Source organism: Sphingomonas olei (assembly GCF_045369765.1).
Classification (GTDB): Bacteria; Pseudomonadota; Alphaproteobacteria; order Sphingomonadales; family Sphingomonadaceae; genus Sphingomonas; species Sphingomonas panaciterrae.
Genome location: NZ_JBIQEU010000018.1, coordinates 1 through 54,304, shown reverse-complemented (window position 1 = coordinate 54,304; position 54,304 = coordinate 1). Strand labels below are relative to the sequence as shown.

The window sequence follows — 54,304 nt, the reverse complement described above, 5'->3', positions numbered from 1 at the left end:
TCGCGCTCGTTCTCTTCCTGGCGCTGCTTGCGGTAGCACGCGCCGCAGACCGTCGTGCGCAGCCAGGTGGCCTTGCGCTCCTGCTGCGACGCGAACCCGGCAATGAAATGGGTTTGCTCATGGCCGCAGGTGTGGGTGATGCGATGGTCCATGACGTTCAGCCTGTCATATGGGCCGGATTTGTTCCAGCGGGATTGAGTCGAGCCGTTCGGTTCCGGCGACCGATGCTCGCGGCATGAAGATGGCGATCACGACCCGAGTGGGCTGCTCATCACCAGCACGGTCGCGCGCGCGATCGGCGCCGGCGCTACGCCGGCTCTGAAGGGGGCGACCGCCCCCCACCGCAGCGACTTGGCGACGGGGCGATAGCTGACCGGATGGATGCCATCCCGGCTCGGTTGCGCCCGCAGCGGGATGACGGTGTCGCCGAAACGTGCCGCGATCGACGTGACAATGGATGACGCGCGCAGGTCGTAGGGGGCAAGCCAGGCCACCTTGACGGCGGTGGTTCGCCGCCTGAGCGCAAGAAGGTTGGTTGGGAGCGCCGGACTGGCGGCATCGTTCGACCCGAGTGCGATGAGGGCGACGGTGGCGGCCGAAGCGCCCCTCACCCGCCGCTCGATCTCGGCCGAACCGGCACCCACGCGCGCATGAACCTCGCAGCGTATGCCCTGTGCTGCCAATGCCTGCGCCGTGCCGACCGCGGTGCTGTCGCCCAGGATCAGGCAGAAGGGAATCATGGCCGACCAGCCTGATGGGCAAGCGGTTTTCGTGGAGTGGTCATGTCGCCGTAGGCAAGTAGCCCGAAGATGGCGACAGCACAGCCGGCGATGCCGAACGCTGCGCGTGCCAGCCCGATCAGCCGCGCCTTGCGACCCTTGCGAAGGTGGTTCCACCCTCGATCGAGCGAGGTACGCCAGGACAGCCAGCCATCGCCGATATCGCTCGCGCCGAACATCGCGATGGGGATCGCGACGGCCAGCATGATATGCCGGATGTCGGCGCGGGCGATCACGATGGCGAGAAAGGTCGCGACCAGAATGAACAGCGCGATGGCGTTGATGACGCTGTAGAGCGGGCGCAGCCGAAAGATCCGACGCGAGGGCGCAGCGAGGTAGCGCACGATCGGACGGCGGCAGGTGTCGCAGACCAGCATGTGCTGCCCCAGCGGCCAGCGGCGCATCGCCTCATGGCAATACGGGCATTCGGGCCGGGGCAGGCTGATCATATTCATGCGACGTGGCCGACCCTGATCGCATCGGGAAGTGCAGCCCGGATCACGTCGGCGACGTCGGGCACGCAGATCCAGTTGGAGAATCTCGGGTTCCAGATCGCCTTGCCCTTGCACAACGCGGAAAGAACCTCCCTGCCGATCTCATCGTCGCGCGCGGCCCGGAATGCGATGCGGCCATCTGGCAGTGTCCGCTCGACGATCCCGGCGCATACCTCGATAGGTGCGCCCGCCTTGACGGGAACCGCCTTGGCAGGGGGCGATACCTCCAAAACGGTGCATTCAACCGCTACCGATGTGGAGGGACTTTGCGCCGGATGAACAGTGACAGGCTCTGCCTCGACGTACGGCGGCAATTCCGGCACAGACGCGGCCTGGACGATGGGCATGTTGATCGGCCCAGACGGGTCGCCGGTATGAGACGTATCGGCGGCGTCCGTGCTGTCAGGAACGATGCCGAGGCGGGTATAGATATCGCCCTCCTGGACATGGTCGGCGATGAGCTGGTCGGCGATCTCGACCATCTGCGCGGCGGTGACGCCGGTCGAAAACATTCGTCCCAGGGGCGATGACCCGCCGAACGGCACCCAGGCTTTGTAAAGGTTGTCGCATTTGTAGATCGGCTCGTCGCTGCCGATTTTGGAACGGTCGATCATCGCGGTGGGCGGAACGGACACGAATACGCCGACCTCCGCGAACGCCCTGTCATGCCCTTTTCGCTTCAGCCACGCCTGCAGCACCTTGCGTTGTCGTTTGGCCTGTTCGACCGGATTGGGGATGTTCTGCGGCTGACGTTGCGAGCGATACCAGACCATCCATTCGCCATGCTCGTTCTTCGAGATCCGGCCAGAGTAGTTCTTGGATTCGAAGATCGAGGCGGTGCGCGACGCCCGCGACAGCAGGATATGATCGAACTGCGCGAACCCGCCCTGCCCGTCCGGCAGGCGCAGATCGTGGATAAGCAGGTTGCGGTCGTTGTCAGGCCCGAATTGGTGATCGAGCATATAGGCGGTCTCGCGCTCGCCCCGCATCCCCTGGCGATGGTTCCGCACCGTCGATCGCACGCGCTCGGGGAGAGCCGCGAACTCGTCGGACGCCATCACTTCGTCGGCAAATGCGATCTCGGCCGCGCGGGTCGATTTCTTGCGGATCATCGTTTCGGCGTTCCCGGATTTGGCTGCGGCAGCGGTTGAACCGCCTGCGCCGGTAGCGGCGCGGAGGCGGGAGGCACCATTGCGGGCGGCTTGGCCGGCACCAGCCTCGCCTCGAGCCGTGGCCGTGCATCCTCGATCAGCTTGCGGAACGCATCGAGCGTCGCCAGCGTGGTGATCTTGCCGATGTCGGTCGAGGCGTAGCTTCCACCGAGCGCACCCACGCCAAGGCCGAGCAACAGCCCACCGCCCACGACGCCGATATCCTTCTTGCGCGCCGACCCGCTGGCGACCGCTTCCTGGATGCCGGTGTTCACGTCGACCAGCGTCATCAGCACCTGGCTTTCGAGTGTCTTCGACTTGAGCCCGACCGCCCCGCCGAACACACCGCCGACCCCGCCCCCGCTCTCACGCGACTTGGCGTCGGAATAGACCACCTTCACCTCGATCAGATAATCCGCCTTGGTGACAGGCCGGGTTGTGGCAGTCCCGCCATTGATCGCGCGTTCGCGTTCGAGCGCGCTGAACGCCTCGCCGCGATCGGCGACGCGGAAGCAATTGGATCGCGCGATCATCAGCTTGACCAGTGGCAGCGCGTCGACGCGCGCGGTCGAACCGCCGTTCTGCATCTCCGCCATGCGCATGAGCGCCTGCAGTTGCGGCGACAGGCCATCGGCCGGGTTGGCGGCCTTCTCCTCAACCAGCGCGGCAACGCCGAGCGGCACCTGGCATTGCGGCACGGCGGTCGTCTCGTCGACGCCGGTGCCGCCCTGCCCCAGCTTCTGGGCGTGGGCCATTGAAGGTGTGACGGCCGCGAGCGCGGCCGTCACGACGAGCATGCGGGTGCGATCAAGCACCGGCGCCCGCCTTCTTCGCATGCGCTGCGGGATCGCAGATCCCGGCACGCTCCTCGTCCGCCGCAACTTTCTTCGCGGCTTCGTCACAGTCCTTGCAGTCGGGACAGTCCGCGCAGTCCTTGCATTTGCCGTTGTGAAGCGCGTGCGCGCGATAGCGCGCCTTCTTCGCCTCGACCTCGCGCGCGGCATCGGTGCCGGCATGACTTCCGGCGAAGCTCGCCATCGCGAGCAGGACCGGCGCCGACGACTGCGCGCTGGCGGCCGACGGCAAGGCCACGGAGAGGGCGGCAAGCCCCAGCGCGGCGATCATCTTCAGTTTCATCGTGTGTACTCCTTCCCTGGCCGTTTTCAGAAGAAACCGTTGCGTCGGCCGTCGCGACGGTCATCGTGGCGGGCGCTGCTGTCGCCCAGCGCCGAGCGCCGGACCTCCAGCTCAACCCCGTCCCCCTTGCGGCGAATGCGGACATCCTGCGGGGCGATGTTGTTGCGCTTCGCCCAGCGGTCTGCGTCGGCATCCGAGCCGAACTCGCCCATTTCCTCGAAATCCCAGTTGCTCATGTCTCCTGTCCCGGTTGATCGCCGTGCCGGCGCGCGGGGGCCGGTCCTGGCGGTGCGATGCGAAATCCCCGCGCGTGGATGAAGGACAGTGTCACTGGATCGAGGCCGGTTTGGCGGCGATGCGCCGGACCACGAGATTGCTGTCGGCCCCCAGACGAAGATCGAGCGTGTGCCCGACCCGTCGCGTGAACAGCATCACGCCGGCAACCTCGTCGTGCAGCGTGCCCCTGCCGAAGAAGGTCCGAGAATCTGCCCATTCGCGGCCGTGGATGAAGCGGACGCGATATTGGCCGAGCGGGGCTGGCACGGTGACACGCTCGAAGGCGCGGACATAGACCGACAGCCGGTTCTTCGCCGTCGCCGGATCGAGCAGCTGGACGATGCTATTGTCTGCCGCACCCTGAATGGTCAGGTGGCTTCTGACGGTTCGCAGGTCGACGCTGGAGGAGACGGCGACCGTTCCCGATTCCGGAAAACCGGTGTTCGTCCCCACGATTGACGCGAACAGGCTGGAGGTTGCGCGCTTGATCTGGCCCTGCCCGGCCCAGGCCGCAAGGACCAGTGCGATGGCAACACCGACGCCCAGCGCCTGCCAGTAAGGGGCCGGCGTGAAGCGCGGGCGGGGCCGCCATCGACCGCGCTGATAATCGTGGCCCCTGTTCCTGGCTTCGAACCACGACCCTTTCGATCCGCCAGATATCCAGCTCGCGCTCCCCAGCGGCACCGATTTCCTGAACCCGAAGCGGTTCAGCTCGACCCGTGCCTTGCGATCGTTCCATTGCGTCGCACCGGGATCGAGCCCCTGCCGCTTGCGGTAGCGATCGCGCATATAGTCGCGATCATCGATGCCCATCGACCACCTCCATCGACTGCGAGGGGAGAGCCAGGGGAAACACGTCCATTCTGGACAGCATCGCGTGATCGCGCAGCGAGGCCTCGACGGCGACAACCTCGCTCGAAGTCAGTCCAGGTTCGCGTCGTACGAACAGGATGGTCGACGCCGATCCTGCCAGCCAGCGCGCGATGGAGATCCTGGGCATCAGCCGGTCGTGGTCGGCGAAAGCGTGGGTCGCTCGTCGCACGCCGGCCAGCACGGTCATTCCCCAACGCAGGGCGTGACCGTTTCCAGAATCGTGTCCCGCCGCCTCTGCGACGGCTTCCGGCGGGAGATCCCGTATCAGATCGCGGACGGCCGAAAGGGTCGCACCAGGTTCATCGCCGGCATGCTGGATCGCGCGGAGCAGCACATAGCGCGAAGCGCAGGTGTAGCCCGAGCAAACGTCAGGATCGTCGGGAAGGAACGCTTCGATCGCGGACGAGCGTGCATAGTCGCTCGGATGGTCTGCGAAGAAGTCCCAGTTGCCGCGCGCGGGGTCGATCAGCTGGTCGCGGACCTGGTCGGCGAGTTCGGCGATCGCGTCGCCATCGCCGAATACCGCGAGCCGGCCCCCGTCACCGGCGCGGACCGCTTCAAGCGCCGCTGCCGTCAGATCCGCGGTTTCGGCGATCGTGAGGGTCGCGTGCGTCGGCTCGGGTTGGCGCCGGAAGCGAAAAGGGAAACTACCGTCCACCGGGCGTACCTTCGGTTGCGGGCGGAACGAAAATTCCACCATCGGTGTGGAGCGACGCGCTGACGATTCCGCATCCGACCGCCCAGGCGAAGGTGAAAGCCGCCACCACGGCCTCCAGGAGCCCCGCCTGACGCAGCCGGCGCGTCAGGGGGACGAGCACGCGCGGCGCGGTTGACCGTGGCTCCACGGGCTTCCTGCGGGCCTGTTGGAGATGCTCGGACGCGCCCTCGATCGCATCGCAGGGCGGCGTGTCGAGCCGCGAGGTCCGGCCGATGCGGGGAGCCCCGTGCATATAGTCGCGGTCGGCGAGGCTCATCGTGCTGGCTCGGGCCGGACCCGGAGGGCACGCAGCGCGCGGGTGAGCGGCAGGAGTAAGACGTAGGTCAGGCCGAATATCGCGGCCATCGCGAGCGTTTCGCCGCCCCAGTCGAGCGCATCGTCGCGCCGCGCGAGCTGGCTGCATTGCGCGAGCGTATGGGTGTCGAGATCGCAGGCGTGCCAATGTTTCGTGGCGATCACCTGATCCCAGGTCGGTGGCGACGTGGTCATGCTCATAGCTCCAGTCCGATGTCCTTTTCGGGGTAGGGAAGTTCGATTTCCGGCTTCTCGACGCCGATCCGCAGCGATGCGGCTGCAAGGGAGGGATCGTTCTTGAAATCGGGCGGCTGCCGCTCGACGGTTTGGCTGACGTCGGCGCTCGGCTCGCCCCCAACTTTCTCCGGTCCGCGATCGAGGTCGGGCGGCAGCGAGGGGTTGAACGTCTCGCCCGCGCCTGCTTTCGCCGCTGTGCCGGCAGCGCCGCGATCGGGATCGATCGTCAGCGCGCCGGTGGTTTCGAGCGCCGAGGTCTTGTTGCCCTCGTTGCGCTCGATCGCGGCGGTCAGCTTCTCGCGGTCGTCGGTGAACAGCTGGATGTCGTCGCGGACGCGCGTAACGGTGACGTTGAACAGGCGTTGGTTGGAGAGGTTAGATTCCTTGTGGCTCATCACCGCGATCGCGGTATCGGTGGTGATGCCCTGCGCCGCGTGCATGTTGAGCGCGTAGGCGAGGCTGATCCGCTCCATCATCGGATCGCCCGCCTTCAGCTCGTGGAGCGTGCCGTCGCTCGCCTCGACCCTGATCCCCGACGGGTCGGCCGAGACGACGCGGGCGATGTCGTTGTTGTTGAGGCCGCGGTCCTTGTCGTTCTGCGTCCAGCGGATCCTGTCGCCTTCGTGCAGCCGGATCTCCTCGCGCTGCGCGAGCTGCATCGCATCGGTCTTGTCGACCGGCGATATCTTCTGCGGATCGAAGGTCCGAACCCGGTTGCCGATCTGGACCTGGACGCGGCCCTTCGCGTCGACGCCGAGCACGTCATAGGTGCCGGGGCTGAGGCCGAGTTCGCGCATGGCATGGCGCAGGTCGATCACCTGGCCCGGCTTGTAGGTATGCGCGTAGCGCAGTTCCTCACGCGTGACGTTGACCTTGTCGAGGACGGGCGTAACGACGCCCTCGCCCTTCAGCGCCCCCTCTGCGGCGAGGCCGTCCTGGATGCGCACGTTGAGCTCGGCGCGGGCGACGCGGCCCGAGGAGAACATCGCGGTGGTCTCGCGCTGTTCGGTGGTTAGGCCCAGCCAGTGTTCGGCCGCGGCCTTCACATGCTCGGGGTTGGCGGTGACCTTGTCGCCGAGCATCGCCATCGCCTCGCGCACCTCGCCACGGTTGGTCAGCGCAGCGACGGTGCGCAGCTGCTCGGTGCGCTGGCGCAGATTCTCGTCCATCCGCGCCATCGTGATCCCGCCGGCCTGCGCGAGCGCGAACGCCTTGCCGGCGTCGACCGCGGTGATCTGCTGGCGATCGCCGATCATCAGGAAGCGATCGACGCCGAGCGCATTGGCGATGCCGACCAGGTGCTTCATCTGGTCGGAACCCACCATCGAGGCTTCGTCGAGGATCAGCGTCGTGCCGGCGAGCGCGTCGCGCGCGCCGTCATAGCCCGCTCCCTTCCCAGCGAGCGCGTGGCGGGCATAGCTGTGGACGAACGAGGAGACGGTGCGGCTCTCGATCCCGGCTTCCGCGCCGAGGCGATCGGCGGTCGCCTTCATGAGCGCGAGGCCGACCACCTTGCCGCCCTCCTGCTCGACGTTGCGCGCGACGCTCGCCAGCATGGTCGACTTGCCGGCGCCCGAGACGCCTTGGACCGCGACGATACGATCGGCGGAGGTCAGCGCCATCGTCGCGGCCGCCATCTGGCCTGCGTTGAGTTCCTTGTCGCCCGATGCGGCGTTGATCCGCTCGATGACGGTGTCGGCGGAGACGATCACCCGCCCCTCCCCCTTGCCGCGCTCGATCTCGGCAAGGATACCGCGCTCGGTCGCGAGCGCCTCGGGCGTCGTGACATGGGTGACGACGCCGTCGATCCGGTCCTCCTTGCCCGGGATCAGCTTCTCGTTGCGGATGAGCTCGGAGACGCGCGCGTCGACATGCGCGGCGGTGACACCCTTCAGCCCGAGGTCGAGCGCGGTCCGGGTGATGTCGGGCACGGCGAACGCGGCTTCGCGCTGGGCATGGATGCGGATCGCGGAGGCGACGGCGTGCTGGGCGCGCAGATCCACCGGCGCGATGCGCAGTCGGTCGAGACCGCTGGCGACGAGCGGATCGGCGGATCGGAACCACTCGCCCAGGCTTTCGCGGATATTGGCCAGGACGTCACCGAGGCGCTCCATCGGTCGTGGCTGGGCATCGAGGCCGCTAGTGCCGGCACGCTCGCGCGCGGCATCGACCAGTGCCTTGCCGTCGAATCCGAGCGCGGCCGCCCGGTCACGCCATTCCTGGCGCAGGGCATCGCGATCCTCGACGTTCAGCTTGGCGTCGCGGGTATTGTTGGTCACCTTGCGCAACGCCTCGGCGGAGGTGACACCGAGCTCGCCGGCTTTCGCCAGGATATCGGCGCGCCGCTGGCTGAAGGTGTCGATCACCTCCTTAGGCACGCCGGCGATCTCGAACTGGCCGTGCTTGCCGGTGACGCTTGTTTCGTAGCCGATCTTTGCCAGCTCGGCGCGAAACTGGGCGTGATAGGCCGCGCCGATCGTGGTGTTGTTCTTCCAGAGTTGCTGGTTGTGGAGCGCCTGCCATGCCCCGTTCGCCATCTTGGTCATGTTGGCGATAAGGACGTGGATGTGGCCCTGCGGATCGAGAGCGCGGCTCGTGTCGTGCTGGAACAGCGCATAGACGAGGTTGCCGGTACGCACCGCATCCCCTGACCTGGACTGATCGTAGGTGCGGCCTTCGGCGAAGGTCTTCTCGACCCAGCCCATCGTCGCCTTTACCGCGTTCATATGCGCGGTGAGCACACGGGCGTCGCCGGCGACATAGGCCATGACGCTCGCCGATTTCGGCATCGAGAATGTCAGGTCGACGCCTAACCGCCGACCCTCGACCTGCCCGACCTTCTCGCCATCGGGCATCTCGCCGTTGAGGATCTTCTCGAAGTCCTCCTTGGTCACCTCGCCCTTGAGGCCAAGATCGGCCGCGCCCACCCCGCCCCAGGCGGTCGCCTCGGACGAATGCTCGGCGGTGTAGTAATCGTCCTTGGCGAAATACTGCGCCGCGCCGGAGGCGGATTTGACGGAGGCGACCGACAGCATCGGCTACATCCCCATGTCCATGTCGTCATCGATCTCCGGCGAATGATCCGGGCCATGATGACGATGGTGGTGATCGGGATCGCGCTGCGTCGCAAACCCATCGCGCAACTCACGGGTCGCTTGGTCCTCATGGCGGTTGCCATCTTGCCGACCGAGATCAGAGCCACTCATTGGTCGTTCGGCGTCCGATCGTTGCGCGTTCGGGCCTGCCGTGAGCGTTGGCGACGCCCCCGGATCGGGAAGCCTCAGACCGATCCGCGCGTCGCGCACCTTTTCGGACGCGACGGGAACCGCTGGCTCCGCTGCGCGGACGGCATCGGCGCCGGTTGGGCTGGTCGTGACGCCCTTCCCGGTTACCTGATCGATCACCACCGGCAGCGCCCCGGTGACCTCCATCGCCGCAGCCGCCTTCTCCGCCTCGCTACGGGGCTTCTCGGGCTGAGCGGCGGTCAGGTCCGGCTGTTCTCGTTCCCTTGCCTCTACGCCTCCCACGGGCCGCGTGGGGGTATGTTCCCGGCCGCCCTCACCCCCCTCATCCGCGACCTTGTTCCGGGCGGTCTGACGACGCCGGTCTTCCGGCGAGACGTATTCGGTCGGCTTGAAGTTCTTGCGGGGAACCGCCCCCGGCGCGACCTCGGCATAGGACCGGTACTTGAGTTCGATCCGCGCAGCGGGGAAACCGTCGGGAAACTTCACGAAGCCGTGGAGCGACGGCAGGTTGTTGATGTCGTCGGGGATGACCAGCGGTTCGATCGCGGTACGCGGTGTGAGCGTCGAGGCGTCGCGGGTATTGTTGTAGCCGTAGCTGTATGCCTCATCCATCTGACGGACTTCCCGGCTGCCGATGAACTCGGAGCATTTCTCGGCCGTCGTGCGATCGGCGGTGGCGAGGATCAGCTTGGTGCGCGCGAGGCCGGTGAGCGCGGTCGCGTTCTGCAGGCCATAGGTCGCGACCAGCTTGTCGAACGAGTGGATGCCGAGGACGAACGCGCCTCCGAAGTTGCGCGCCGACTGGAGGCCATGCTCGATGCCGGGCAGCGCGTGGAGCGCGTGTACCTCGTCGAACAGATACCAGGTGCGCAGATCGCGCGTCTTGGGCAGGCGCATGAGGTTGTTGACCGCGAGGTCGATCCACAGCGTGAACAGGCCGCGGGTCATCTCCAGGTCATTGTACGAGCCGGTAATGAACATGATCGAGCCGTCACGATTGTCGGTCGCGATCCAGTCGCGGATCGAGAAGGCGGGCGGGCCGCCCGGGACGGGGTCCGGCATGAAGCGCAGCGCCTGTCCGTTGACGTTCAGGACTGATCGGATCGACTCCGCCATGCGGGCCGCTTTCTCCGTCGTCAGCGGGGCCGCGATCGTGTCGTCCAGCTTGGCGTTGATCGACTTCAGGTCAGCCTGCATCAGGTGATGCGCGATGGCGGCATTGTTGGCCTCGCCCATCTCCTGAAGCTTCAGGCACATCTCGATGAACAGCATGCGTGCGGCGTTCTGCCAGAACGGCTCCTTGTCGTCGGGATGCGAGGGGATGAGGGCCGAGGCGGCCGACACGAAGTCGGCATAGTTGCGGCACTCGTCGAACAGCGTCCACGGCGCGCAACGCTCGTCCATCGGGTTGAGGATAACGTCGGTTTCGGGGTTGTAGAATGTCTCCACGAACACCCCGGTAAGGTCGAAGATGACGGCGCGATGCCCGCGCGCACGAAGCTGCGAGACGTGGCTGCGCAGCTGCGTCGTCTTGCCGGTGCCGGTGGTGCCGATGAGCATGGTATGGCTCTGTTCGAGCCGCCACGGATAGGGGATGCCGGCGATCGTATAGGGAACGTGGATGCCCCGGTCGATGCGATCGAGGATTGGAGCCTTGGCGACCAGCTCCGGGACGTATGGGGGCTCGTGCTCGGCGCACTCGGTTCGGAACCTGCGCCGGTTGTGGCCGCTGACGGTTTTGACGAGGACATCTCGCTCGACCAGCAGGGCGCCGCGGTTATGGCGTTCCTGGAGCATGTCGCTGCCGCGCTTGTTGGCCCACATGATGAACCACATGATGAGCGGAGCGGCGATGAAAGCCGACATGACGAGCGTCGTCAGGAAGATTTTGATGGTTTTAGCCCAGGCGTGAACGACATGGGGCTCGTAGGGAACGTAACCGATCGGAACTTTCGTCACGACGCCGTTGGGCAGGGTCAGGTTGATAAGGTGGAATCTGTCCGCGCCGACCCATGTCCAGATCGCCGAGTAGAGTTTCATCAGGTCGAGCTGGAACTCATGCTCGGCGAGGCCCAGCCAGACGAAGATATTGAACAGGACGATGAACGTCCCGAGCCAGATCCAGATCGGCACCTGGAGGCCCGCCCAGGTCATCTTGTACTGGCTGGCAAGCAGCTGCGAACCGCGGGTGAAATTGCCGGAGTTGCGGGTGATCCGCCCCCGCGCTGAATGGTGCTTTACCGTCGCCGCCTGACCGTTGAACCGGATATCATCGCTGCGCATGGTGAACCTCCACGCGCTCCTGGGCGATGTCGATGATCTTCTCCGCGTAGTCGGGATGCTCGCGGGTAACGATGAGGTCCATCGAAGCCGACAGTTGCTCTAGGATGAGCAGGACGCGACTGACGTTGAAGGAATGGCTCGCGACCGCCAGTGGAAGTCCGAAATGAAAGACTAAACGGGACGCCTCCGAGCGAGAGCATCCACGCTCTTTCGCGAAGCTGTCCAGGGTCGCAACAGCCTGACTCGAAAGCCTGAAGCCGACGTGGTGTGTAGTCATGATCCATCCACTCAACTGGTGGATGGTGGGGATTTCGGAGCCGGAGGTTTAACACGCGATTTCAGACATCGCCATAGAAAACGTATTACATGCCGAGAACGTCGAACTAGACGCTATTTCAACGGGTTAGCGAACTCCGGCTAGGCTTTTCCACCATGAGAACACGACACACCCTGTGAACAGACCGTATTTCAGGCACTTAACCTGCGGCGTGCCGCGTACGGTGTGCAAATCCTTAGGGACTGTCGCGGTGGTGGTGGCATCATGGCTGGATGTCCGATCATTGGACCGGACTCCGGGAGGGAAAGCGCCGCAGGCAGGCGATCATCGGGCAGGACCGAAGGGGGTTGGGCGGAGCAATCCCGCCCCACGACGGACCTGGCCGCAGGTCAGTGTCCGTCGCCCCATGCTGGTCCGGTAAAACCGGACCAGCGAGCGAGTATGGTTGTCGCTATTGTGCAGCTGGGTAGGTGCTGGCATCGTACAACATGGAGGCTGGTTCACGATCAGAAAAGGCATGTCGAATGGCACGGAGTATCGAGCAGGAACGGGCGCAGCTTGAGGCCGATGAACAGCGGCTCAACGAGCGTCGCAAGCAACTCGCCGATCGCGAGCGATCGGGGTTGTTGAAGGAGGTTGAGAAGTCGGGGCTGATGAAGGCCGATCCAGCCCAGTTCAGCGCCATCATCGGGGCGATCAAGAAGCTCGGGATCGACGAGACCGTGAAGCGCCTGACCGCGTAGCGGGTCAGCGCAGGAGCGGGCTCAAGCCCATCAAGCAAAAAAGGGGAGCAGCCGTAAGGCGCTCCCCTTTTCAATGCCTGGCCGAAGCTGGCGATGCTTCGGTCCATTGAGGCAAAAGAATGGGGAGCATCGAGGCGAAGCCCGATGCCCCCCGACGCGATGGTGACTGGAGGGAGGCTATCCCCAGACCATGCGTATCTCGTCACTGGTAGCGGCCTGAGCCGCGAGCGAGTCGAACCGCTCGAGGTAACGGCCATCATTGAGGTGGCCTAGATCGCGGCGGACGTAAGGCTGACCCAGAGTATCGCGCAATTCGGTAATGGGTATGCTGCCGCGATTGTCGTCGGCAAGCCGGAGCGCGTCGAGGACGCGATAGGCGTTGCCGTTGGCGAGGTTGATCTCCGATGCGCCGTCGGGCGTGGTGGCGACGTGCATGGTGATCGTGCGGGTTGCATCGTCGCGCCAGAAGCGGACGTTGAGTCCACGAAACTGGGCTTCCTCGACAACGGAGATGACACCAACGTCGTGATCGAAGATCGCGCAGATTGATGCGAGCGACCAGGGGCACACGCGGGCTTCGAACGAGCACGACACCAGGGGGTCATCGTCCTCGTCTTCGAGAAGCTGGCCACGCTCCCGGGCGAAGGCGCGGAACGCGGCGAGCTGGCGGGCGGTGATGACGGCGGGCGCGGCATCGGCTTTCCGATCGACGCTGAGGAAGAAGGTGATCGACATGGTCTGTCTCCCATTGGAACCATCATCCCCGGTTTCCCTCCCCTTCCGATCCGTCAGGATCGGCATGGCCGATCACGGGGTCATGGGTCGGTCCGCAGGACCGGTTGCCCGAGCGATGCGTAGCTGGTGCTCGCAATGCGCAGGCATTGCGGCACCGCGAGCGAGCCGGGCATTGGTCGGACTGCGCCGGTCGATGCGTAGCGAGCGCGACACGCGCAGGCGTGGCCGCGATGCGAGCGAGACGGGCGCGGTCGATAAGCGGGTGCGATCGGCACGAGCGAGGCGTAGCGAACCGGCGATCCGAAGGGATCGTCGTGAAGCGAGCGAGCCGTGCCGGTCAGCCCATACTCGATCGCATCGGCACGGCGCGATGCGCAGCGGCAGCGCAGGCGATGCGACGGCATCGCCGCGCCCGCCAGCGAGCCGTGCCGATGCCGCAGTCGAGACGCCGGCTGAGCCGCGACGGTCGATGCGTAGCGAGCGTGACACGCGCAGGCGTGGCCGCGATGCGAGCGAGGCGATGCGACGGAGTGACAGATCGATCCCGGCACCGGCGAGGCGTAGCAGGCAGTGGCAATGCGACGGCATTGCCCTGCCGCGAGCGAGCCGTACCGATCCTCCGTCAGGGATCGACCGCGTCAATTTCGATCAGGCGTGCGGTGTCGGTCCACGAGATGATCTCATAGTCGTCCGACATGTGGGTGTAGTGGCCACTGCGAACCTCGCCGATCGTCGCGCATGTTCCGTCCGCCCAGAGTGCGTAGTCGTCGTTCGAGATGGGGTCGGTCATGTCATTCTCCTTTTGCTGACGCGAACCGTCCGGCATGCGGTGTTCAGGGCGGTTGATGCCGTTGACCGGGAAGCCGTGGCGAGCGCAGCGAAGGCAGGGATCCCGGTCAACGCTCGAGAGCGGGGGAACCGATTTTGTGCTGGCGGTCCGCTGAGCGGAGCGATTGCGGACGGGCAGCGCAAAATTTGGGGGATCGCGAAGTCTCGACGGCCCGTGATACCCGCATGCCATTCTGTAGTGAGGCGAGCAAAGGATAGCCCTTTCGGGGTCGCACCGGGGTTTTCCAAGGGTCGCATCGGCCGAGGCGTAGCGCGCTGGTCATCGCACTCAGCGATGACCGCTAAGCGAGCGAGGCGATGCGACGGAGCGACAGATCGATCCCGGCACCGGCGAGGCGTGGCAGGCAGCGGCAATGCGACGGCATTGCCCTGCCGCGAGCGAGCCGTGTCGATCCGGCAACGCGGTGCGATCGACCGCAAGGTCAGTCCCACGCGGCGCGATGGGGCTCGATGCCCCGGAGCGCCGCCCAGGGCGACGTAAAAAAGGGGAAGGACTCCGGTTTCCCGGAGCCCTTCCGTGAGTGCGTCAGGCGCGACGGCCGCGCTGGCTGGGCTGCACCGGCGCCTGTCCGTCCTTGCGGAAGACGTGGAGCGGTACGCCGGCGGTTCGCAGCTTGCGCGCGAAGTCGATCTGGACGCCCGATCCTTCGCAGACGATCGCTTCGACGGGACGCAGCGAGGCGATGCGGTCGTTGCGCAGGAACCCGCCCCGGTTGCCGTGGCGCTTGTCGAGGAACATGCGCACCAGCTTGACCTCGCGCGAGGCCGCCCACGACGCTGCGATGGCGTCGGCACCCTTGTTCATGGCGGTGGTCATCAGGACCATCGACGGGATGCGACGCTTGATCTGGTCGAGGCGTTCGAAGAGCTGCTCGTGGTCGTGCCATTCCATGCCGCCCGAGAAGGCGACAATCGGGCCGCTCGGGTTGTGCTCGTCCCGACGCTTTGCCGCGCGTGCCGCCAGATAGTCGGCACCGTCGATCATCGAGGCGGTCAGCTTGGACGACACCCTGCTGCCGCGGACGGTCGAGAAGGGCCGTCCGGTCTCGACGCGATACACGTTCCCGGCGTGGTCCCGCATGCAGCGCATCGCCTCGGCGCAATTCTCGAGGGTCTGGCAGAGCAGCTGGGTTTCTTCGAGTTCCACCGCGTAGATCTCCGAGGGGTCGTAGCTGCGCACCAGGTCGCCCAGCTTCTTGGCGGCGTCATCCTCCCGCCCCTCGATGCGCTTGGCCACCATGTGGAAGCTGTTGACGAAACCCCATGCGAGATCGGCGGCGAATTCTTCCATGCGGGTGTCGCGGAACACGTCGAACATCGTCGCCAGCATCTGCTCGACGGCGTGCGCGGCCTGCTCCGGGTCGGGCATGTCCAGCTTCTCGGCTTCGCTGACGATGGAAAGCTTGGCCATCTCGCTCGCCTCGATGAACGCCCCCTGATAGGTCTCGGTGGTGTCCTCGTCGGCGCGGCGCTCGTTGATCGCGCGGCCCATGTCGTTGAAGTTGCTGTACTTGGTCATGATAGCCTCCATGAGTTGAAAATCTCACCTTCTCTCGGTGAGGAATCTCATCCGGCATGCGGCGGTCAGGGCGGTCAGGGACGTTAACCGGGAAGCCGCGGCCCGCAGGGTCGCGGACCCCGGTTAACGCTCGCGCGCGGGGGAGCCGATTTTCTCGTGCCCTGGAGGCGGAGCGAAGCGGAGGCGGAAGGGTGCGTGAAAATTGGGGGGACCGCGCGTCCTTGACGGCCCGCCAACCCCGCATGCCAGACTTCCTCATCACAGAGAGAGAAAATATTATGTTGTGGTGGGCACGCCGGGTCGGACCGAGCACGGGCGGCGGTGATGCGCCGCCAGGCGCAGCGCCGCAAAGGCAGCGCCAGTGAGCCCGGGAGGGCGAGCCAGCTGCCGCCGCCCGCGCGCAGGACGCCCGGCGCCGGCATAGGGATCGTCACCCGCAGGGCGTGCGCCGTTGTGGCGCGAAGAAGAAAGGAGTGTTCGAATGAACTGAGCTTACTGGCGTAGCTTATGCCTGACCGACTTACCGGTGCTGGTGATGAACCGGCTGAAATTCCGAAAGGGAAACGGGACCATAGCATGTCGGGGGAATGGATCGAAGTCGGGTGCCGCAACCTGACGGTTGACCAACAGGCAAGGTGTGCATGGTGAAGACTGGATTGTCTAAATCCCAGATTCCAGCGGCTATCAGGTTGGCGATGGTGAACGCGGTTGTCACACCATTCCGAGCGGAGCGAGGAGCACGTCCCAGTGAATCGCTGCCAGTCCGCTCGGCGCAGCCCCGGTAAGGGGATTAAGGAAACGAACGGGGCACCTAAACACGCCGCGACTCCTCACTCGCGCAACTGCGGGATCGCCTAAACAGGACGGCTTGTTCGGACCTGCATGGCGACGGAGCCGTCATAGTAGTCAAATGCCCGGTGTAATGGCCGGGACAGCCGCCGCGAGGCGGACGGAGCAGCGGTATAAGCGGGAGTGATCCTTGTCGAAATCCGCAGCATCCGGGCGAAGGACGGCAGTTCTGTAACCTCGATGGATCAAAGGAAAGGGATTGCTGATGCAAACCGCTACTATCCTGAGACGGATCGAGAAGCTTCCGGCCCTGTCGAGGGCGGGCAAGCGGATCAACGGTCTCCACCGCCTCATGCGGTCCCGCTGCTTATATGAGCGGGCCTATGACAGAGTATCCCGGAATCGGGGTGCCATGACGCCGGGAGTAGACGGCCAGACCTTCGACGGCATGACGCTGGCAAGGCTTGATCGTTTGGTCGAACGCGTGGCGGAAGGCCGTTACCGCCCTCGTCCAGTGCGGCGGGTCTATATCCCCAAGGGCAATGGTAAAATGCGCCCATTGGGCATCCCTACGGCGGATGATCGCATCGTTCAGGAGGCGGCGAGAATGATCCTCGCGGCGATCTATGAGCCTGTGTTCTCGAAACATAGTCATGGGTTCCGCGCGGGTCGCTCCTGCCACACGGCTCTCGAAGAGATCCGCAAAACCTGGACGGGTGCGAAATGGCTGATCGAAGTGGATGTTCGCGGGTTCTTCGACAACATCGACCATGACATCCTGCTCGGCCTCTTGGCCCGGCGCATCGATGATCCTGTGTTCATCGATCTGATCGGAACAATGCTCAAGGCAGGGTGCATGGACGAATGGAAGTTCGAACGGACCTATAGCGGCACTCCACAGGGCGGGGTCATCTCGCCCTTGCTTGCCAACATCTATCTCCATGAGCTTGACTTGTTCATGGAGGAAATGCGGGCGGGCTTCGACAAGGGCGTCAAACGGCGGGCCAATCCTGCCTATGCTGCTCAGGGCCAGCAGATCGCCGCACTTCGTAAGAAGATCGACGCAATCCGTGCCGGTGGCGCGGACGAGGCAGAAGTCCGGGCCTGTCTGGCTCGGATCGAAGCCATCAATCGGGATCGACGGAAAATATCATCCGTCGATCAAATGGACCCCAACTTCCGCCGCCTGCGCTATTGCCGCTATGCCGACGACTTCCTTGTCGGTGTGATCGGCAGCAAGGCGGACGCCGTCCGGATCATGGCCGATATACAGCACTTCCTCGCTGAGCGGCTCAATCTGGCGGTATCACCGGAGAAAACCGGGGTTCGCGATGCGTCGAAGGGATCGCCGTTCCTTGGCTTCCATGTATGCGCCTTCACGTTGCGCTCCGCCGGCACGATGGCGGGACGACAGAAGGTCGGCGGTGGGATGCGTCGCGTCCTTCGTCGGCCAACGCGGGGGAATATCAAGCTGTGGGTGCCACGGAATCGGGTCTATGGGTTCTGCAGGCGGAAAAAGCTCGGCAACCTCGACAAGAGGAATGGCCGAGCACGTCCGCAGTTCCTCGACTCCAGTGTCGCGGAGATTATCGTTGCCTATAACTCGGAGTTTTGTGGCTTCGCCAACTATTATGCGATCGCCGATGGCGTAAAAGCATCGCTCGACAAACTTGAGCTGGTCATGTTCAGGAGCTTGTTGGCGACGATAGCCTGTCGACGGCGTACGAGTAGAAGGCAGGTCATGAAATCCCTGAAAATGGGGGCGGACTATGGTGTCACCACCATGGTCCGGGGCAAACCGCGCGTCCACAAGGTGTGGAAGCTGAAACATCTGATCGTGAAGACGTGGGGCAATCCCATCGTCGATACCATCACGGTCGGCTCGCGCATTGCGCAGAGTTCGAACGACCTCGTTACCCGCCTCACCGCTGAAGAATGCCAAGCATGCGGCGATACCGATGGACCGTTCGAGATGCATCATACTCACCGCCTGAAAGACAAACGGGGCGACCAACTGACACTGTGGAAACAATCGGCGCGGCGGCGCAGGACCATCGTTCTGTGCCGCAAATGTCACGTCGCACACCATGGTGGGCGGATGCCCGACAGAATGGAGAGCCGTGTGCATTGAAAGGTGCAAGCACGGTTCGGGGGGAGGCGCTGGGGCGTCCTCGAAAGAGGCGTCTCGCGCCCACCCTACGGAGACCCCGCCAGGGGGCTCCGTGAGGCCCGCCAGGGCCGAATAGAGCCCGGTCCCGCCCACAAGGCGGGACGCCCCGCCCTGCCCCTCTACGGCCGTCCCACAGCCAGCACAGCAGGATCAGCAGGATCAGTCCCATTCATACTCGCCACCGTCATCCCCGGCATCGTAATCCGGCATCTCCTGGATTCCCGGGTCGTCTGGATCGCGGTTGGCATCGGGGTCCTCGCCGTGCGGGTCGGTCTGGATATCCGGTTCGGTTGCGAACCGGATATCTTCACCGATCCGGTCAGCAATGTCCGGCTCGACCGCGCTGTCATCGTCTAGCCAGCAGGAACGCGGACACTGGAGCAGCTGGTGACCACGATGGACGAAGGGCTGGCCGTTCATCAGGATGGGTCGCTCGGCGAGACGCCGGCAGGGTTCATTGCGACGGTTGCGGAAGCCGTACGGCACCGCCAGCGGGGCGAGCGCGACGGCATTGCCGTCGTGGTCGCCGCCGGCGGGTGCCGGCTCGTCGACCCGAGCGACCGGGTCCGGTGCCGCAGGTATCGGCTCGGGCGCGAACGGGTCGCCGTCGAACATGTCGCGCTGGACGGTCATGGTGCCGGACCTTTCAGGTGAGCGCGCGCTGGCGCAAGGCCGCGGTGCGAAGCACCGTGGGCGAGGCGTCCTGCGCGGGCGATGATGAAGCATGCGCGAAGGGCGACGCCCGCAGACGCCGCCCGGTTCGCTGGCCGGTCAGTAGAACTCGGCGCGATCGGCGATGATCTCGCAGCCGTAGCGGTCGTTGCCGTCGCTGTCCTGCCAGCGGGTGTAGTGCAGGCGTCCCTCGATGGCGATGAGGTCGCCCTTCTTGCGGTTGCCGGCGATCGCCTTGGCGAGGCCGTTGAAGCAGGTGACCTTGTGGTATTCGGTCTCCTTGACGGTGAAGCCGTCGTCGCCTTTGTAGGTGTGGCCGTCCTTGTTGAGCTTCGGGCGATCGGTCGCCACGAAGATGGTCGCGACGCTGGTGGCGCGATTGACTTCGCGCAGTTCGGGGGTGCGGGTCAGGCGGCCGACGAGGTTCACGTTGTTCATGGCATTGCCTCCTTGGGTTGGTCGGCGGTCCGTCCGCCGGTGTCACCTGAAGGGCGTCGCGGTTCGGGGCGTCGCACCGGAGGGCGAGCTGGGCCGGCGCGCAGGCGGCGGGCCTGGTCGACCGGAGGGGAACCCCTTTTGCAGGGGTGGTGCGGGCAGCCGCGCGAAGCGCGGCAACACGGCCCTGCCAAAGGGGTTGCGAGGCCCCGGGGCGCGGCGCAGGTGACACGAAACGGCGGATGGGCCGTCGATCAGCCCAAGGTTCCCGCAGGCATTGCCATGGACAAACCTCGTGAACCGCTCATGTCGGTCGCCTGACCCGTACCCCCGAACGACCCGGCGCGAAGGCAGGCGTGCCGCCAGCGTCGCTCGCTGACCGACGTGGTGCCGCTCCGAAGCTCGACAAGGACGGCCGCGCCCGGGCGACGACGCACCGGCAAGGAGACCGGATGCCGCAAGGTCGCCCGACGGCCGACCCTCGCCAGGGCGATCGCCGGCAACCGCATCGGACCTGGGCGTCCTCATCGCCATCGGGGTTAAACGCCTGCCGATACCCGCTGGCAGGACAGCGACGGCTTTACGCGCCGCCCGGCTGCGAGATCATCGCCGATTGTGATGATCTATCCGTCCGGTCAGCGAATCGGGCGGCGTCTGCGGGCGTCGTCCTTCGGGTTGGCGTAACCAACGGTCAGCGTCGATCGGTTACCCGGACGGCGCTTGCCTGGACGGCACGAACGATCTTCTGAAAATACGTCGGGGGGCACCGCCCATAAATGAAGCTGCCGGTCCTCAGGTCGATGACATCATGGCCGCGCCAGTCGAAATCGTTGACGTCGTTGACGACGACGTGGCTTTCGCCGGCGCGCGGCAGGCCCATAGCCTTGGCGACCGGATCGGGTATCCGGTCGCTGCGAGAGGATCGCGCCTCCCCCTTCGTCGTGATGGGTACGACCGCGACGCCTCTGGCATCTGACGCGATTACCAGAACCGGGCGTTCCTTGACGCCCTCGTCACGACCGGCAGCCGCTTCATGGGCAAACAGATAGATGTAGTTGATGACATCGCCGGGTTCAGGCGGCGGTGTCGACGCGCTCACGCTCCCACCGATCGTCGGCGAGTTCGGCTTCTGTCGGGAGCGAGGCTTCAAGACGGGCCGCGAAGTCATCCGGGAATGTCCCTTCGGTATAGACCCGGCGATTGCCGTGGATCGCGCGGAGCGCAGCTTCGGCGCGGTCGAGGTAATCGGCGCTGACGACGGCGGCGAAGCGCCGGTTGCGCTTGGTCAGGATGACCGGCGCGAGCTGGCTCTTGTCGACGTAGACGCCCGGGGTCTTGTGGAAATCGGTGAGATTGACGGTCTCGTCACTGGCGGTAGCAGCCATCAGTGCCTCCTGTGGATCACGCGCATTATACGCAGTATGCGCGGAATAGCCAGAAACGACAACAGGGACCGCTTCGGTGATGAAGCGATCCCCGTCGGGGTGGCGACACGGGCGACGCATCAGCGCCGCCCGATGCCGGTCAGACCGTTTCGTCGACCGGCGCGGTGCTGGCGCCCAGACCGTCGCCGGTGTCATCGCCGGCGCCCGAGGTCGCCACGTCACGGCCATCGGCGGTGAAGGGCAGCGCGGGTTCGCCGTCATCCGCCTTGACGCCCAGCGCGGCACCGACGTCGCGGCGCTTCTGGGCGCGCTGCCACACGACGTTGTACGAGCCGTCGTCTTGGCGGAAGGCCGAGACCTGCAGCGGCGCGGCGAGCGACGGATCGTCGATGCGGCCGTTGAGGAACGCCTCGCCGGTGTTGTTCGAGGTGAGTTCGAAGAACGCCCCGACCTGCACCCACGTCCGGCCCGGGGTAAGCGCGTGGATCTCGTAGCGCGGGGCGCGCGGGTTGGACGACTGGACCGGCTTGAGCGCAATCGTCATCGCGACCGCGAGGGTGGAAATGCGGCCCATGAAAATGCCCGCGTCGTTCTGCTTGATCTGACCGATGTTCATGACGTGTCTCCTGTGATGTCGTGCTGGACCCCATGTCCTCGACACCGATCTTCAATCCTCCTCCCCTCCCCGGCCCTTCGGCCGGGCAGGGCGCGATGAGCGCCCCTCACCGACCGCGTCTTCACGCGGACGGTGGATCGTGCGGGACGCGGACCGGGCCTGATTGGGAGGTTGTCAACTTCAGGAGTTGGTTGGGACGATCGTCAGTACGGGCGGTTCGAACGATCCGAGGGCGAAATGCTTCAAGATCGCCTCATAGGAGCCGAGTTCGCGGGCTTCTTCCTCGCTGATGAGCGTTTTGCCGTCATCGGTCGCGTTGAAGGAGTGTCGTGGCCCTTCGCCGACCCAGATAATGGTTTCAGGGTTGAATGACCCGGCTGATCCGTCGGTCCAGCACACGAAAGGGAGATCGTTGGTGCAGCAGAATTCCTCGATCTCGTCGACATCTCCGATTGTCACATCGTGCGCTCGCATTCGGAGATGCTCGCCGGATTTGATGTCGTCGTCGGAGAGTGCTTCGCCCTCCCACTCAAGAGTGAGGCCCGAGGCATTCGCCAGTTCGATGAGTTTGGGAACTTGGTCGGCGGGCAGATTTCCCCCGATCGTAATTGAGACGGAGACGCGGTCGGCCATGTCGGGACCTCGTGATGAAGTGGACGTGCCGGTCCCGCGAGCGGTGTCATCACCATTCGCCCGGCTATCCATTCATCACCCCCTTCCCTTGAGCGTGGCCCAGGTTAGAACTGCGATATCCTGTGCTTATACGGCGATAAAGCGAAGGAATAGCTAAATTATCGATCCGATACGGTGTTGAATCGGGACTGGAGCCCATGAAGCAAAAAAAGGGCGACGCCGTGTGCCGGCGTCGCCCCGAGTTTCGGCGTGCGGGAGCGAAAGGGGGCGCGCCCGTGCGCCATGCGGTGCCGTGAGGGAGTGCACGGCACCGGGGGTGGATCAGGCGTCCTCGGCGACGCGCTGGCGGCGACCGCGGCCCTTGCCGACCGGCTCCTCGACCGGGGCGGTGGTTTCGCCCAGTCCGGTGTCGGTGGCGGCCGCATCGGGGCCGGGACCGTTGTCGACCGGGCCGCCATCGGCGCCGAACGGCGGCGACAGATCGTCATCCGCCTTGACGCCGAGCGCGGCACCGACGTCGCGGCGCTTCTGGGCGCGCTGCCAGACGACGTTGTACGAGCCGTCGTCCTGGCGGAAGGCCGAGACCTGCAGCGGCGCGGCGAGCGACGGATCGTCGATGCGACCGTTGAGGAACGCCTCGCCGGTGTTGTTCGAGGTGAGTTCGAAGAACGCCCCGACCTGCACCCACGTCCGGCCCGGGGTGAGCGCGTGGATCTCGTAGCGCGGCGCGCGCGGGTTGGACGACTGGACGGGCTTCAGTGCGATCGTCATCGCGACGGCGAGTGTGGAAATGCGGCCCATGAAAATGCCCGCGTCGTTCTGCTTGATCTGACCGATGTTCATCGTAACGTCTCCTGATGTCGTGCTGGACCCGATGTCCTCGACACCGATCTTCAATCCTCCTCCCCTCCCCGGCCCTTCGGCCGGGCAGGGCGCGATGAGCGCCCCTCACCGACCGCGTCTTCACGCGGACGGTGGATCGTGCGGGACGCGGACCGGGCCTGCCGATCATCGGCCGATCTTGTCGGTCAGGGCGGTGCCGATATCGGCGTGTGCCGCGGCGAGCGCGCCGATCGCGCGGCTGACGACGTCGGTCGCCTCGTCGCTCGGATCGATGCACCAGCATTTGCCGGCGTGGCGGATGTCGATCAGCCGGTCGGATTTGTTGTCGATCCCGAAGGTGTAGCCGTGACGCTGGTCTAAGCCGGCGACGGTGACGTCGGTCGTTTTGGCCTTGATCGTGACGACGGGCGCGACCGCGGGGGTCAGCAGCACGGTATCGCGCGGCGTTTGCGCCTGTGGGACCAGCGCGGGTGCGGGCGGCTTGCCGAGCGACGGCATCTTCGGGATCGGCACGAGGCCGTTCACCGCGTCCTGCGCCATGTCGGCCGCCATTGCGGTCGCCATGAAGATGGCGGTGCGCGCGAGATCCTGGGCGATGGCTTCGCGGTGCGGCTCGGTCAGCGTCGGCAGGAGGTGGCAGAGTTTGGTGTCGAGCGCGAAGGCGACGGGCTCGGCGTTGGGATCGATGCACATGATCGTGACCTTTCGGCAAAATGCCCGGACCCCATGTCCAGGATGCCGATCCGGTCCCTCTCTCCTTCCGGCGCAGCCGGTGCCGGCATCGTCGCGGGGCGATGCCGTGTCGTTCAGCGAGGCGGTCGCGGATGTCGCATGAGGCGCTTCCTGGCGCTCGACAGGTGATCGATCGAGCGTTGCAGGAAGAAGGCGTGCGCGCTGTCGGATTCGAGTGAGCCCAACCGGTTTTCGAGCGTCTTGATGCGGTGGTCGATCGCGTCGATCGTCAGCATGATGTCGTCGAACGAGAGCGCGACGACGGTCTGCGGATAGGGATAGGGCAGCGCCGGCGCGACGAAGGCGAGGAAATGGGGCTGCACGGGCAAATGGTGCAGGAGGGCGGTCGCGACCGCGCGGCGGATCTGGGAGGCGCCGTGGACGAGTTCTGCTAGCAGCACGTCCATCGCCATCGGGCGGACGATGCGCAGTGCGCCGGGGTCTAGGGTGACGGCGATCGGATCGGTCGAGGCGAGACCGATGACGCCCTCCGACAGGATGGCGAGAACGTCGCCTTCCTCGATGCAGGGACCGTCATCGAGACAGGCGTCATGCGCGGCTTCGCTGGTGTCGAAATAATGGACGCGGTACATGCGCTGGTCCTTTCTCGCTGGGATCAGGAATATTGCGGGCGACGCGCGGGAAACCGCGCGGGCGGGAGGCCGGAGAAGCTGAAGGCGCGGAAGCGTCCGCCGGTGTAGGCGGCCGAATCCACCGGCGGGCGATGCCGCTGCAGGCGGTCGAGCAGGCGATTGGCGCGGCGCATCGCCGCGACCGCGGCCTTGTCATGGTAATGGAGGGCGATCACGCGGACGAAGGTGCCGGTATCGTACCGTAGGGTAGGCAGGGTGGCGTCTACGAGAGAACACCCCACTGCCCCCCTCCGAACCGGACGTGCAACTTTCACTGCATCCGGCTCTCCGCTCCGGGCACTGTAGAACGAAAGTCCGGCAGCTTCCCTGCATGAAGGAGTTGATGACAGGGCGCGCAAAGCGGCCTCGTCTTCCGGGCCCGTTCGGCGTGAAGCCTCCGGAACACCGGCCCATCCCTCATGCGACGCACGGGGTTGCTGTGGTGAAGATGGAACGGTCCATCGGTGCCGCCACATGCGGAGCATGCTTGGGCGAGCACTCGGTCAGTCAGGTTGGTCCTGCTTAACCGAAGAGCTTCCGTGCGAGGCGTGTTGTCGACCGACGGCCAGAACACCGGCCTACGATCGAGTTCCGCCAGTCGCCAAACCGCGATCCTCCTCTCATCCCTCCCAACGCCGATACGCACTACGTACCTGCCCGGGCCAACCCTGAGGCGCCGGAGCGAAGCCATTAGGCTTGTCCGATGCTTGTGCGCGAGCGTCTTGAACAGACTACCGCGCCAGAGAAACTCGAGCTTGTTGAGTGCGCCTTTCACATCCACGGCCAAGGCATAGTAATTTGCAAAGCCGCGAAGTTCGGCGTTGTAGACCTTGACGATCTCCGCATCATCCATGTGAAGCAGGCCCGGACGGTGCACAGCCCGTCCCAAGTCGAACTGACCATAGCCGTGCCTCTGGCTGAACGATTGCACCTTGTCGCGCGGGACCAGCAACTGAATTTGATCCGTCACCGTCCGCTTGACTGCGACGATGCCCGTCCGTGCCCGTTGTTTGACGAGCCGGTCGGACGCCGTGCGAGTGCGCACGTCGTAGCCAAGGAACCTTGCTCCCTTCCGAGCCTCGCGGATCCCGCTTTTCAACGGGGACGTTCGGAGCTCAAGCTCGCTCGCGAGGAAGCCCTCGATGGCGGCCTTGATCTCTTCGGCCTCGGCCCGGCTGCCGATAACCCCCAGAAGGAAGTCGTCGGCGTACCGGACGTAGCGAAGGCGTCGAAAGTCTGGATCGAACGGGTCCGTCGCGGGTAGCTTGCGCATCGCCGCGAGCGTCTCCTTTATTCGGTCCAGCCATGGTTGGATTTCATCAACCTGCCCTTTGTCACGCAGCGCAGCCACGCGCTTCCGGGCGTACTCGGAACGGCGCTGAAGGTGCCTGTATTCCGCCGATTTGCGACGTTGGGCACCCTTGTCGAAGCCAGCGACGAGCCCTTCCACATAATGGTCAAGCTCGTGCAGGTAGACGTTCGCGAGCAGAGGCGAGACGATGCCTCCTTGCGGCGTGCCACTATAGGTTTCGTGGAAACGCTGCTGCTCCAGATACCCTGCCTTCAGCATCGCACTGATGAGAGCGGTAAACCGCCTATCATCAATGCGACGTTCAAGCAGGCTCAACAATTTCTCGTGAGAGATGTTGTCGAAGTATCCTTCGACATCGACTTCGATCAGCCACTTCACGCCCTTCCATGTCTTGCGGACATGGTCGAGCGCCGTGTGACACGACCGCCCCCGTCGAAAGCCGTGTGACCGATCAGAGAAGATCGGTTCATAGACTTCGTTCAGGATCATCCTGACCACTTCCTGCACCAGTCGGTCGGTTGCAGTCGGGATGCCGAGCGGTCTTGTTTTACCGTTGGTCTTGGGGATGTGGACGCGCCTGACCGGCTGCGGGCGATACGTGCCCGCCGAGAGTTGCGCGATCACCGCATCGATCCGGCTTTCGTCGAGATCGGTTACGGCCTCACGGTCGATGCCGGGGGTCTCTGCCCCACGGTTCTGTTGGATGCGGCCCAAAGCTTCCACCCACAAGGAGCGGGATAGCAGCAGTCGGAACACACCGTTCACACGTTTGCCGGTCAAGGCAATCGTTCCAAGTGATTCCAGCCTTTTCAAGGCGGCACAGGGTTGCATCAGCAGACCTCCGCCCTGGTTCGATGCTGGATCGAAGCTGCCGCACTTCCCCCGCTCGGTTGCGCTTTCGCTCGGGTCACCCCGAACTTATACGGCCGACCGTCCCTCACCGAGGCAAGGGCTGTCCCGGCAATTACGCCGGGTGTTCGGGTAATATTGCGGCTCCGCCGCCATACAGGTCGATAACTCGACCAGCTACAGGCGGTCCCGTAGTTACGCGTGAAAGGAGATAAGCTAACGGTCTTAGGTGGCCTTTTCATCTCTAGTCCTCCGAAGGAGGTCACGCCGACAAGGTTGGCCGGTCAAGTCGATGGTACGGACTTGGCCGCTTCTCGGGTCCGAGCTGGTAGAGTGGACCCGACGCGTCGGTGCGGGGTTTCAGTCGCTTTCCTCGCCGCCAAGGGTTTAGGCCGCGAGAGATTGGGCTTCACGCAGTGTAGCGTTCACCATAACCGTCTTGCCCTGACCCGTTGCTTCAATGCGACTATTCACTTTGGGCCTTTTCCGAGCATGCTATGGTCCCGTTCTCCTTTCGAAGTTTCAGCCCGAGGGCACCGGTAAGCTCGGTGGGCAGATGCCATTGCCAACAAGCATCACGTCATCAGACGCACTCCTTTCTCGCGCCACAACGGCGCACACCAGCCCCCCTCCTCGGGGCCACCCCACTCACGGTCGATTTCGTAGAAGGCGAGGATGCTGCGCATTGGGTTAACTCCGGTTGTCACCGGGTCGGATGATCCTCCCGGTTCACAACAGCCGGTCCGCCTTCCCCTTCCTCAGACGTCCGGTGCGTCGTCGGGACGCTGGTGGCGCAGCGCACGCGCGAGCGCCCGCTTGCGGGCGGTCGCCGCGGCGCGCGACGGATAGGCGCCCGAGAGGCGCGAGGGGTGCGAAAGGCTGTTGTCGAACACGACCCACCCCGTTGCGGTATGGGCGACGTGCATGCCGTCGCTGCGCGAGGGCGCGGTCATGACGGCCGCGCCCGCCTGACCGCGGCCTCGGCCGTGAGTTGGCCGGCAAGGGCGTTGCGATCCGAGGCGATCCGGCTGTCGGGCGCAGCCACGACTTCGGCCGCGCGGGTCAGCAGAGCCGCGAGGTCGGTGTCCGACATCGGCGCCGGTTTGGTCGCGGATCGCGCGGGTTCTTCCCCAGCCTTGTCGAGCATGAGCACGAGGATCGAGGGCTTGATGTCCTCGTCGAGCGGGCGACTGTCGGCGACGAACCTGCCGCCACGCGTGATCGCGAACGCGTTGAAGGTGGGTGATACCCCGTTATCGGCGTTGGGGATCGTGGTGCCGCGATCGTGGAACTGGATGTCGATGAAACGCGGCGGGCCACCATAAGTCTTTTCGAGAAAGCAGAAGGTCACGCGGCGACCCTCGCTGGTCTTCGCCGTGATCGTGAACGCGCCGTCAGGCACGTCGATGGGCTTGTGCGGCACGTCGTTGTAACCGGCGAAGCCCGCGGCGATCGCGTCGTCGCGCGTCATGACGGGGAGATCGGTGATATCGGCCATGTCGGGACTCCTTGATGATGGGGATCAGGCGGCGCGTTTGACCGTGATGAGGTCGGCGAAGCGGTCACGGACCGCGCAGGCATCGGGATAGAGGTTGGCGAGACCGTGCCGAGCGAGGATCGGCGCGCGCGAAGCGGCGACGACACCGGCCTCCTCGATGGTGGGGACGCGCGGTGGCCAGCCTCTGACGTAGCGAAGGTCGGGCGGCATCGCGCTTTCGAGCCGTCGCCGTTCGGCCGCATCGGCCTTGGCAACGGTAATCCGGTTCCTCAAATTACCTGGTATGTGGCGCGGTGCGACGTCGGCGAGCCAGCGCGCGGGCTGGAACGAGAAGGTCGAGGTCGCCTCGAGGTCGACCAGGTGAAGCAGCGCGGGACGATTTGCCGGTGCCGAAGCCGATGCCTGGGCGTCGCCGAGCGACTGGAGGACGCAGAAGCGGCACGACAGTCGCGACGACTGGTAACAGGTGTAGGCGACGTGCAGCGGGATGCCGAGCGTATCGTGCGCGGCGAAGACCTGTGGTGTCGTCCAGTGCGCGATCGGGTTCCACAGCATCATCGCGGTGCCGTGGGGATTGCCGGCAGCGGCGTAGCGCGCGTCTGCTTTCCATTCGGGTGTGCGTGACCGAGCGATGCTCTCGTCGCGGCGCAGTCCCAGCACGTTGATGATAGTCTGGCCGCGCAGCAGTCTGGCGAGGTGCGGCCCGATGACATGGGCCTTCATCTCTGAGGTGCAGAAGCGCAGCGCCGAGGATGACCAGGGACCGATCAGATTATAGGTTTCGAGTGCCTCGTAGCGCGCCTTGCCGTTGGCAAAGCGCGTGGCCCAGCGGTCGAACAGGTCGCCGGCGTTGCGCCGGACGATCGTCAGCGGGACGCCGGCGTGGGCCGCGAGATCCTCGACCGTCGCGGGCGTTTCGTCCCATTCGGCACGGCCGAGGTCGGCGTGAATGGCGATACGCCGCTCGCGCGGATGGCCGAGCGCATCGAGGATCAGGTTGACCGCGAACATCGCGGCCGAGCTGTCCTTGCCGCCCGAGAGGTTGAAGACGATCCATGCGCCGCGTTCGACCGCGTCGAGGATGGCGGGCGGCAGGGCGAGGGCCGGAAGGCCGGCGACCAGGCCGCGTCCGATGTCGATGAACATGGCCGTTCAGGCCGCGAGCGGCGCTGGCAGCGCCAGCCACTCGGGTTCGTCGTTGGCGATGACCGGATCGTGTGCGCGGGCCTCGGCTTTCGAGAACACGGTCGCGCTGGCGAGTGCCCCGAAGCCGTCGTCGTTGTTCCAGAAGACGGCGTGGCCGTTCTGGTCGCGCGAGGCGAGCACGAAACCGAAGCGACCCTCGTGACCATGGGTGTCGGGATCGGCTGCGGCGCTGCGCGCGGCGCGATCGAGGATGTCCTGGGTGCTGTGGAACGTCAGCCCCGCGTCGGTAATGATGACGCAGCCGCCTCCGAACTCGCCGGGGCGCAGCCGGTCGCAGTCGGAGATCCATGCGAACCCGCAGGGGAGCGCGGACTTGCAAGCGCGGAAGATGAGCTGGGCGACCTGTTCGACGCCGAATTGATCGCCGCTGAAGAATACGCGCGCGTTCCCGTCTTCGCCTTTCCAGTCGATGTCGATCGCGCAGTCGAGATAAGGGAAATGCCAATCGTCGAATATCTCGAGGAAGCTTTCGAACTTCATCGGCCCCTTCGCCGGGAACACGGCGTGGAACGCGGGATCGAGCGCGTCATATTCGTGGGCGAGGTCGGCATCGTCGCCGTTGGTGTCGAGGATATCGACTGCCTGTTCGGCAATGGTCAGCAACGCCGCGTCGGCGTGGCTCATGGTCAGCGTGAACGCGGCCTTGGTGTAGGTGTTCGCCATGGGAATGCTCCGAAATGATGGGAAATCGCTCTGTGCGGTCGCGCTCAGGCGTCCGCGGCCTCGGCGAGACGCGCGTTGGCGGCCGCGGCCTCGGCGGGGTAAGCCTGCGTGAGATTGCCGTGCAGGACCGCGAAATCCGGGATCGGGAAAAGACCGTTCGGCCCGGGCCGGGTAATCAGCAGCGCGCTGATGACGGCATCGGCCGGATCGGCATGGACGATGGTGGGCGTCTCGCCGTTATACTCGACCGGCGCGGTGAAGCCCGCCTCGCGCCAGGTGGCGAGTCCCTCCTCGACGCGTGTCGCATAGTCGGCGACGGCCTCGTCGAGCTCGTTCTCGATATGGAGGACGAGTTCGACATAGCGACCGAAATCGTGTCGGTTGGACAGGCCGGCGAGGCGGCATCCCGGGGGCGGCGGGCCGTAGCGTGCGATCAGCGCGGACTTGTAGACCGCGATTTCGAGGCGGTTGAGGCTGTCGAAGTTGGGCGACTGGCCGAGTTGCGCGCAATCCTCCTCGGCGGGACCGGCACCGAGATCGATGAAATAAGGCATGGGGCTCTCCGTCGATCGTCATTGATCGACGCGCCCCATCCCCCTCCCCTTTCTTGTCGGGTACTCAGTCGCCGAAGAAGCGGCGCTTGATGGCGATCTGCGCCTCGCCATCGGACTGGCCGAGGGTCATCAGCCGGTCGGTCTCGAGCGTGATCGCGAGATCGGCGGGAAGATCGGCCCAGCGTGAGGCGATGGTGACCGCGGCGGCCGCTGTGGTCAGCTCGCCGGGGTGCGCGCCATGCCATGCGACGGTTTCGTCCTCACCCGTGAGATGCGGGTGCGGGCGCAGCACCTGGACGAAGAAGGTGCCAAGCGGGCGGTCCCACCCGATGCTGACGCTGGTGCCGGGTTCGATACCGGGAAACTGGTGGCGGCTCATGGCGATCCTTTCAGGGTCAGTGCAGCGAGATCCACTCGGCGTGCCAGGGGCGCGGGTGCGGGTAGAAGCGAAGAACGCCTGGAACATCGGTTTCGCCGCTGGCGAGGCGTTCTTCCAGCCAGAGGATGTAGAGCGCGGCGTCGGCGAGATCGCCGGCGAGCAGATCGTCGAGCATCGCGGCCTCGCGCGCGGTCTGTTCGTCGAGCGCGGACCAGTCCAGCGCATCGAGGAAACGGTCGCGTCGATCGGTGTAGCGCGCGATGCGGGCAGCGTCGGCCTGGACGCTGGCGATGGCGAGATGGATATCCACGGGCGGTGCTCCTTCCGGCATGTCGGTGACATGCCGCCCGCTCCCGCTCCCCTTCCCTCGCGCCGCTGGCGCGGGGATCATGCCGCGAGGATTTCGCGGATCGCGTCGCTCCGGCGCGGATAGGCAAGCCGGGGCAGATCGCGCGCGGTGCGCCGGGCGTCGCGCGTCAGCTCGAAGCAATAGGTGAACAGCGGGCTTTGCCGGTGCGGGCGGAGCAGATTGTCGGCACGGAGCCGCGCGAGCCAGTCGGCGGGGTGTTCGTGCGCCTCCGGCCTCGGCGCACCGAGCCGCACCAGCTGGTCGATCGCCCCGGCATGGCCGGATTCGAGGTTGCGGATCTTCGACAGCGTTCTCTCCGAGATCATCTCGCCGGCGATGCGCAGCACCGTCCGCGGCCTCGTGCGGCCGCGATAGGCGCCCGACAGCGCGGCATAGACGACGCCGCAATGGCCGAAGGCGGGATCGGAGAAGCTGACGACAGCGTCGATCCGGGGCTTGGCGAGGCGCAGGAGGCGGAAGGCGCGCGACGTGAAGAAGCTTTCGCCGTTCGCGGCGACCGAGGGCAGGCAGATGAGCCGTTGCAGTACGCAGCCCCGAGCGGGATCGGCATAGCCGGTGTGCCGGGTGATGACCGCGCCGGTCGCCGGCACGCCGAACACGATGAGACCGACCAACGCGGATCTGCCCGGGTCGCCCGGACCGAACAGCCCGCAGGCGAGCTGGGCGGCGGGATAGCGCGGGAGGTAATGATGGTCGGCGAGGAATGCGCGGGCAGTATCATGGGCGACGACATCGACGGCGTAGCGGCGCGGGTCGATCACGCTGTCGCCGGCAACGAACAAGCTGCGCCGGTCGCGCCAGCGCTGGGAGCGGTCGGTGAGCATGGTTACCTCCGTCAGGCCGCGTCGGCGTAGATCTCGGCCGCCCAGGTCTCGATCCATCCGGTGGTGATCTCATCGTGATCGAGGTCGCCGCTCTCGATCAGGGCGCGGATCTCGGCGCGAGCCTGCGCGATCGCGCGTTCCCAGGGGTCGGCGGTTGGTGGCGGTGGAGTAGACGCCGCGGCCTCGGGCAGGTGTCGCGGTGTTTCGAGCGTTCGCGCGCATTGCGTGCGATACCAGCGTTCCATGAAGTCGGCGCCGAGCGCGTCGGTCTTGGCGATGCGATGCCTGAGCGCGTGCTGTCGCACGCCTACGCCCCATCCCTGGCTGTCTATCGAGGCGATCCAGCGTGCGAACGGCGTGAGGTACGGCAGGGCATCGCCTTTCACCCCGAAGAGGTGCGCCTTGACGCCGATCGGCAGGATGCGGGTCAGCCGCTCGACGACGGCGATCAGCCCTTCGGGACCGTGGATCGGTCGCCGGCACATGCTGCCGATGCCGACGACGGTGCCGGGCAGGATCAGACCGCCGATCGCGTCGAGTGAACGGACGTAGTCGTCGGGCACGCGGCCCTGCAGCACGGGCATCAGCCGGTCGCGGATGGCCAAGTCGTCGGCGCGGGCAAAGCATTCTCGGTTGGTGGCGGTGGTGCGCGCGATGCGGTCGAGCACTTCCTCGCGGTCGTGGGCAACGCCCTCTTCGCAGCAGTAATCGACCGACGAGATGCGTCGGAACGGCCATGACGCGGCGAGCGCCATGTAATCGGCGATGCTCCAGGGAAGCCCGCCATAGCGGACCATCATGGTGTAACCGGCGGAATCGAGGTCGACGCTGGCGAGCGGTCGCGCGTTGGCGAGCGTTCCGGTGCGCCATCCCGACCACTCGCGCCAGCCATCGGCCTTGCGCCAGCGCGACAGACAATTGGCCGAGATCAGCACCGGTGCTTGCAGCGCGACCGCGCGCTGAAGGATAGGCCCGTTTGCGAGATGCGGCAGGCCGAGGATGATCTCGATCGTCATCGTCTAGCGGCCAGCTAGCTGATAGCTGTCGGCCATTCCGACAATACGCATCACAGATCCTCGCGCAGCATGAGCGTGAGAACACGGCGCGTGATGCTGGCGTCGGCGGGGTCTTCCGATCCCCATTCCAGCGCCACGTCATAATAATCGATACGGAAGTGTATCGTCTCGCCTGACAGCTCGAACTGGCCGCGATCGCGCTCGGGACAGTCGGCGGGGAAAGTGTAGCGGCGCAGCGCCTGCAGGACATGCGCCTGGGCGACGGCTTCCGAGGCGAGCGAGCCGTTCGACAGCGCGCCGAGGCACGCGCGGGTCATAACGATCTTCGCGGTGCGGTCGAACCCCTGGCGGCAACGGTCGTTGAGCCTGGCCACGGCTTCGAGGCGCGTTTCGGTGGCGGTCAAAATCATGTGACGATCCTCCGTTGGGTCGATAGCGATGGTGGCGGGGACTTCAGGCGGCGAGCGCGTCGCTTTGTCCCCGGCCTCGTTCGGGAAAGGCCGCATGGAAGCGGTCGAGCCAGTCGCCCATCGTCGGGCGCTCGCCGAGCGGGATGACCGCCGCGACGTCCTGGAACCGTATGAGGTCGAGTGGCGCATCGCGGATGATGCGGTCGATCTCGTCGGCCGGCAGGAGGTGTTCGTCGCGGATGAAGGCGGTCATCGATCCGGGGCGCGCGCGGGTCGATCTGCGCCACAGGCCCTCGACCGTGTGCAGCCGCGGGGCTGCGCGTGCCTCGACCAGCACGATGAGCCGCAGGCACCATTGCGGGAGGCCGCGGATTTCGTCCGGATGATTGGCGATGCACAGCCAGCACGCCGATTTGGGGGGCACCGGCAGACCCTCGGCCTGGATGCGGGCGACGCAGTCGGGCCGGTCCCATCGCCATTCGCGCAAGGGATATTGGCAGTCGTACAGCGGATCGTCGATCGACAGCGCATGGTTGGCGCGCGCGGTGTCGCGCGGACCGGCGTCATAGCCGATCAGGCGGACGACGCGCTGCCCGCGCGCCCATGCGTCGACCGCTGGTTGCCAGGTCGACAGGAATTTGTCCTGCGGCGCCTTCTTGTATTTGAGGCTGCAACTCGACCCGCCGAGCGACTTGCTCGGCAGCGTGGCGTTGGTCAGGCACATCTCGAGGATGCCGTAATAGGGCGGCCAGTGCTTGAATCGCCTCGGGACATAGCTGACCAGCTCGAACCGGATGCCGCGATCGCGCATCCAGGGCCGGATCACGTCGAGATATTCGTAAGTGGCCGGTTTCTCGACCGAGGTATCGGCGGTGAGCACCAGGTCGGGCGCTTCGCCGCGCGCGTGCTTTTCGATCAGCAGCGCGGTGCTGTCGACGCCGATGCCGTAGGCCAGCACCACTGGTGGTGGCGGCGGCAGGGGCGCGACCGGAACTGCCGCGCCGGTCATGGTGCATCCTCCGGTTCGAGATAGGTGTCGTAGGGCGCACCGGCAGACTCGACCCAGCTACCTTCCTCGTCGAGGTTCTCGATCCGTGCGAGCAGCGCCTCCTTCAGCTGGCGCGCGTCGACGTCGTGGCCCTTGTCGTCGTTCGAGACGAGGCTGAAGGCGATCGTATAGGCGTGGTTGTAGCGTGCCATGTCACGCGCCCTCCGCTGCGGCCTCGGGCGCGGCAGGCACCGCGCGGGCCGTTATCGTCACGTCGAGCCTGTCGCGATCGATGACGACGGTGACCGTCCGGTCCTCGGGGACGAGGAAATAATGCCCCGCCAGCTTGTCGCGAATGCGGTTCTCAAGCGCGGCATCGTCGCCTTCGAGCAGGCCGATGATTCGTTCGGCGGCATCGGCCTGGAAGCGCTCGAGCTGCGTATCGTAGCTGTCGGCATCGCTGTCGTCGCTGGCATAGAAGATCGCGCTTTCGAGGATGTCGGCGACGCCGAGCGCGGTGATTTCGCTGCCCCGGCGGACGAAGACGGACGTCTCGTCGACCGAGTTGCACGACCATTGGTCGGGTGCGAAGGCGACATCCGCGTCGGTCGATACCTCGATGAATGCGCCGGCGTGGCTCATCGTCGCCTCGAGCGTGATAGCCTCGACCCAACCGTTTTCCGCCTCGGCGGGCGCTTCGCGGCTGTCGGAGACGATGAAGGTGCGGTCGCCCTGGGTGACGCGGAACCGCATATCCTCGACACGGGCGAGGATATCGTACCAGCCATAGCCCTTGAACGCGTCCTGGGCCTCGACCAGCGGACCACCGAACGGATTATGCTTCGCGATCGCCGCCTGCGCGGGTTGGCCGATCAGCGCATCGAAGTCGGGCATCAGCACCATGCCGGTGTCGGTCACGCGTGCGCCGCTCTCGTAGTTGCGCGAGCTGTCGGCCGCATAGGCGGTCCATGCGAACAGATAGGGCTCGGCTTCGGGTAGTGCGATACCGAGCGAGCGCGCCTCGCGCCAGTCATGCGCCGACAGCCGGTGCGTCCCCGCGGCCTCGATCGCGCGGTAGATCGCGAGCCGGACCGCATCGCGCAGGGCGGCGATGCCGGTGTTCTCGACCACTTCCTTGCGCGCCGGGAGGACGAGCTGGATTTGCGGCGCGTCGAAGATGTCGACCCGCGCGATCCAGTGGCCGCCCCGGTCGACTTCCTGAACATACGGCAGGTCGCACGGGATGGTCAGCCCGTGGAAGTTGAGGCGTCCGTCGCGCGAGGAATAATGCGAGGGGTGTTTCTGGAACACGCCGATGCGCACGCCGTACCATTCCTCGACATGGACCGCGTCCTTCAGCCAGTCCTCCTGCGGAAGGACCGCGCCGTTCCAGGTCACGGGAACCGGATAATGTTTGGCGGCGCGGGCCACGTCGCGCTCGAGCGTCTTCAGCCACTCGTCGGGCACGCGCACGGTGATCGCGGTGCCGCGCATGATCGGATCGGGTTCGATCGCGATCGGGCGGCTCGTCTCCCACGCCGAGGCCGGGATATGCGCCATCCAGCCCTGGCGGTCGGGTTTCGAGAAGGAGCGGATGATGACGTCGCGGCCTGCGAGGCTGAACACGCCCATGCCGGCGGGATCTTCGGCGCGGCGCGTCTCGTCGGACCAGCCCGAGCGGCCGAGCGTGACGATGCTCACCGGATCGGCGATGCCGTGGCCGTCATCGGTGATGTGCAGGAAGTGCTCGGCGCCGGCGCCGTTCAGCGCGAGCGCGACGCCGGTCGCACCGGCGCGGCGCGCGTTCTGGAGGAGTTCGCAGATGACGTCGAACGCGGTATTGTTGAACAGGCGCGTGACCTTGGCGATCGTCTCGGGGGCGACCGCGGTCGCGATGGTGGCGGGAATCATGGGAGTGCGCTCCTGGAAAAGGGCTCAGGCGTCCGTCACGCCTTCCCTCCCCGCTCCCTCTCTCCTTCATCGGCGCATCGGGCCGAGCCCTGGTCAGCCTGCCTTGCCGTCGCGGAACGCGCCGACCACGGTGCCCGCGTCCCAGTGACCGCTGAGGATACCGCGACGCGGGACCGAGTTGATCGCATAGCGCCGCGCCGCGAGGAGGCGGGCACGCCGGGTGTCGCGGTCGATCGGCGCGCCGGTTGCGATATCGCGGGCGAGGCGAAGCGGCGTCATGGCTTTTCCTCATCGATTGTGCCGGGGATGGCAACATGGTCGGTGACGCCCGTTCCCGAAGGATCGAGCGCGATAATTTCGGCGAGCGTCCAGGGGGTTGCGCGGCGCGGGCGACGCGAGAAGCGAAGCCCGTGCTTTTCGGCATATTTGTGGACCGCTGGATATTTGCGGTCGATCGCTGCCGCAAAATCAGGCAGCGCGACGCCGAAGTCATGCGCGATGCGTAGCGCCCGGATTTCCTCGTCGGTCCATTTCCGGTGATAGCCGTGGATCAGGCCCAGGATGTTCGCGCGCGTGAACAGCGAGGCCTTGGTGCGGCCCATTTTCGTCGCCAGGGCGTCCATCGGCATCGTGCCGTAAAGGTCGCGCAGCATGGCCAGATCGTTGTCGCTCCACACCGGGCCGCCCCGGAACCCGTCACGGTTAGCATGGGTGCCGCGCAGCCCGAGATAGTCAGCGCGCCAGCGGATCGAGCACGTCGTGCGACCTAGCCGGGTCGTGAGCGGGGTCAGGCTTGCCCCGTTGGCATAGGCGCGGGTGAGCAACGTGTCCTCGTCGGGCGTCCAGTTGCGTCCCCAGCCCCGGCCATAGCCGAGCTTGCGCAGGTGCGGCCCGAAGCCAGCCTTGGTTCGACGGGGAAAGCCCTCTGTGGCGAGTATGTCGATGATCGCGAGATAGCGAAGCCCCTCGCTGGCGAGCGTCAGCGCCCGCGTCGCCTCGGCCTCGGTCCAGTCAGCCGGCTTGTTCGGGTGGCGCAGGCCGAGTGTGTTGGCGCGGGTCGCCGTGCCCGACAGCGGGCGACCGATCAGCGTGGCGATCTGTGCGATCGGGATCGCTCGCGAGTAGCCGGCGCGCAGCTGGGCATCCTCCCATTCGGTCCATCTTGGAGGATTTCCTTCGGTCAGCCCGAGCACGCCCGCGCGGGCATAGACGCTGGTGCAGGCGCGGCCGAGATCTCCAGCGAGATCGGCCGTGGGGCGAAGGCCATATTCGCGCGTGAGCCATGCGTCTTCGTCGGGCGACCATGGACGCGACGAATTGCGGCGCAGGCCCAGTTTGGCGATCTTGTCGCGCACGCCGGCACGGCCGCGGCCGATCGCGGCGACGATGTCGTCGATCGCGGCGTCATCGCGGAACATGCGTTCGACTGTGGCGATCTCGTCGGGAGTCCAGGCATCGTGCCGGAACGGCATCTCGCGCAGGCGCCCGCACGGCTCGGGCAGCTTCGGACACGCGACCAGCTCGACGATATCGGGCGCGAGGTCGGTCACAGCGACACCACGGCGACGTCGCTCAGCCGCGCGCGCAGCCGTGCATGCAGGCGGGCGATGCGGTCGTCGCCCTTGGGCATGGTGTCGACCGCGGCGATCGCCGACAGGAGGTTGAGCGCGCGGTCGGTGCGCTCGGCGTCGAGCGACAGGTGCCGTGCGAGGTCGCGCGCGGTGCTGGCGTTGGGGGAGATGCGCTTCAGCGCGTCCATGATCGCGGCCGCGTCGGTCGCAGCGGGATCGAGCAGGAACGCGTCGAGCGCGCGCGTGCCCTTGAGGGCGATGGCGGGGCCGTGGTCCGCGACCTCGGCCAGGCCCGCGAGATCGAGCAGCTTCGCCGCCTCGTCGGCATCGACGGACGCGGCGGCACGCAGTTCCGGGGTCTTGCCGAGATGTTCGGTGATGGTGGGATCGATATGCGCCAGCACCGGGGTTGCCGACAGCGCCGGACCCATCGCGAAGAAATCGCCGGGGGCGAGGTTGCGCAGCAGGTCGGCGTCACGCGCGGGAAAGCCGAGCAGGTCGGCCGCGCGCGCGATGTCGCGGTCGAAGACGTTGAGCCCGACCAGCACGTTCTGCAGCTCGGACACGACCGAGGTGGAGAGCTTCGCGAGGCGCTGGGTGGCGATGACGGGGGCGAGACCGCGCTTGCGGCCGCGCGCGCACAGGTCGGTCAGGGTGGCGACGCCGAGCCGGCGGGCATCGGCATCGAGCGCGGAACCGGCGACATGCGGTGCGAGCAGATGGCCCTCGTCGATGCACACCAGCATGGTATGCGCCCAGTCCTCGCGCGGTGCGCCGACCAGGCCGGCAAAGAACGCGGCTGCCTTGATGATCCGCTGGTCGGGATCGAGGTCGGTGAGGTCGATGTGCATCGACAGCCGATGTCGCCGGCTGCGCGTCGCCGCGGCCGTCAGCCCGTCGGCGGTGAGTTCGACCGCGCGGATCGTGGTCGCGCCGATATGGCGGGCGAGGTTCTCGAATTCCCCCTCGGGGTCGACGATCGCAAGCGTCGTATAGTCGAACGCCTCCTCGATGATCCGGCGCAAGGTCCTGCTCTTGCCCGCCCCGGAGCTGCCCTGGATGAGCAGGCGTCCGGCAAGCAGGCGATCGAGGTCGAGGCTGAGCGTGCCGGTCGAATGATGGCCGAGCGGTACGCGATTGTCCGCGGCCTCGGGCGCGCGAATCGGGGTGACACAGGTCATGGCGTGGTCCTCCGGGTCAGGCGGCGTCGGCATCAGGGGGCGCCGGATCGTTGGCTGGGATGGCGGGAGCGTCGGGATCGGGAGCGGGCGCACCATCGAGCGTCCGCCATTCGAGCATGTCGTCGCTTTCGCGCTCGCAGTCCTGGCAGGTGGTGGAATCGTAGGTGCTGAGCAGCACCCAGGCCTGTTCGGGCTCATCCCAGGCCGCGACGGCGTCCTTGGTGACGTTGTCGCTGCCGCAGTCGTCGCACACCGGCTTGACCCGGGAGGCGGCAGGCGAGCACAAGCGATCCCCGGTGCAGATCGACCAGTCACCGTAGAATTTGCCGTCGTAGGGCAAGCAGTCGCCGGCGAGCTGAATGGCGTGTTCGCCGTAGCCGTCGTGGAAATGAATTTCCGTATCCGGGAAGAACTTTTCCAGGATCGCCTCCGCGCCGCGGATCTTCACCTCGCTGCCGTAGGTGGTATGGACATAGTCGAGCGGGCCGATCGCGGGGCCTTCGCAGCCCCAGCTTTCGACGTCCTCGTCGGGCGTGGCGCGGCCGTGGAACAGATAGAGATAGACACTCATGGCGTGTCCTTTCAGCTGGTTGGGAGGAGATGCGCGAGCGCGCTCGCGTCGACCTGCTTGGAGATCGGAGCGGTGCTCTCGACGCGGACCGCGCCGAGACTCTGGAACGTCTCCGGCATCTGGCGGCGTTCGTAGCGATCCTTGTCGACGAGACCGTGGATCGGCTCGCCTTCGTGGCGCGCGAAGCCGAGCGCATCGACGCTGACGACACGGCGGAAGACGCAGCCGACCTTGCCCTCGGGCACCCAGTCCGCCCAGGAACCTGAGGCCGAGACGCTTTCATACTGGCCGATGACCGCCTGATAGGCGGCGCGGCGGCGAACGACATGGCTGTCGTGGATCGACACCTCCTCGCCGGTCAGCGCGGTCCAGCGATCGGGATGCCAGCAGCGGACCGAGCGGCGCGCATTCTCGACCTGCAGGGCGATGCCGGGAATGGGCAGGCGGCGAAACTCGCTGCCAAAGCCGTACAGCACCAGCGCATAATCGACGTCTTCCTCATAGAAGGGATCGTCGCGGCGCAGCGCGTCGGGCATCGCGGCCTGGCGTTCGTCCGACAGGACATAGCCGCCATGACTGGGCGTCCACACGCGCCAGATACCGGGGAGCACCTGGTCGGCGCGATCGGGCGCGTCCCAGGGGGTCGTGTCGGGCTGGGGGCTGGGCTGGAACGGGGTCATCTGTCGTCTCCCTCAATGGAATCGACAGATCCCCTCCCTCTCTCCTTCATCCGGTCGCCCGGATTGCCGGCGGCGGGCAGGACCGATCATGGTGCAGCCGTGGGGGGCAGCGCGGAACGCGGCACGCGCAAATTGTTATCTATCCCGACAATTCACGACAGGAGATCAATCATGGGCGAAGCGACTGACAAGCTGAAGGCGGCGGGTAACAAGCTGGCCGGCAACGTCAAGGAAGGCATCGGCAAGGCGACCGACAATGCGAGCCTCGAAGCCGAGGGCAAGGCCCAGAAGCTGAAGGGGTCCGCTCAGGACGTGAAGGGTTCGGTCAAGGGCACGCTCGGCGACGACATCTGACGCTCGACCTTCGATGACCCGATCGGGCCGCTTCGGGAAACCGGGGCGGCCTTTTCCTTGCGCGGCGGGAATGCGGGATTTCGAGCGCCACCTTTGAAGATCGGCTTGAGACTGCGGGGGCGATCGGCGAGCCGCGCCGCGACCACGGTCATCCAGATCGCATCGCACCCCGTCGACGGCCTCGCGCCCCGTGCCTGATTGCAGCGCAGATGCTTCAGCAGGCCGTTCGACAGTAATCGTCGTCCACCCGCGCTGCGCAGCGTGACATGGTCGAATGTCGGGTAATCGGGATGATAGCGGACGAGGTGCCGGGGACTCGGCAGGGGCATTCCGCATCCGGCGCATAGCGACGACTGCGCCCAGCGCAGGATCCGCCGCTGGTTTCTGGCCTGGGTGGTCGATGCCATGACGCGAGGATGATGGCCCTCGATTAAATTCCTGTGAACGACGTCATCCGATGTGCAGCTGGTCGAGCACGGCGGCCTCGAGCCTGTCACCTTCGAGATCCTCGGCATGGATCGTCACGACGGGGGCGATCTCGCGCAGCTTTTCGACCTGACGCAGTTTCAACCCGAGCGTGTCGGCGTCATCGCCGGTGACGACTTCGAGTGCCGCCTCGATCACCTCGCCGGTGGTGAAGTCGCGCAGGTCGAGAAGAAGGTCTGGACGCATCTCCCCGATCAACGTCGCGATATCGAACAGGAGCCGTTTGAAGCCGACGCCGATGCCGCGCCGGCGAAGCCGGTACTGGAGATCGAGCAGGCCGACGATCGTCTTGCGCTCGGCGAGATTGTGGATCGCGACAAAGTTGGCGGGGCGCGCGATCGGCTGCGCATAGGCGCGCAGGCAGGCATAGCCCTCACGCGGGTTGTGCTCGCCGACGACGGCCAGGACCAGATAGGGTGGCCCGATGTGGCGCTGGTGGACGCCGATGTGGCGGATGCGGTTCTTGACGATCAACTCGCGCCCTTCGGCAAGCGTGATGGTCGAGCCGGAGACGTCGATCGCATAGAGCAGGAGGAAGGCCTGCGGGGCGTGCTCGGTCGGCCATTTCTTCGCCGCTTCGCGCAGTTTCGCGAATACGATGCCGCGTTCGTAGGGGTCGATATGGGTGTAGAGATGGCGCGCGAGCGGGATGCCCGGTGCGATCTGGACCCGCTCGGCCGCGGCGCGCATCGCCGCGAACTCGCTCGCCATCGATGTCGTGCGCGGCTCGCCGACCTCGAGTGGTTCGACGACGTTGACCTGCGCCATTTCCATCAACTGCCACAGCAGGCGCGCGAGGCGCGGGATCGCGACGCCGCGGGTGCGATCGTCGGGTTCGCTGTCATCAGGGAGCTGCGCCAGCTTCTCGGGGGCGAGCCGGTGCGCCGAGAACAGCCCGTCGGGCTCGTGGATCGTGCGCGGGGTGGTGGTCGCCTTCTCGCGGATGCGGGGCGGCGCCTGCTCCCGGAAGAACGGGCAGTCGACGTCATGTTCGGGGCGACGCTGGCGGATGCTGGTGAGCCGGCGCAGGTAATAGGTTTCGGCTTCGGAGAGATAGGCCGGCGAGAGTAGCGGCGGGTCCGTCCCCTCCCCCAGGCAGTCGCAGGCTATCCACTGGTGATGATCGCGTGCCTTGACCACCATGATGACCGAGGCGCGGTGATCGCTGTCCTCGCCTTCGCCTGTGTACCAGCGCACCAGCGCCTCGCGCACCACGTCGGGTACGGGCGAGCGCAGGGTAAGACCCCGGGTATCGCGTGGGACGAGCCACATGGTGGTGAAGCTACTCCATAATGCTTGCCTTGTCGCCTTTGTTCACGTTACGTTCAATGAACAAAGGAGCTGGCCATGAAGCGTTCGGAATTTATCGGAGAGTTCGACCTCGATGCGGTGCTCACCGAATTGTCGGTCGATCTGGATATTCGCGTTACCCGGCGCATGCTCGCGGGGGCGTGCATCGGCAGCAATCCGGAGGATGCGTATCTCTCGGCGCGCGAGTTGCGGGAATCGCTCGAATGGATCCACGAGGGCGAGAACGAGGGCAAGGTCAAGCTGACCACGATCCTCAGCACCGCGTGCGACGATTTCCAGCGGTGCCTCTATTATTGCGTCGCCGGCAAGGGCGTCGTGACCATGCTCGACGATCTCGTCTGGCTGGAGAAGCTGCTGGAGGCGCGCGGTCGCATCGCCGGGCACATCTATCGCAACAAGCTGCCGGTGAAGCCGCTGGTCAATCCGTATGTCGCGGCCGAGCCGGATGGTCCGTTGGGCCGCTTCGACCCCGCGTTCGCGATCGGCGCGTCCTGGTCGCATGACCCGGGACCCGATTACGATTCCGACGATCGTGGCCCCGGTCCGAAGCTCAAGGGCTGACGACAAAAAGAAAAGGCGGTTCGGCAAGGGAGCATGCCGGACCGCCTCTTCCAGGGGGGGATATCAGTAACGCGCCTCGCACGCGAGCCGTTCCCCGCGCCGCCAGCGCGCCGGATCGATGAATTCTCCCGCATAGGCGCCGCGGCCCGCTGATCGCGCCTGTTCGGCCGCAGCGACATAGCGCGCGGCGCGCTGCGGATCGCCGCGCAGATATTGCGTCGCCGGCACCGCCAGACCCTGCAGGATCAGTTGCTCGCCCAGGTCGTAGCCGTCGACCGTGACGATGGCGATCGGACGGCCGTAGCTGCTCGCGCCGGTCATGCGGATCGTGGCGACACTGCTCTTGAGGATACGCGAGGCGGAATCCTGCGCGAACTTGCCGCACGGATAGCAGGCACCGTCCTTCGAGCACATCTGCTTGCGCTCGAAGGCGTCGGCCCCCGACAGGCGGAAATCGACCGAGACCGTGTCGCCGTCGATCGCCCGCCCCTCGCCGGTGATCGTCGCCCCGTCGCGGCCTTGGGGTTCCCCTGCCCCGCAGGCGGCGAGCGCGGCGATGCCGAGGAGCAGGGCGCCCCTCATGCGTAGCGCAATTCGACTTCGACGTTCGGTCCGTCGACGATGATCGGCAGAACGCGGAAGGGTTGCAGCGGATCGCCGGTGCGCACGATCGAGACCTGGCGTGCGCCGGCATCGAACATCCGCATGGCGACGCGCTGGGCATGGGCGCGGCTGCAGAGCTGCGACCGCTTGGGGCTGGGCGTGACGGGGGGATACGGGGCGGACATGGCGATGATCCTGACGTGGGGGATGTCGGCGATCAACCGAACACCGTCTTGTGGACGCGGGTTTCGGGCTTGGGCGGCACGAGCGTCCACGCCCATTTGCGAAGGTTGCCGATCCGATATTTCGGGTAGCCGTTGCCGGGGATCGCGAGCGAGATCTTGCGGCCGCGCTTGTGGACGATGAACTCGTCGCCCTCATAGCCGTCGACGAAGGTGACCTTGCTCGGCAAGCGGATGTGCATGCCGTGTTCGAGCGGGCGTACCGGCGTCGCGAGCCGCTCGAGGCAGCGTCGGCGCCAGTTCAGGGCACCGGGATCGTCGGTGTCGCCGAGCAGCGACAGGATGCGCTCGGGGCATTCGGCCTCGCATGGCCCGGCGTGTTCGGTCAGTCGGGTAGGGTTGGTGCTGCTCAAAGAGTCAGCCCTGACCCCCCCGCCGAACCGTACGTGCAGCTTTCACTGCATACGGCTCTCCGCTGCGATAATACCATTCATGTTCCGGGTATCGGACAAGCGTCCACGGTGTAGGTCAACATGACACAGGTCGCACAGGACTCTCGTCCTGCGTGACCGCGCAGCCTTCATCTCCGCAGCGAAACCACGTTGTGCAATATCGGCCAACCCTTCGACGTGATGAACCTGACACGGACGGTCCGTCCGCCCGCACGCCGAGCATTGCTTGGCGTTCTGACGATCGACCCAATCCGTCCGTGAATGGGAATAGATTTGAGTCCGCGGTGGGATATCCACCTTGGCCTTATCTACCCACCCACGGTCCAAATACATCAGCTTCCAGACCTTAACCGACCGAGGCTGGCCGTCGACCAAATAGTCGACGCGATATTCCTGCCCCGACCTCATACGGGCGGCAACAGCACGTACGCTACTCTTGTGCTTGCTGGCCATGGTTTTGAACATACTCCAGCGGTGGATGAACTCTAGCCTGTTGAGCTTTTGCTTCACGTCCCTCGCCAAGGCGTAATAATTCGCAAACCCCCGTAGTTCGGCATTATATGCAAGGACGATCTCGACATCGCTACAGCTAAGAAGGATGTTTCGATGCTTGGCCTTCAATACAGCCATGTCACCATACCCCTTCCTTGCGGCAAACCCGAAAACCTTCTCCCAAGGAACGCTGAGTTGCATCACCTCTGACGGAGGCCGACGGCTGAAGTGCTGCGAGCCGCGCTGGCTCCGCACTGTCCATTGACGTCCCGTATAGGTTCGCACCTCGTAACCGAGGAAGGCAGCTCCATCGCTCGCCTTTCGAATACCGCTTTTCTCCTCGGATACGCTCAGTGCCAACTCGGTGGTCAGGAACGACCCAACCTCCGCGAAGATACGTCGTGCATCGTCTTTGCTACCGATCACACCGATAAGGAAATCATCAGCATACCGGCAGTAGCGAAGTCGGCGATATCCGGCGTCCATGGCGTCTCGCGACGGCAAGGTACGCATCTGTTTCGACAAAGCTTTGATCTCGAAGATTAAGACCTCGATCGCTGCCAAGTCAGCGTTATCGCTGGCCTGTAGACGCTTGAGCCGCGCTCGCCTTTTAGCGATGCGTGCTGCCACTCTCCCGTACTCCGGGTTCGTGGCACGGACCTTTCCCTTCTCGAAGGCGGCTATCCGGCCTGCGATGAACTCATCGAGCTCATGCAGGTAGATGTTTGCCAAGATTGGAGACACGATCCCGCCCTGTGGAGTGCCGCTGTAGGTCGGATTATGCGTCCGCCCCTCCATGACGCCCGCCTTCAGCATGTCACCGATCAGGCCAACGAACTTTTCATCGTTGATCCGTTTCCGCAACAGCTTGAGCAGGACGTCATGGTCAATGTTCTCGAAGAACCCAGCGACATCCACGTCAACAAGCCATTTCACGCCCGTCCAGACGGCTTTAACGTGTTCAAGCGCCGTGTGACACGATCTCCTCGGCCGGAACCCATGCGAGGCGTTCGAGAACACCGGCTCATAGATCCTTTCGAGGAGTTGGCGCGCCACCTCCTGGACGAGGCGGTCGTCGCGCGTGGGTATCCCCAGCGGACGCCGCTTACCCTTGCTTTTCGGGATGAATACCCGACGCACTGGTTTCGGTTTGTAGGCTCCAGCCACCACACTGGCGATCAATGGGTCGAGGTCTTCCGGACCGAAGTCCGCGAAGGTCTCGCCATCGACACCCGGCGTCATCGCCCCCCGATTGGAGACGATCTTCTTGAGTCCTTGCTCCCAGAGAAGCCGAGACCCCATCAGACGATGAAGCCCATTTACTCGTTTGCCCGACGCTGCCAGCGTCGGAATGGCCTCCAACCGGGCCATCACAGTTTCAGGTAGCATCAGCACACCCCATGATTTCGGTTGAAGTATCGCAACTGCCGCCCTTCCCCCGGCGGTCTCCGCTTTCGGCCCGGTCGCCCGTTCCTTATGCGGATGCACCGTCTCCCCGACTGGAAAGCTGTCCCAGGCATTACCCCGGGCGTTTGAGTACTATGGCGGCTCCGTACCCATGCAGGTCGGCCGAAGCCGCCTGTTTAGGGCATCCCGTAGTTACACTGATCGGAGATACGACGCGGTTAGGTGTCCCGTTCATCCACTAAACCCCTCGACGAGAGGCGCGCCGGACGGGCTGAGGAGCAAAGAGCCAAGACATGAGACTCTTGCCATCGTCCGGGACTGGCGTGTCAGTCGCTTTCGCCAGCTTCCGCTATATAAAACGCTGCAGACTGGGATTTAAGCAGTGTAGCTTTCACCTTACGCGTCTTGCCCTGACCGGCATCGCTCCTTTACGACTGGAACGCATTCGGCCTTACTCCAAGCATGCTATTGTCCCCTGTCCGTTTCCGGATTTCAGGTCTTTCGAACCCAAGGTTAGCTTGGCGGGCAGAGGTTTCCTCAACTTACCTCATCATTACTGATACTCCTTTCAGCGCCACAACGGCGCACTATCCTTGTAGGCGAACACAAATCCGTCCTTGGCGCGCGGGTTCCAGCTGACCATGCACACGGCCGCGAAGGCGGGTTCGTCGTTGCCATCGGTGGACGGCACCACGGCTGCGTACCAGACCTTGTTGCGCAGGCACGAGGAGGCGATGACGCGCAGCGCCTTCCCCTTTCCGTCCGCGTCGCGGTTGTCGTAGGTGAATTGCGCGTCGAGATAGGCTTTGGGGCCTGTGTGCGGGAACATCGACGACAGCGGCATGCTGAGCCAGCCCATGATGGCGGTCCTTTCGCGGGTGTGGATGGGTGATCGATCAGCCGAACAGGCTGACCGGCTCGGCGACCGGCGCTGTGAGCCGCAATTCCTTGCGCAGCCGCACGGCGAACCGCTCGGGTGCGAGCAGGTCGCGGATCGAGGCGTAGCAGTCGCGCTCCCCGAGGTGGTCGTGACGGCCGCTGACGCGGCGGTAGATGACCTCGCGATCGGCCATGGTGCCGTGGAGCGATAGCTGCATCCACAGCTCCTCGCCGTGTAGGGTGATCTCGCCCGATCGCGACGCGTGGCTGCGGTTCGAGCGCAGGTCATAGTGCGCGGGGTCGAGTCCCAGCGTGTCGGCGAGCCGGCGCAGCGCCTTGCGTCCGTCGCTGTGGAAGCGATCCTTGGCGGCCGCGTCGTGCGCGACGCCCCGCACCGCGAGTGTCAGCAATGCCGGGTGCTGTCGCAACTCGGCGATGCGGTCCATGCAGCGCCGCTTGAGCAGCGCGTCCTCGGACTGCGGCGCGGTAACGCTCGCGAGGTGACGGGCGAGCAGGATGACCGCGGGATCGGTTTCGAAGGCGATCCCGGCGTTGCGGCAGTCATCGATCGCGCGGGTAATGGCGTGGAGGCTCGCTCCGATCGTGACCAGCGCGCTCGGGTCGAGCGCCTGCTGGTGGCGGAAGGCGACGTCGTATGGCATCGATGGGCTCCCTGAGCGCCCTATGCGCTCAGCCCATCCCGTCCCTCTTTCCTTCTTGCCTGGAGTACGGTCAGGATCAGTCCGTGTGCCCGCGATGCCGACCCAGGCCATCCCTGAGCATCGAAACGCAGGTGGCAACCAGCGTCACATTGAGCGCCATCGACACGATCACGGCGATGACGCCCATCGTACCCGACTGGATGCCGCAGAGATTGCGCACGTCCCAGAATTGCGGTTCAAGGCTGCGATTATAGGCCCACATCGCATATTGCATCCGTGGGCTCTCCAGCGTCGCGTGCGCGAAGACCGTCAGGGCGGCGCCGATGGCGAGCAGGGCGAAGCGCAGCCAGAACAGCGACGCTCGGCCGAGCAGCGCGAACAGCAGGACGGGATAGGCGATGAGGCTGAAGGTGAACGGTGTCACCATCGCGCGGAACGGCCATCCGCTGTGATCCACGCGCAGCACATGGTCGGCATGGTGAATGACGGCCAGCACGATCGCCAGAAGAAGGAGATTGCGTGTCGACCGCGAAAGGCCGGTTGTCGGGTCGAAGCTCCGCATCGCATCAGCGCCCTCGGGTGGTAATACGGTCTGGCTATAGCATAAGCCGTCCGGCATCGCCCGACCGACATGCGGCGTCGAACCCGCGTTGCCATGCTGCTTCGAGTCGGCTGCCGCGTCGATGGCAGCAGCCGGTATTGCCCATCACGAAGCACCGCCAGCCCGATTTCTCGGCCTCCCACAGTGGATCGAGCGGCGCCGGCGTCAGCAGCGCCATCAGATCGAGGATCATGCCATGTCCCCTTCGGACTGCGCGATCATCAGCGTGACCGCCTCGTCGATCGCGGAATCGTCCCCATTGACCATTCGGGCCGTCGGCGTGCGCCGCTGGACGTTGGCGAACACCGTTGGCGCTGCCCTGCCCTTCAGCGGATAGCAGAACACCTGGTCGCCCTCGATCGTCACCAGCTTCGTCCGGCATTGCCGGCGCAGCCGCTTCGCTTCCTCGATCCGGGTGATAAGCGCCGCCACCTCGAACTCGAGGCAGTGCGGCATGACGCTGTCGCCGAGCCGCGAGACGGGACGGTTGGCGGCGAGCCAGGCATCGACCGCCTGTTCGGTGACGCTGCCGACGGCATGGTAATCGTCCGCGGCGCCATGCCCGCGGTTCGACGCGAGGAAGGCGCGCTGCCCATCGATCCAGATCTCGGCCGAGTAGCAAGTCGTTTCCTCGGACAAAGCGTCGACCACCTTCAGCTTGCGCAACTCGATGTGCATGGTGAGATCTCCGGGTCATGCCGCGAGGGCTTCGGGTTGGTCGACCTCGGCCGCGCCACCCACGGCGGCGTTGTGGAGCCAGGTCACCGCCTGCTCGGCTTTCGCCGCGGCCTTGATGATCGCGCTCGAATCGCCCTTCAGGATTTTCAGCCAATGGTCGACGTAGCTGGCGTGATTGTCGTGCAGCTCGCCGGGCAGATTGAGGTCGGCGCACACCAGACACTGGCCGATGCAGGCGACCAGCTCCTCGAACGCATAGGCGTTGTCGCCGAACTTCTTGCCGAACTCGCGGTTGAGGCGCTGCGGCGCGCCCGAATAATGGACATATTCGTGCGCGAGCGTGCTGGCGTAATGATCGTCCGAGCGAAACGCGCCGCGCTGCGGTAGCTGGATATAGTCGCCGATCGGCGAATAGAATGCCTGATCGCCGCCATGCCGCACGGTCGCCGGCAGGCCTCCGAAGAAGGCATCGATCGCGGCGCGGTGCCGGCTCTCGATGCGCGGTTCGGGCGGTGCGGGCACCGGATAATAATACGCCGGGAGACCGTCGATCTGATCGACGTTGAACACCGTGTACGAGCGCAGGAACCGGATATTCTTCGTCGCCGCCTCGCCGGTGACGCGGTCCGCCTCGGTTTTCGAGAAGGTTGAATAATAGACGCTGTGCGCGCCATGCTCGCCGCGCCGTACCTGTCCGCCCAACTCGGTCGCCTGTCGGTAGGTCATCCAGTTGCGGCCAGAGAACCCCTGGGCGTCGCCGATCGCCCAGAGATAGAGCGCGTTGATGCCGGTGTAGGGCGTGCCGCAATGCCGCAGCGGTCGCCCCCCTGCCCCGGTCAGTCCCCAGGGGCGCGACCAGGGCAGGACGCCGGCTTCAAGCTTGGCGATTATGAGGTTGGTGATCTCGGCCGCGACATCGCGGCGTGGCGCAGTCGATTTGCGGTGAAAGGTCATGGGAAAGCTCCCTCGATGCGCGGGCCACGCGTGACGGTCCGCGGGTAAAAAGAAGGCGGCCGCCCCGGTGAGGGACAGCCGCCAAGGTGTGCCCGGGAGACGAACGGGCCGGGGGTATCGGGGGGCTATTCGGCCGCGATCAGCGCCTCGTCGCTGTCGATCCCGGCATCGTCGGCACCGAGATCATCGGTGTCGCCGTAGTCGTCGTCGTCGAAGCCCTCATCGCCGGGCTCGTCGTCGATTGCCTCGTCGGCACCGGCGACCGACACGAGATCGAACCGCATCGCGTCGGGCACCCAGGCCAGCGCCGCGTCCTTGGTCTCCGCCTCGGTGATCGCTTCGCCGGCGAACAGCTTCTCGCAGCTGGTCGAGATCTCGCCCTTCTTCGAGGCCATGTAGCGGGCCGCGAGCGGCGCGCCCCCGACGTTGGTGAGCAGCGCCAGCAGCGTACCCTTCGACACGCGGTCGAAGAAGTTCGCCGAGGTAGGGCGCCACCATTTGGCGGGTTCGATCTCGAGGATCGAGGCGAGCCGCGCATGGAGCGGGTTGGTGGTGACCGAGCTGTAATCGGGCTTGGCCTCGAGCGAGGTCGCCACCACGACCGCGAGCCAGGCCGCCTTGGCGTCGTCGCTGAGCGCGCGGAACGCCTCGAACCGCTCGACCGGGTTCGACCCTTCCGTCCACGACGTGTCGAGACCCTCGCGGGCTTCGGCGATCGCGACCTGCGCCTGCGTGGCGGGCTGATCCTTGGGCATCTGCGGGTCCTGCGGACGCCCTGCCCGAACCGTCGTCCCGTAGCGGCCGTAGCCGTGGCTGGGGTCGGCGAGGCAGAACAGCATATAGTCGAGCGCGAGCCCCGGATCGCCGAGGATCGAGGCGGCGAGGATGTCGCGGCGCTGGACCGCCAGTTCGTCATGGAGCCGCGCGCTGAGCGGCTTGCCGCCAGGAGCGACCGCCTCGGGCGGCAGGTCGGCGGTGCGACGCGACGACGGCGACGACGGCAGCGGCCGATCGTCCCCGGGCAGGCGGATCGGCGTTTCGCTGTAATAGGTCGTGTCGAGCGTCATCTTGCCGTCGCGGCCGAGCGTCAGGAAGACGCCGACCTGGCCCTTGACCTCGTCGGTCAGCTCGGGCGCCTTGTCGTGGATCGCCTGATATTCCTCGCGCAGCCGATCCGATTCCGCATCGAGCGCGGCATAGGTGTCGTCATCGATACCCTCGTCCTCCATATCGCTCTCGATGACCTGCACGCGCTCCTCGATCTTGTCGCAGCGCGTCTGTTCCTCGTCCGTCAGCGGCGCTGCCGGCAGCGTCACGCGGTGGAGGTCGGACGTGATGCCGTAGAGGCTGGTCGTGGCGACGGGGCGCACCCATGCGACGCCCAGTTCCTCGCCGAGCCGCTTGGCCTCGGCCTCCATCAGCGAGGCAGCGAGCGTCTGCGCGAGTTCCGGGTCGGTCCAGCGGTCACCGTCCTCGCTGAACAGTTCGCGCTCGATGCGGCCGCCCGCGGCGACATAGGCATCGGCACCGACCAGGATCGCGATCGGATCCGTCGCCTTCATCGTGTCGTTGGCGATCGCGCGACGGATCTGGTCGGCGTTGACGTAGGACGAGTGACCATACTGCTCGAACACGCGCTCCTGCTTGGCCTTGTCGGCCGTCGAGCCGTAGGCCTTGGCCATCTCGTAGGAGATCTTGCCCGCGGCCAGGGCTTCGAAGATCGGTTCGGCAAGATCGGCGAGGCGCAGCCGTCCCTCGATGAAGCGGCGGGTCTGGCCAAACCGTTTGGCGACCGCGTCGACGTCACCGTCGGTCTTGAGGAAGTGCTGGAACGCGACGCATTCCTCGGCGACGGTCATCTGCTCGCGCTGGAAATTCTCGGTCAGCGACACCTCGCGCAGGTCCGCCTCGTCGCCGGTGATGATCTTGACCGGCACGTCATAGTCGGCGGCAACGATCTCGCCGGCTTCGGCCAGCATCATCGCACCGAGATAGCGGCGATCGCCGGCGATTATCTCGAACATGCCCTTCGGGCGGGCGGCGGTCACCAGCAGGTTCTGCATGATGCCGCGAGCGCGGATGCTGGCGGCCATCGCCTCGATATTCTTGGGCGGGGTGGTGCGCACGTTCTTCTCGGAACGCTTCAGCTTCGCGAGTTTGACGGTCTGGGTCATCTATCGTCTCCATGAGCGGGAAAGTGTCCGGTGCACGGGTGTTTCCCCCGACCCGGACACCCTCCCCGCTCCTTCTCCCCTCTCGTTTCCCGCTTGGGCGGGAGGGCGACTGGGGCTCGCCGACAAGCGGCTACCTTGCTGCTAGCTGGCTGTTATCGTGCCGGTCAGGCCATCAGCTTTGCGAGAACCGCATCGGCCGTCTCGACGGGGATGAAGACGCGCGTCTTGTAGGCGATGATCTCTGTGAAGCAGCCGATCGACTTGAGCCACGCGAGCTGGTCGGCCGGTGCGCCGCTGATCTCGATGCGCGGCTTGGCGTTGACGCGTACGCGCTTCACCTCGCACACGAACGGTCGCCGGATCGTGACCGTCCCGCCCTCCATCGCGGCGCGCGCGACCTCGGCCGGGCTGAGCACGTCGTTGCTGTCGAGGCCCATCTTCGAGAACAGCGCCGGCACGTCGCCCGGGAACACCATGCGCCCGAGCCAGGAGCGACCCTCGGCATCGACCACGCGGTTGACCACGAGATGGTCGCTCGGCAGCGCCGACCAGATCGGCAGCAGAAGGCCGGTCGCGAGCCGGATCGTCTCGACGTCGAGCTTGCCGCGGATCTCGTCGACCTCGGCCGACCATTCCGCCTCGAACCGTGCGCGGCTGCATTCCTCCCAGGCCGTCTCGTAGAGATCGTCGAGTGCGAGATATTCGTGCCGGGTCGGACGCATCAGTTCGATGCGCGACACCGCCACCCCGTCCTCGGTCAGCCAGGAGCGCGCGTTGGTGCGCAGCGCGACCTTGCCCGACTTGCCGTTGCGCACGAACACGGCGGTCTGGTCGGTATCGGCGATGCGCAGCACGCGCTCGAGCGACATGGGGTTGCGGCGCCGGGTCACCTCGATCGTCAGCAGGTGCGAGGTCGCCTTGCTGACCGGGTCGGTGCGCAGGATCGTATCGTCGAGCACGGTCGCGGTCTCGACCGTCATCGTCTCGACGCCGACATCGAGTGTCCCCGCCTCGCGCGCGGCCGCGACCCGTGCCTCGACCAGCGCCAGGAATTCGTCAAAGATGCAGTTCTGGAGCCCGATCGGCAGCGCCAGCAACCGGTTGAGCCAGCGCTGGATGGGCGGGAGATCCTCCTTCAACACGCCGTCGGTATCGAGCAGTTCCAGGCCGGTGCGATGCTGGAAATCGGTGAGGTTGGTGCTGGTCAGCTTCCCCGCGACGAGCAGGTGATACCAGCTGATGAGCGCCGCCTTGGCGTAGTCGCTTTCGAGATTATCGGCCGGGTCGAACAGATTCTGCCCCCCGGTCTGGCGCTGGCCGCGCGTCAGAGCGCCGAGGCTGTCTAGACGCCGCGCGATGGTCGAGGTGAACCTGAGTTCGCCCTTGCAGTCGGTCGTGACGGGCCGGAACAGGGGCGAGCAGGCCTGATGCGTGCGGTGGGTACGTCCCAGGCCCTGGATCGCGCGATCGGCCCTCCAGCCCGGCTCCAGGAGCAGATGCGCGCGTTGCTGCTGGTTCTTCGCATCGAGGCTGGCATGATAAGACCGCCCGGTCCCGCCGGCGTCGGAGAAGACCAGGATGCGCTTGGTGCCTTCCATGAAGGCGGCGGAATCGGCCTGCGTGGCGCGGGCCGAGCGCGATTCGAGCTTCTGCCCTCCCCCGCTCACCGTGATGAGGCGCTTGGTGCGCCCCGTCACCTCGGCGACCATCTCGGTGCCGAACCGGGTGATGATGGCATCGAGCACGGCCGCGATCGGCGGCAGCGCGCAAAGCTGCTCGACCAGATTGTCGCGCTCGGCTTCGGCTTCGGGGTTGGTGACCGGGTGGCCGCTCTCGTCGAACAGCGGTCGCGAGCGCACCTCGCCGGTGTCATCGCGGAAGAAGGTCATCTGCTGGACCGGGAATGCCCGCGTCAGATAGTCGATCACGGCTTCTTTGCAGTCGCAGTTTATGTCGAGCGTGGCGGCGAGAGACGCAGGTTTCCTTCGGTTTTCCATGATTTCACTCC

64 protein-coding genes (1 of these 64 cut by a window edge) are annotated in these 54,304 nt (G+C 65.7%); 4 read left to right on the top strand and 60 right to left on the bottom strand.

What is annotated here, in order from left to right:
• The 14 genes from ACH0BU_RS15220 to ACH0BU_RS15155 form a co-directional block, all read right to left on the bottom strand.
• Window positions 1-152 carry the 5' end (the start) of a hypothetical protein gene (locus ACH0BU_RS15220; RefSeq protein ID WP_010409157.1) on the bottom strand. Its footprint begins 253 nt before the window's first position, so only the first 152 of its 405 coding nucleotides appear in the window; its start codon is at window positions 150-152; the stop codon falls past the left edge of the window.
• Window positions 153-248: 96 nt separating this feature from the next.
• The gene (locus ACH0BU_RS15215) at window positions 249-740 is read right to left on the bottom strand and encodes an SGNH/GDSL hydrolase family protein (protein ID WP_010409155.1); all 492 of its coding nucleotides are present in this window, start codon (window positions 738-740) and stop codon (window positions 249-251) included.
• Window positions 737-1,234, bottom strand: coding sequence for a hypothetical protein (locus ACH0BU_RS15210; protein ID WP_010409153.1), 498 nt, complete (start codon window positions 1,232-1,234; stop codon window positions 737-739). Before ACH0BU_RS15210 ends, ACH0BU_RS15215 begins: the two co-directional genes overlap by 4 nt.
• Window positions 1,231-2,385, bottom strand: a complete 1,155-nt coding sequence (locus ACH0BU_RS15205; protein ID WP_010409151.1) for a nuclease-related domain-containing protein — start codon at window positions 2,383-2,385, stop codon at window positions 1,231-1,233. Before ACH0BU_RS15205 ends, ACH0BU_RS15210 begins: the two co-directional genes overlap by 4 nt.
• Complete coding sequence (locus tag ACH0BU_RS15200; protein WP_010409149.1) at window positions 2,382-3,239, bottom strand: CsgG/HfaB family protein; 858 nt, start codon at window positions 3,237-3,239, stop codon at window positions 2,382-2,384. The genes ACH0BU_RS15205 and ACH0BU_RS15200 overlap by 4 nt, the downstream gene beginning before the upstream one ends.
• Window positions 3,232-3,549, bottom strand: coding sequence for a hypothetical protein (locus ACH0BU_RS15195; protein ID WP_131818623.1), 318 nt, complete (start codon window positions 3,547-3,549; stop codon window positions 3,232-3,234). The genes ACH0BU_RS15200 and ACH0BU_RS15195 overlap by 8 nt, the downstream gene beginning before the upstream one ends.
• A gap of 38 nt (window positions 3,550-3,587) precedes the next feature.
• On the bottom strand, window positions 3,588-3,797 hold the full coding sequence (locus ACH0BU_RS15190; RefSeq protein WP_010409146.1) for a hypothetical protein: 210 nt from the start codon (window positions 3,795-3,797) through the stop codon (window positions 3,588-3,590).
• A 91-nt stretch (window positions 3,798-3,888) separates the two neighbouring features.
• Window positions 3,889-4,650, bottom strand: coding sequence for a hypothetical protein (locus ACH0BU_RS15185; protein WP_037447284.1), 762 nt, complete (start codon window positions 4,648-4,650; stop codon window positions 3,889-3,891).
• Window positions 4,637-5,368, bottom strand: a complete 732-nt coding sequence (locus ACH0BU_RS15180) for a type IV secretion protein (protein ID WP_035386407.1) — start codon at window positions 5,366-5,368, stop codon at window positions 4,637-4,639. Before ACH0BU_RS15180 ends, ACH0BU_RS15185 begins: the two co-directional genes overlap by 14 nt.
• Entirely contained in the window at window positions 5,358-5,684 is a 327-nt protein-coding gene (locus ACH0BU_RS15175; RefSeq protein WP_037447293.1) for a hypothetical protein, read from the bottom strand. Before ACH0BU_RS15175 ends, ACH0BU_RS15180 begins: the two co-directional genes overlap by 11 nt.
• A complete protein-coding gene (locus ACH0BU_RS15170; RefSeq protein WP_037447296.1) occupies window positions 5,681-5,917 on the bottom strand; it encodes a hypothetical protein in 237 nt (78 codons plus the stop codon). Before ACH0BU_RS15170 ends, ACH0BU_RS15175 begins: the two co-directional genes overlap by 4 nt.
• Before the next feature lie 2 nt (window positions 5,918-5,919).
• Window positions 5,920-8,994 carry a MobF family relaxase gene (gene mobF / locus ACH0BU_RS15165; protein ID WP_016509811.1) on the bottom strand — a complete coding sequence of 1,025 codons (3,075 nt, stop codon included), beginning with the start codon at window positions 8,992-8,994 and terminating at the stop codon, window positions 5,920-5,922.
• Between the two features lie 3 nt (window positions 8,995-8,997).
• Window positions 8,998-11,487, bottom strand: a complete 2,490-nt coding sequence (locus tag ACH0BU_RS15160; protein ID WP_037447302.1) for a type IV secretion system DNA-binding domain-containing protein — start codon at window positions 11,485-11,487, stop codon at window positions 8,998-9,000.
• The gene (locus ACH0BU_RS15155) at window positions 11,474-11,764 is read right to left on the bottom strand and encodes a hypothetical protein (RefSeq protein ID WP_016509826.1); all 291 of its coding nucleotides are present in this window, start codon (window positions 11,762-11,764) and stop codon (window positions 11,474-11,476) included. The genes ACH0BU_RS15160 and ACH0BU_RS15155 overlap by 14 nt, the downstream gene beginning before the upstream one ends.
• 524 nt (window positions 11,765-12,288) lie before the next feature.
• Between ACH0BU_RS15155 and ACH0BU_RS15150 the strand changes: the two genes are divergently transcribed.
• Window positions 12,289-12,507 carry a hypothetical protein gene (locus ACH0BU_RS15150; protein WP_037447303.1) on the top strand — a complete coding sequence of 73 codons (219 nt, stop codon included), beginning with the start codon at window positions 12,289-12,291 and terminating at the stop codon, window positions 12,505-12,507.
• Window positions 12,508-12,684: 177 nt separating this feature from the next.
• Here ACH0BU_RS15150 and ACH0BU_RS15145 read toward each other — a convergent pair whose 3' ends face one another.
• The 3 genes from ACH0BU_RS15145 to ACH0BU_RS15135 form a co-directional block, all read right to left on the bottom strand.
• Entirely contained in the window at window positions 12,685-13,308 is a 624-nt protein-coding gene (locus ACH0BU_RS15145) for a hypothetical protein (RefSeq protein WP_066711003.1), read from the bottom strand.
• Window positions 13,309-13,864: 556 nt separating this feature from the next.
• A complete protein-coding gene (locus ACH0BU_RS15140; RefSeq protein ID WP_156028549.1) occupies window positions 13,865-14,032 on the bottom strand; it encodes a hypothetical protein in 168 nt (55 codons plus the stop codon).
• Between the two features lie 585 nt (window positions 14,033-14,617).
• A complete protein-coding gene (locus tag ACH0BU_RS15135; RefSeq protein WP_037447491.1) occupies window positions 14,618-15,610 on the bottom strand; it encodes an SLOG family protein in 993 nt (330 codons plus the stop codon).
• 1,201 nt (window positions 15,611-16,811) lie between these two features.
• On the opposite strand from ACH0BU_RS15135, the gene ACH0BU_RS15130 reads away from it, so the two are divergent.
• Window positions 16,812-18,530, top strand: coding sequence for a reverse transcriptase/maturase family protein (locus tag ACH0BU_RS15130; protein ID WP_239024946.1), 1,719 nt, complete (start codon window positions 16,812-16,814; stop codon window positions 18,528-18,530).
• A gap of 198 nt (window positions 18,531-18,728) precedes the next feature.
• Here ACH0BU_RS15130 and ACH0BU_RS15125 read toward each other — a convergent pair whose 3' ends face one another.
• The 29 genes from ACH0BU_RS15125 to ACH0BU_RS14985 form a co-directional block, all read right to left on the bottom strand.
• On the bottom strand, window positions 18,729-19,202 hold the full coding sequence (locus ACH0BU_RS15125; protein WP_037447312.1) for a hypothetical protein: 474 nt from the start codon (window positions 19,200-19,202) through the stop codon (window positions 18,729-18,731).
• A gap of 138 nt (window positions 19,203-19,340) precedes the next feature.
• On the bottom strand, window positions 19,341-19,679 hold the full coding sequence (locus ACH0BU_RS15120; RefSeq protein WP_010409121.1) for a single-stranded DNA-binding protein: 339 nt from the start codon (window positions 19,677-19,679) through the stop codon (window positions 19,341-19,343).
• Between the two features lie 688 nt (window positions 19,680-20,367).
• Window positions 20,368-20,775 carry a hypothetical protein gene (locus ACH0BU_RS15115; protein ID WP_035386729.1) on the bottom strand — a complete coding sequence of 136 codons (408 nt, stop codon included), beginning with the start codon at window positions 20,773-20,775 and terminating at the stop codon, window positions 20,368-20,370.
• Window positions 20,750-21,061 (bottom strand): prevent-host-death family protein, encoded by a 312-nt coding sequence (locus ACH0BU_RS15110; RefSeq protein WP_016510718.1) that lies wholly within the window; start codon window positions 21,059-21,061, stop codon window positions 20,750-20,752. Before ACH0BU_RS15110 ends, ACH0BU_RS15115 begins: the two co-directional genes overlap by 26 nt.
• 139 nt (window positions 21,062-21,200) lie before the next feature.
• Window positions 21,201-21,677: a DUF736 domain-containing protein gene (locus ACH0BU_RS15105; protein ID WP_037447318.1), complete on the bottom strand. Its 477-nt coding sequence runs from the start codon at window positions 21,675-21,677 to the stop codon at window positions 21,201-21,203.
• Between the two features lie 180 nt (window positions 21,678-21,857).
• Complete coding sequence (locus ACH0BU_RS15100; RefSeq protein WP_037447321.1) at window positions 21,858-22,310, bottom strand: hypothetical protein; 453 nt, start codon at window positions 22,308-22,310, stop codon at window positions 21,858-21,860.
• Window positions 22,311-22,631: 321 nt separating this feature from the next.
• Window positions 22,632-23,153, bottom strand: coding sequence for a DUF736 domain-containing protein (locus tag ACH0BU_RS15095; RefSeq protein WP_037447324.1), 522 nt, complete (start codon window positions 23,151-23,153; stop codon window positions 22,632-22,634).
• A gap of 165 nt (window positions 23,154-23,318) precedes the next feature.
• On the bottom strand, window positions 23,319-23,846 hold the full coding sequence (locus ACH0BU_RS15090) for a hypothetical protein (RefSeq protein WP_197419142.1): 528 nt from the start codon (window positions 23,844-23,846) through the stop codon (window positions 23,319-23,321).
• Between the two features lie 113 nt (window positions 23,847-23,959).
• Window positions 23,960-24,478, bottom strand: a complete 519-nt coding sequence (locus tag ACH0BU_RS15085; RefSeq protein ID WP_024310585.1) for a hypothetical protein — start codon at window positions 24,476-24,478, stop codon at window positions 23,960-23,962.
• Between the two features lie 23 nt (window positions 24,479-24,501).
• Complete coding sequence (locus ACH0BU_RS15080) at window positions 24,502-24,759, bottom strand: hypothetical protein (protein ID WP_156444631.1); 258 nt, start codon at window positions 24,757-24,759, stop codon at window positions 24,502-24,504.
• A gap of 29 nt (window positions 24,760-24,788) precedes the next feature.
• Complete coding sequence (locus ACH0BU_RS15075) at window positions 24,789-26,609, bottom strand: reverse transcriptase domain-containing protein (protein WP_231729953.1); 1,821 nt, start codon at window positions 26,607-26,609, stop codon at window positions 24,789-24,791.
• An 827-nt stretch (window positions 26,610-27,436) separates the two neighbouring features.
• On the bottom strand, window positions 27,437-27,631 hold the full coding sequence (locus ACH0BU_RS15070; protein ID WP_024310583.1) for a hypothetical protein: 195 nt from the start codon (window positions 27,629-27,631) through the stop codon (window positions 27,437-27,439).
• Window positions 27,628-28,176: a hypothetical protein gene (locus tag ACH0BU_RS15065; RefSeq protein ID WP_037447332.1), complete on the bottom strand. Its 549-nt coding sequence runs from the start codon at window positions 28,174-28,176 to the stop codon at window positions 27,628-27,630. Before ACH0BU_RS15065 ends, ACH0BU_RS15070 begins: the two co-directional genes overlap by 4 nt.
• A 24-nt stretch (window positions 28,177-28,200) precedes the next feature.
• A complete protein-coding gene (locus tag ACH0BU_RS15060) occupies window positions 28,201-29,322 on the bottom strand; it encodes a phosphoadenosine phosphosulfate reductase domain-containing protein (RefSeq protein ID WP_037447334.1) in 1,122 nt (373 codons plus the stop codon).
• A 6-nt stretch (window positions 29,323-29,328) separates the two neighbouring features.
• Entirely contained in the window at window positions 29,329-30,045 is a 717-nt protein-coding gene (locus tag ACH0BU_RS15055) for a hypothetical protein (protein ID WP_037447337.1), read from the bottom strand.
• Window positions 30,046-30,089: 44 nt separating this feature from the next.
• Window positions 30,090-30,599, bottom strand: a complete 510-nt coding sequence (locus ACH0BU_RS15050; RefSeq protein ID WP_010409093.1) for a hypothetical protein — start codon at window positions 30,597-30,599, stop codon at window positions 30,090-30,092.
• 64 nt (window positions 30,600-30,663) lie between these two features.
• Window positions 30,664-30,978 (bottom strand): hypothetical protein, encoded by a 315-nt coding sequence (locus ACH0BU_RS15045; RefSeq protein ID WP_010409090.1) that lies wholly within the window; start codon window positions 30,976-30,978, stop codon window positions 30,664-30,666.
• A 16-nt stretch (window positions 30,979-30,994) separates the two neighbouring features.
• Window positions 30,995-31,288, bottom strand: coding sequence for a hypothetical protein (locus ACH0BU_RS15040; RefSeq protein WP_024310661.1), 294 nt, complete (start codon window positions 31,286-31,288; stop codon window positions 30,995-30,997).
• A 77-nt stretch (window positions 31,289-31,365) separates the two neighbouring features.
• Window positions 31,366-32,172, bottom strand: a complete 807-nt coding sequence (locus ACH0BU_RS15035) for a Mom family adenine methylcarbamoylation protein (RefSeq protein WP_037447341.1) — start codon at window positions 32,170-32,172, stop codon at window positions 31,366-31,368.
• Between the two features lie 11 nt (window positions 32,173-32,183).
• Window positions 32,184-33,188 carry a deazapurine DNA modification protein DpdA family protein gene (locus ACH0BU_RS15030; protein ID WP_024310660.1) on the bottom strand — a complete coding sequence of 335 codons (1,005 nt, stop codon included), beginning with the start codon at window positions 33,186-33,188 and terminating at the stop codon, window positions 32,184-32,186.
• A 50-nt stretch (window positions 33,189-33,238) separates the two neighbouring features.
• Complete coding sequence (locus ACH0BU_RS15025; RefSeq protein WP_024310659.1) at window positions 33,239-33,598, bottom strand: DUF3768 domain-containing protein; 360 nt, start codon at window positions 33,596-33,598, stop codon at window positions 33,239-33,241.
• A gap of 43 nt (window positions 33,599-33,641) precedes the next feature.
• Window positions 33,642-34,607, bottom strand: coding sequence for a hypothetical protein (locus tag ACH0BU_RS15020; protein ID WP_051749606.1), 966 nt, complete (start codon window positions 34,605-34,607; stop codon window positions 33,642-33,644).
• Entirely contained in the window at window positions 34,604-34,798 is a 195-nt protein-coding gene (locus ACH0BU_RS15015) for a hypothetical protein (RefSeq protein ID WP_024310657.1), read from the bottom strand. Before ACH0BU_RS15015 ends, ACH0BU_RS15020 begins: the two co-directional genes overlap by 4 nt.
• Before the next feature lies 1 nt (window position 34,799).
• Window positions 34,800-36,497: an ATP-binding protein gene (locus ACH0BU_RS15010; protein ID WP_037447345.1), complete on the bottom strand. Its 1,698-nt coding sequence runs from the start codon at window positions 36,495-36,497 to the stop codon at window positions 34,800-34,802.
• A gap of 93 nt (window positions 36,498-36,590) precedes the next feature.
• Window positions 36,591-36,776: a hypothetical protein gene (locus tag ACH0BU_RS15005; RefSeq protein WP_024310655.1), complete on the bottom strand. Its 186-nt coding sequence runs from the start codon at window positions 36,774-36,776 to the stop codon at window positions 36,591-36,593.
• Complete coding sequence (locus tag ACH0BU_RS15000) at window positions 36,773-38,047, bottom strand: hypothetical protein (protein WP_051749607.1); 1,275 nt, start codon at window positions 38,045-38,047, stop codon at window positions 36,773-36,775. The genes ACH0BU_RS15005 and ACH0BU_RS15000 overlap by 4 nt, the downstream gene beginning before the upstream one ends.
• Complete coding sequence (locus ACH0BU_RS14995; RefSeq protein WP_010408937.1) at window positions 38,044-39,249, bottom strand: helicase HerA domain-containing protein; 1,206 nt, start codon at window positions 39,247-39,249, stop codon at window positions 38,044-38,046. Before ACH0BU_RS14995 ends, ACH0BU_RS15000 begins: the two co-directional genes overlap by 4 nt.
• 16 nt (window positions 39,250-39,265) lie before the next feature.
• On the bottom strand, window positions 39,266-39,820 hold the full coding sequence (locus ACH0BU_RS14990; RefSeq protein ID WP_010408935.1) for a hypothetical protein: 555 nt from the start codon (window positions 39,818-39,820) through the stop codon (window positions 39,266-39,268).
• A gap of 11 nt (window positions 39,821-39,831) precedes the next feature.
• Window positions 39,832-40,500, bottom strand: a complete 669-nt coding sequence (locus ACH0BU_RS14985; RefSeq protein ID WP_010408933.1) for a DUF7007 domain-containing protein — start codon at window positions 40,498-40,500, stop codon at window positions 39,832-39,834.
• Between the two features lie 171 nt (window positions 40,501-40,671).
• On the opposite strand from ACH0BU_RS14985, the gene ACH0BU_RS14980 reads away from it, so the two are divergent.
• Window positions 40,672-40,854 (top strand): CsbD family protein, encoded by a 183-nt coding sequence (locus ACH0BU_RS14980; protein WP_010408931.1) that lies wholly within the window; start codon window positions 40,672-40,674, stop codon window positions 40,852-40,854.
• On the opposite strand, the gene ACH0BU_RS14975 is transcribed toward ACH0BU_RS14980, so the two are convergent.
• Both ACH0BU_RS14975 and ACH0BU_RS14970 read right to left on the bottom strand, forming a co-directional pair.
• Window positions 40,806-41,261 carry a hypothetical protein gene (locus ACH0BU_RS14975; protein ID WP_126059502.1) on the bottom strand — a complete coding sequence of 152 codons (456 nt, stop codon included), beginning with the start codon at window positions 41,259-41,261 and terminating at the stop codon, window positions 40,806-40,808. The genes ACH0BU_RS14980 and ACH0BU_RS14975 overlap by 49 nt on opposite strands.
• A gap of 43 nt (window positions 41,262-41,304) precedes the next feature.
• Window positions 41,305-42,612 carry a DUF8535 domain-containing protein gene (locus tag ACH0BU_RS14970; protein ID WP_037447350.1) on the bottom strand — a complete coding sequence of 436 codons (1,308 nt, stop codon included), beginning with the start codon at window positions 42,610-42,612 and terminating at the stop codon, window positions 41,305-41,307.
• A gap of 75 nt (window positions 42,613-42,687) precedes the next feature.
• Between ACH0BU_RS14970 and ACH0BU_RS14965 the strand changes: the two genes are divergently transcribed.
• Window positions 42,688-43,212 carry a hypothetical protein gene (locus ACH0BU_RS14965; protein WP_016510268.1) on the top strand — a complete coding sequence of 175 codons (525 nt, stop codon included), beginning with the start codon at window positions 42,688-42,690 and terminating at the stop codon, window positions 43,210-43,212.
• Window positions 43,213-43,275: 63 nt separating this feature from the next.
• On the opposite strand, the gene ACH0BU_RS14960 is transcribed toward ACH0BU_RS14965, so the two are convergent.
• The 12 genes from ACH0BU_RS14960 to ACH0BU_RS14905 form a co-directional block, all read right to left on the bottom strand.
• A complete protein-coding gene (locus ACH0BU_RS14960; protein ID WP_037447358.1) occupies window positions 43,276-43,794 on the bottom strand; it encodes a thermonuclease family protein in 519 nt (172 codons plus the stop codon).
• Window positions 43,791-44,036, bottom strand: a complete 246-nt coding sequence (locus tag ACH0BU_RS14955) for a hypothetical protein (protein WP_081873262.1) — start codon at window positions 44,034-44,036, stop codon at window positions 43,791-43,793. The genes ACH0BU_RS14960 and ACH0BU_RS14955 overlap by 4 nt, the downstream gene beginning before the upstream one ends.
• Entirely contained in the window at window positions 44,033-44,410 is a 378-nt protein-coding gene (locus ACH0BU_RS14950) for a DUF6927 domain-containing protein (RefSeq protein ID WP_500264262.1), read from the bottom strand. Before ACH0BU_RS14950 ends, ACH0BU_RS14955 begins: the two co-directional genes overlap by 4 nt.
• Window positions 44,411-44,452: 42 nt before the next feature.
• Window positions 44,453-46,330, bottom strand: coding sequence for a reverse transcriptase domain-containing protein (locus tag ACH0BU_RS14945; protein WP_198356472.1), 1,878 nt, complete (start codon window positions 46,328-46,330; stop codon window positions 44,453-44,455).
• A 586-nt stretch (window positions 46,331-46,916) separates the two neighbouring features.
• Entirely contained in the window at window positions 46,917-47,207 is a 291-nt protein-coding gene (locus tag ACH0BU_RS14940; protein ID WP_500264261.1) for a hypothetical protein, read from the bottom strand.
• A gap of 37 nt (window positions 47,208-47,244) precedes the next feature.
• Complete coding sequence (locus tag ACH0BU_RS14935; RefSeq protein ID WP_037447363.1) at window positions 47,245-47,889, bottom strand: hypothetical protein; 645 nt, start codon at window positions 47,887-47,889, stop codon at window positions 47,245-47,247.
• Window positions 47,890-47,965: 76 nt separating this feature from the next.
• Entirely contained in the window at window positions 47,966-48,451 is a 486-nt protein-coding gene (locus tag ACH0BU_RS14930) for a hypothetical protein (protein WP_037447366.1), read from the bottom strand.
• Between the two features lie 34 nt (window positions 48,452-48,485).
• On the bottom strand, window positions 48,486-48,683 hold the full coding sequence (locus ACH0BU_RS14925; protein ID WP_037447380.1) for a hypothetical protein: 198 nt from the start codon (window positions 48,681-48,683) through the stop codon (window positions 48,486-48,488).
• A complete protein-coding gene (locus tag ACH0BU_RS14920; RefSeq protein WP_037447383.1) occupies window positions 48,680-49,168 on the bottom strand; it encodes a hypothetical protein in 489 nt (162 codons plus the stop codon). Before ACH0BU_RS14920 ends, ACH0BU_RS14925 begins: the two co-directional genes overlap by 4 nt.
• A 15-nt stretch (window positions 49,169-49,183) precedes the next feature.
• Window positions 49,184-50,122: an ArdC family protein gene (locus ACH0BU_RS14915; RefSeq protein WP_037447385.1), complete on the bottom strand. Its 939-nt coding sequence runs from the start codon at window positions 50,120-50,122 to the stop codon at window positions 49,184-49,186.
• A gap of 125 nt (window positions 50,123-50,247) precedes the next feature.
• Complete coding sequence (locus ACH0BU_RS14910) at window positions 50,248-52,296, bottom strand: ParB/RepB/Spo0J family partition protein (protein ID WP_037447387.1); 2,049 nt, start codon at window positions 52,294-52,296, stop codon at window positions 50,248-50,250.
• 164 nt (window positions 52,297-52,460) lie between these two features.
• Window positions 52,461-54,224: a strawberry notch C-terminal domain-containing protein gene (locus tag ACH0BU_RS14905; RefSeq protein ID WP_010408893.1), complete on the bottom strand. Its 1,764-nt coding sequence runs from the start codon at window positions 54,222-54,224 to the stop codon at window positions 52,461-52,463.
• Window positions 54,225-54,304: the final 80 nt, after the last annotated feature.

Bases quoted from the DNA above. Each gene is read 5' to 3' on its own strand.
- ACH0BU_RS15215 (WP_010409155.1), bottom strand. From the start codon at position 740: ATGATTCCCTTCTGCCTGATCCTGGGCGACAGCACCGCGGTCGGCACG.
- ACH0BU_RS15210 (WP_010409153.1), bottom strand. From the start codon at position 1,234: ATGAATATGATCAGCCTGCCCCGGCCCGAATGCCCGTATTGCCATGAG.
- ACH0BU_RS15205 (WP_010409151.1), bottom strand. From the start codon at position 2,385: ATGATCCGCAAGAAATCGACCCGCGCGGCCGAGATCGCATTTGCCGAC.
- ACH0BU_RS15195 (WP_131818623.1), bottom strand. From the start codon at position 3,549: ATGATCGCCGCGCTGGGGCTTGCCGCCCTCTCCGTGGCCTTGCCGTCG.
- ACH0BU_RS15190 (WP_010409146.1), bottom strand. From the start codon at position 3,797: ATGAGCAACTGGGATTTCGAGGAAATGGGCGAGTTCGGCTCGGATGCC.
- ACH0BU_RS15185 (WP_037447284.1), bottom strand. From the start codon at position 4,650: ATGGGCATCGATGATCGCGACTATATGCGCGATCGCTACCGCAAGCGG.
- ACH0BU_RS15175 (WP_037447293.1), bottom strand. From the start codon at position 5,684: ATGAGCCTCGCCGACCGCGACTATATGCACGGGGCTCCCCGCATCGGC.
- ACH0BU_RS15170 (WP_037447296.1), bottom strand. From the start codon at position 5,917: ATGACCACGTCGCCACCGACCTGGGATCAGGTGATCGCCACGAAACAT.
- mobF (WP_016509811.1), bottom strand. From the start codon at position 8,994: ATGCTGTCGGTCGCCTCCGTCAAATCCGCCTCCGGCGCGGCGCAGTAT.
- ACH0BU_RS15160 (WP_037447302.1), bottom strand. From the start codon at position 11,487: ATGCGCAGCGATGATATCCGGTTCAACGGTCAGGCGGCGACGGTAAAG.
- ACH0BU_RS15155 (WP_016509826.1), bottom strand. From the start codon at position 11,764: ATGACTACACACCACGTCGGCTTCAGGCTTTCGAGTCAGGCTGTTGCG.
- ACH0BU_RS15150 (WP_037447303.1), top strand. From the start codon at position 12,289: ATGGCACGGAGTATCGAGCAGGAACGGGCGCAGCTTGAGGCCGATGAA.
- ACH0BU_RS15145 (WP_066711003.1), bottom strand. From the start codon at position 13,308: ATGCCGATCCTGACGGATCGGAAGGGGAGGGAAACCGGGGATGATGGT.
- ACH0BU_RS15140 (WP_156028549.1), bottom strand. From the start codon at position 14,032: ATGACCGACCCCATCTCGAACGACGACTACGCACTCTGGGCGGACGGA.
- ACH0BU_RS15135 (WP_037447491.1), bottom strand. From the start codon at position 15,610: ATGACCAAGTACAGCAACTTCAACGACATGGGCCGCGCGATCAACGAG.
- ACH0BU_RS15130 (WP_239024946.1), top strand. From the start codon at position 16,812: ATGACGCCGGGAGTAGACGGCCAGACCTTCGACGGCATGACGCTGGCA.
- ACH0BU_RS15125 (WP_037447312.1), bottom strand. From the start codon at position 19,202: ATGACCGTCCAGCGCGACATGTTCGACGGCGACCCGTTCGCGCCCGAG.
- ACH0BU_RS15120 (WP_010409121.1), bottom strand. From the start codon at position 19,679: ATGAACAACGTGAACCTCGTCGGCCGCCTGACCCGCACCCCCGAACTG.
- ACH0BU_RS15110 (WP_016510718.1), bottom strand. From the start codon at position 21,061: ATGGCTGCTACCGCCAGTGACGAGACCGTCAATCTCACCGATTTCCAC.
- ACH0BU_RS15105 (WP_037447318.1), bottom strand. From the start codon at position 21,677: ATGAACATCGGTCAGATCAAGCAGAACGACGCGGGCATTTTCATGGGC.
- ACH0BU_RS15100 (WP_037447321.1), bottom strand. From the start codon at position 22,310: ATGGCCGACCGCGTCTCCGTCTCAATTACGATCGGGGGAAATCTGCCC.
- ACH0BU_RS15095 (WP_037447324.1), bottom strand. From the start codon at position 23,153: ATGAACATCGGTCAGATCAAGCAGAACGACGCGGGCATTTTCATGGGC.
- ACH0BU_RS15090 (WP_197419142.1), bottom strand. From the start codon at position 23,846: ATGTGCATCGATCCCAACGCCGAGCCCGTCGCCTTCGCGCTCGACACC.
- ACH0BU_RS15085 (WP_024310585.1), bottom strand. From the start codon at position 24,478: ATGTACCGCGTCCATTATTTCGACACCAGCGAAGCCGCGCATGACGCC.
- ACH0BU_RS15070 (WP_024310583.1), bottom strand. From the start codon at position 27,631: ATGACCGCGCCCTCGCGCAGCGACGGCATGCACGTCGCCCATACCGCA.
- ACH0BU_RS15065 (WP_037447332.1), bottom strand. From the start codon at position 28,176: ATGGCCGATATCACCGATCTCCCCGTCATGACGCGCGACGACGCGATC.
- ACH0BU_RS15060 (WP_037447334.1), bottom strand. From the start codon at position 29,322: ATGTTCATCGACATCGGACGCGGCCTGGTCGCCGGCCTTCCGGCCCTC.
- ACH0BU_RS15055 (WP_037447337.1), bottom strand. From the start codon at position 30,045: ATGGCGAACACCTACACCAAGGCCGCGTTCACGCTGACCATGAGCCAC.
- ACH0BU_RS15050 (WP_010409093.1), bottom strand. From the start codon at position 30,599: ATGCCTTATTTCATCGATCTCGGTGCCGGTCCCGCCGAGGAGGATTGC.
- ACH0BU_RS15045 (WP_010409090.1), bottom strand. From the start codon at position 30,978: ATGAGCCGCCACCAGTTTCCCGGTATCGAACCCGGCACCAGCGTCAGC.
- ACH0BU_RS15035 (WP_037447341.1), bottom strand. From the start codon at position 32,172: ATGCTCACCGACCGCTCCCAGCGCTGGCGCGACCGGCGCAGCTTGTTC.
- ACH0BU_RS15030 (WP_024310660.1), bottom strand. From the start codon at position 33,188: ATGACGATCGAGATCATCCTCGGCCTGCCGCATCTCGCAAACGGGCCT.
- ACH0BU_RS15025 (WP_024310659.1), bottom strand. From the start codon at position 33,598: ATGATTTTGACCGCCACCGAAACGCGCCTCGAAGCCGTGGCCAGGCTC.
- ACH0BU_RS15020 (WP_051749606.1), bottom strand. From the start codon at position 34,607: ATGACCGGCGCGGCAGTTCCGGTCGCGCCCCTGCCGCCGCCACCACCA.
- ACH0BU_RS15015 (WP_024310657.1), bottom strand. From the start codon at position 34,798: ATGGCACGCTACAACCACGCCTATACGATCGCCTTCAGCCTCGTCTCG.
- ACH0BU_RS15010 (WP_037447345.1), bottom strand. From the start codon at position 36,497: ATGATTCCCGCCACCATCGCGACCGCGGTCGCCCCCGAGACGATCGCC.
- ACH0BU_RS15005 (WP_024310655.1), bottom strand. From the start codon at position 36,776: ATGACGCCGCTTCGCCTCGCCCGCGATATCGCAACCGGCGCGCCGATC.
- ACH0BU_RS14995 (WP_010408937.1), bottom strand. From the start codon at position 39,249: ATGACCTGTGTCACCCCGATTCGCGCGCCCGAGGCCGCGGACAATCGC.
- ACH0BU_RS14990 (WP_010408935.1), bottom strand. From the start codon at position 39,820: ATGAGTGTCTATCTCTATCTGTTCCACGGCCGCGCCACGCCCGACGAG.
- ACH0BU_RS14985 (WP_010408933.1), bottom strand. From the start codon at position 40,500: ATGACCCCGTTCCAGCCCAGCCCCCAGCCCGACACGACCCCCTGGGAC.
- ACH0BU_RS14980 (WP_010408931.1), top strand. From the start codon at position 40,672: ATGGGCGAAGCGACTGACAAGCTGAAGGCGGCGGGTAACAAGCTGGCC.
- ACH0BU_RS14975 (WP_126059502.1), bottom strand. From the start codon at position 41,261: ATGGCATCGACCACCCAGGCCAGAAACCAGCGGCGGATCCTGCGCTGG.
- ACH0BU_RS14970 (WP_037447350.1), bottom strand. From the start codon at position 42,612: ATGTGGCTCGTCCCACGCGATACCCGGGGTCTTACCCTGCGCTCGCCC.
- ACH0BU_RS14965 (WP_016510268.1), top strand. From the start codon at position 42,688: ATGAAGCGTTCGGAATTTATCGGAGAGTTCGACCTCGATGCGGTGCTC.
- ACH0BU_RS14960 (WP_037447358.1), bottom strand. From the start codon at position 43,794: ATGAGGGGCGCCCTGCTCCTCGGCATCGCCGCGCTCGCCGCCTGCGGG.
- ACH0BU_RS14945 (WP_198356472.1), bottom strand. From the start codon at position 46,330: ATGCTACCTGAAACTGTGATGGCCCGGTTGGAGGCCATTCCGACGCTG.
- ACH0BU_RS14940 (WP_500264261.1), bottom strand. From the start codon at position 47,207: ATGGGCTGGCTCAGCATGCCGCTGTCGTCGATGTTCCCGCACACAGGC.
- ACH0BU_RS14935 (WP_037447363.1), bottom strand. From the start codon at position 47,889: ATGCCATACGACGTCGCCTTCCGCCACCAGCAGGCGCTCGACCCGAGC.
- ACH0BU_RS14930 (WP_037447366.1), bottom strand. From the start codon at position 48,451: ATGCGGAGCTTCGACCCGACAACCGGCCTTTCGCGGTCGACACGCAAT.
- ACH0BU_RS14925 (WP_037447380.1), bottom strand. From the start codon at position 48,683: ATGATCCTCGATCTGATGGCGCTGCTGACGCCGGCGCCGCTCGATCCA.
- ACH0BU_RS14920 (WP_037447383.1), bottom strand. From the start codon at position 49,168: ATGCACATCGAGTTGCGCAAGCTGAAGGTGGTCGACGCTTTGTCCGAG.
- ACH0BU_RS14915 (WP_037447385.1), bottom strand. From the start codon at position 50,122: ATGACCTTTCACCGCAAATCGACTGCGCCACGCCGCGATGTCGCGGCC.
- ACH0BU_RS14910 (WP_037447387.1), bottom strand. From the start codon at position 52,296: ATGACCCAGACCGTCAAACTCGCGAAGCTGAAGCGTTCCGAGAAGAAC.